A 51,772-nucleotide genomic window follows, 5' to 3' on the forward strand; every position below is an offset into this window, starting at 1 on the left:
TGGAACGGTTGGAGCCGGCTTTGGCCTTGTATCTCATCATCGCTTGGCGTCTGCACTACCTCACTGTGCTCGGTCGAGCCATTCCCGAGTTGCCCGGTGATGCCGTGTTGGACCCCGCCGAATGGCGGGCGGTCTACGTTGCCATCCACCGCAAATCCCCGCCGGAAACGCCGCCCGCACTCCCGATCTTGCTCGCTTGGATCGCGCGCCTGGGCGGCCATTTGGGCCGCAAGTGCGACGGCCCTCCCGGCCCTCAAGCGCTCTGGATCGGTTTGCAGCGCGCCCGTGATCTCGCTTGGGGGATGCAGTTGGCTTCCGAGCTCCTTGCTCCCTCAGCCGGATAGAGATCTGTGTAATGGACAGGTCTTTAACCAGGAGTAATAGCCGGTGGATCGTCAGTAGGAGATCGGATTCTTTGAGTGGGGAACTATCGGCGGGAGTTAGTGAAGCCGGCGGATCGTCAGGAAATAACAGCGGCGGCCTTATCCCGCGTTGCTCGCAAAACGCCAATGCCTGCTCGCGGGGAATGGCTGGGTAGCTTTCCTCAATTCCCCCACCGATACAAACCAGCACTGGCGGGAAAGCTAAATCAATTTCCTCTGTCCACAGACTAACTTCGTCACGGTTTTCTTTATAAGAAGTCACGCCAACAATGGCGCAAGCGAGTTGTTCACTCGTAAATTGGGTTTTGTGATGAAAGGGTGACATGATTTCTCCACACGGGAGAGCACGGTTTAGTAGATCGCATTGCCAGGGGGGGACCGTGTGTTCACCCTTTTCGCCCGGCCAAAGGCTAGGCAACGCGGAACAGATTAGAAGGAAAAACTCAAATATTTACTTTACTCAAGCTGCTTTCTTATAGCGCTTAACCTCCACGTCCACCCCATTACGATACGCCTGTTCCGCTTGATCCAGCAGGCGTTCAGTCGTCTCGGCATCGTAATAAACCTCGCCGCAGGTATCGCAAATTTCGCCCGGAACGTCCCTAATCAAAACGGTAGTTCCCTCCCGTTCCAACACCATGCTAGCGGTTCCGGGATGAGTCTCACCGGTTTTGCAAATCACACACTTCATGGCTTCAACCTCGTCGTGAAATCGGTAGACCATTGAGCCGGATCAGGCTCATAGACTGTAATGATGATGCGCTCGCCTTGCGGTGTGTCGGCATAGACGATATGCAAGGGACGATTGCCGGCATATCCAAGCCATAAACAACTGGGGAACGGGTAATCCGTTGGATAATTCTCAACGATTCGGCCGGACGAAAGGGCTGCTTGCACGTCCGCTTGCGTGATACCGCGCTCGAACATTCGCTTGATCGTATGTTGCCGATACTTGTAGATCATCACGCACGAAGCCGAATCACGTTGTCAGCCATCAAAAAGGTGCGCAACTTCCGCGCCCATTTTTCCAAGGCGTCCCGCTTTTCCGGGTCGTAGGAATGGCGGTCGTAAACCGCCGTTACGCCCCGTTCCGCATGGTTGAGGATTTTGGAAACCACCAGCCGGGGAACACCAAGGCCAGTCATGTGGCTGGCGGCAGTCCGCCGTAAATCGTGTGGCACCACATCGGACAACCCCAACACCGGAAGCGCCCTACGCAAGGCATGATCAACGGCGGTCCCTCCAACCGGCACGACGCCCCCTTGGCGTGGACTGGGAAAAACCCACACCGAACCGGCCGCAAGCTCAAGGGCTTGTTTGAGTAAATCAATCGCCAAGCCGGAAAGGGGCACACAATGAACTTTCCCGTTTTTAGCGGCTTCTCCCGGTATGGTCCAGGTTGCCGCGTTCCAATCGATTTGATCCCACCGCATGAACGCCACTTCCCCCTTGCGTTGCGCGGTTGCCAATTGGAGCTTGAGCGCTAGCCGGGTTCCCGGCGCCATCGCCGCCTTATCCAAGCCGTTCCAAAGCGCTTGGATTTCTTCTTCGTTCAAGACCCGTTCCCGCTGTTTGAGCGGGCCGGGGGCCTTGACTCGAACGCAAGGGGAGGTTTCCAGGATCGCGCGATCCGCCCCGAAGTTGAACATTTTGCGAACAACCGCAAGCGTTTGGTTTGCCATGATCGGACCGCGTTCCGCAACGCCATCCAAAAGCGCGATCACTTCCCGGCGGGTAATGTCCCTTGCCTTGCGGTGTCCCCATTTCGGGAGCACGTCTTTGTTCAATATCCGTTCGATTTCTGGCGCGGAACGGTTGCGCTTCTTGACCCACTTTTCCAGATATTCCGCCGCCAACATCGCCACAGTCGGCGCGTGGCGCTCCTCCCGCCGCTCCTGGACCGCCTTGGTACCTGGATCACACCCCTGTTCCAGCTCCGTCCGGGCCTTGCGGTGCGCCTCGTGTGCCCTTGCCACCGACAAAGCCGGGTAGACCCCCAAGGTGAGATAGCGGGACTTCCCATCGAACCGGTAGATCATCACCCACGATTTGCGGCCTTTGACCGACACCCGAACGCCCAAACCGGACCCGTCCCAAACATCATATCGGGCCTCCTTCGGCTTGAGACTCAAAACTTAGCGGTCGGTAAATTTCATCACCCTGCCCTCTCGAAACCTGCTAGCCAAAAGGCCCATGGCTAACAGTATGGCTAGCAAAATTGCATGATCAGTGTTGCAAACGCCTGAAGTGCGATGACGAAAGAATAGGGCTTATCCATCTAATAATCAATAGGATAATACGTTTTCCTGAAGCGGGTTGCAGTGGCCTGAAGGGGTATTTGGCCTAATTCGTAATCAGTAGGTCCGCAGTTCGATTCCGCGTTCCGGCACCAGAAAAAAAACGACAGCCCGCTTCGCGCGGGCTGTTTGCGTTTCGGCTAGTCAAGTTTCGTTCGAGCCTGAGCGGACTCGCTTATTCCGCGCAAAGATCGATATAATTCCCGGTGTGCCATTGAGTTCCCGTGGCGGCGCGATATTTTCCAATGTCATTTCAGCCCCATGAACCCGTGGGCGCGGATTGAAACATGTCAGCACGCATAGCGGCGGTCAAACGCGACACGCTGGAAACCTGCATTCAGGTACGCATCAATCTGGATGGCACGGGTGACGCCCAACTCGCCACCGGACTGCCCTTCCTTGATCACATGCTCGATCAGATCGCCCGCCACGGCTTGATCGACCTGGAAATCGAAGCTCGGGGCGACCTGCACATCGACGCCCATCACACGGTCGAGGACATCGGCATCACCCTGGGGCAAGCGATCAAGCAAGCACTGGGCGACAAGCGCGGCATCCGCCGCTACGGCCACGCCTACGTCCCGCTGGACGAAGCGCTTTCGCGGGTGGTGCTCGACTGTTCCGGCCGGCCGGGACTGGACTACTTCATCGAATTTCCCCGTGCCCGAATCGGAGATTTCGATGTGGATCTGTTTCGCGAATTCTTCCAGGGCTTCGTTAACCATGCGCTGATCACCCTGCATATCGACAGCCTGCGCGGTCGCAACGCCCACCATATCGCCGAAACCGTGTTTAAGGCCTTCGGCCGCGCCCTGCGCATGGCGGTCGAATTCGACTCGCGCGTGATTGGCGTACCCTCCACCAAGGGTAGCCTGTAAACTCAGCCGTCTTCCTCCATCCGGCATCCCTATCCCCGAGTTCTCCGCATGGCCAGCATTGCAATCATCGATTACGGCATGGGCAATTTGCGCTCCGTCGCCAAGGCGCTCGAACATGTCGCCCCACGGACGCGGGTGCTCGTCACCCAGAACCGTCAGGATATCCTGCACGCCGACCGGGTGGTGTTTCCCGGCCAGGGTTCGATCCGCGACTGCATGCGCGAGCTGATCCGCTGGGATCTGGTGGACGTGGTGCGCGAAGCGGCGCTGAGCAAACCGTTCCTGGGCCTGTGCCTGGGACCGCAGGCGCTGCTAACCTTCAGCGAGGAAAACGGCGGCATCGACGGCCTGGACGTATTGCCCGGCCGGGTGGTTTGGTTCGGCGAGCTGCGCGATCCCGTCGACGGCGAGCGGCTCAAGGTACCGCACATGGGTTGGAACCAGGTCCACCAACTGCGCGATCACCCACTCTGGCGGGGGATTTCTCAAGACAGCCGCTTCTATTTCGTCCATAGTTATTATCTACAACCCGCGGATGCCACCCTGGCCGCGGGCCGAACTTGGTACGGTTTCGACTTCGCCTCGGCGATCGCGCGCGACAACATCTTCGCCGTGCAATTCCATCCGGAAAAAAAGTGCTCAGGCCGGACTGCGGCTGCTCGCCAATTTCACCGACTGGAACCCGTAACGCACTTCCCCACCTGAACAGGTCTGCTGCTGGAAGAACCCGGACATGTTGCTGATACCCGCAATCGATTTAAAAGACGGTAAATGCGTGCGGCTGCGCCAGGGGCGCATGGAGGATTCGACGATCTTCTCCGACGACCCGGTGGCCATGGCCGAACGTTGGGTCCAGGCCGGTGCCCGTCGCCTGCATGTGGTGGACCTGAACGGCGCCTTCGCCGGACAACCGGTCAATGCCCAGGTGATCCGCCGTATCGCTCAGACCTTTCCCGATCTACCGATCCAGGTCGGCGGCGGCATTCGCGACGAGCAGGCGATCGATGCCTATCTGGATGCCGGCGTCCAGTTCGTCATCATCGGCACCAAGGCCGTGCAGGAACCGCACTTCATCAACGACCTGTGCCTAGAGTATCCTGGCCACATCATCGTCGGCCTGGACGCCAAGGACGGACGGGTGGCGGTCAACGGCTGGTCCAAGTTGTCCAAGCACAACGTCATCGACCTAGCGCAGGTCTTCGAGCGCTATGGCGTCGAGGCCATCGTCTACACCGACATCAGTCGTGACGGCATGATGCAGGGCGTCAACGTCGATGCCACGGTCCGCTTGGCCCAGGCCATCGGTATCCCGGTGATCGCCTCCGGCGGGGTCAGTACCCTGGACGACGTGCGGGCGCTGTGCGCGGTGGAGCAGGAAGGCATCATGGGCGCGATCATCGGCCGAGCCTTGTACGAGGGCGGCATCGACTTGGCCGCCGCCCAGCAACTGGCCGACGCGGCGGAGAACGGCTGATGGCGCTGGCGAAACGTATCATTCCCTGCCTGGACGTGGATCGTGGCCGGGTGGTCAAGGGCGTCAAGTTCGTCGAAATCCGCGATGCCGGCGACCCGGTCGAGATTGCCCGCCGCTACGACACGGAAGGGGCCGACGAAATCACCTTCCTCGACATCACCGCCAGTTCCGACGATCGGGAAACCATGGTGCATGTGGTCGAGCAGGTGGCCAGCGAGGTGTTCATCCCACTGACCGTGGGCGGTGGTATCCGCGTGCTGGACGATGTGCGGCGGATGTTGAACGCCGGTGCCGACAAGGTGTCCATCAATACCGCCGCCATCGCCCGACCCGAGTTCGTGCGCGAAGCCGCCGAACGCTTCGGAAATCAGTGCATCGTGGTGGCCATCGACGCCAAGGCGGTACACCAATCAAGTGAACCACCGCGCTGGGAAATCTTCACCCACGGCGGTCGCCGGCCCACCGGCATCGACGCCGTCGAATGGGCGCGACGGATGAATGCCTACGGCGCGGGGGAAATCCTGCTGACCAGCATGGATCGGGACGGCACCAAACGCGGTTTCGACCTGGAGCTGACCCACGCCATCAGCGAGGCGGTCAGCATTCCGGTCATTGCCTCCGGCGGAGTCGGCACGCTAGACCATCTGGCCGACGGTATCCTGCTCGGCAAGGCCGACGCGGTGCTGGCCGCCAGCATCTTTCATTTTGCCGAATACACGATCGAACAGGCCAAGCACCACATGCGGGCGCGCGGCATCGAAGTGAGACTTTGATACCCCCTCTCCCACCGGGAGAGGATTGGAACGAGTGAATTCATGACCGAAAACTGGTTGGAACGTATCAAATGGACGGCGGATGGGCTGGTGCCCGCCATCGCCCAGGACGCTGACAGCGGCCGAGTACTGATGATGGCCTGGATGAATCGGGAATCGCTGCAACGCACGGTGGAGTGCGGCGAGGCAGTGTACTGGTCCCGCTCGCGCCAACAACTCTGGCACAAGGGCGAAACCTCGGGCAACACCCAGAAGGTGCGGCGCATCCGGCTGGACTGCGATGCCGACGTATTGTTGCTGGACATCGAACAAATCGGTGGCATTGCCTGTCATACCGGGCGGCAGAGCTGTTTCTTCGCGGAATTGCGCGACGGTGAATGGATCACCGTCGATCCGGTGTTGAAGGACCCACGCGAGATGTACGGCGCATGAGCGACGAAATCCTGCGCGAGTTGGCGGCCACGCTGGAAGCACGCAAACACGCCGATCCCGACAGCTCCTATGTCGCCCGCCTGTATGCCAAGGGTTTGGACGCCATCCTCAAGAAGGTTGGGGAGGAAGCGGCCGAAACCTTGCTGGCCGCCAAGAACGGCGAACCCGAGCCGCTGGTGCGCGAAACCGCCGACCTGTGGTTTCACACTTTGGTGATGCTCGCCCATCAGGGACTTGGCCCGGATGCGGTGCTGAACGAGTTGCACCGCCGCTTCGGTACCTCCGGCTTGGCCGAAAAAGCCGCCCGCGCCGCCAACTAGGCGAGCGCCATCCTCCCGTCATCAGAGGCATACCGTCATGCATTTCAGTATTTGGGAACTCCTGCTCATTCTGGTCATCGTCCTGGTGCTGTTCGGCGGCAGCCGGCTGCGCAACCTCGGTTCCGACCTCGGCTCGGCCATTCGCGGCTTCCGCGACGCCATGAAGGAAGGGGGTCAACCGGAAACGGCCGGAGAAGAAAACCCCAAGAAACTCGAACAACCCACTCCTCAGGAACACAATGGCGGTAACGCCACGGCAGGCTTGCACGATCCGCTGACCAAGAACCATGACAAGGTTTAAGCACCGGATCGCAACGGTATGTTCGAAATCGGATTCTGGGAACTGGTGTTGATCGGCGTCGTGGCGATGATCGTGGTCGGTCCCGAGCGTCTGCCAGGGCTGGCGCGCACCGCCGGTCTGTGGCTGGGCAAGGCCCGGCGCATGCTTGCCGACGTCAAGGCGGAAGTGGATCGGGAACTGCAACTGGAAGAGTTGAAACACACGCTGCGCCAGCAGGGTGATTTGAACAGTATCAAGGACCTGGCGAACCGAGTCCAGTCGTTGCGCCAGGAAATCCAGGAAGAACTCGAAGACGATCCGGGACCGCCGCCGGGCTGGCGACCAGGCACCGCGCCGGCTCCACCACCACCGGGTTGGACGCCGCCCCCCGCCCACCTGGAATCGCCCATCGACTCCACGGAACCAACACCCATTCAGTTACAAAAACCGGTCCCGACCCCGGTGCCATTGCAAAAGCCGACGCCTCGGCCGGTCGACCCACCCACCGGATCGGCACCATCGCCCAATCCCCCCCGCCGCAAACTGACCCGCCGTGTCCGACACCGATCACGAACAGCCTTTCATCAGCCATCTCATCGAACTGCGTACCCGGCTGCTGCGCGTCGTCAGTGGGGTACTGTTGGTTTTCGTGGCGCTGTCGCCATTCTCCAATCCGATCTATTCCATGCTGGCCGGCCCCTTGACCCGACACATGCCAGCCCAAAGCAGCATGATCGCAATCGATGTGCTGTCGCCGTTTCTGACCCCACTCAAATTCACTCTGGTGCTGGCAGTCTTTATCACCATTCCGTGGATTCTCTACCAAGTCTGGGCCTTCATCGCGCCGGGTCTGTACCAAAAGGAGAAACGACTGGCCTTGCCGGTCCTGATCTCCAGCACCTTGCTGTTCTACTGTGGCATGGCTTTCGCCTACTTCGTGATCATGCCGATCTTCTTCGCCTTCATCACCAGCACCGCGCCGGAAGGAGTGGCGGTGATGACCGACATCAACCGCTATCTCGACTTCGTGATGACGATCTTTTTTCGCCTTCGGGGTCGCGTTCGAGGTACCGGTCGCCACGGTCATTCTGGTACTCATCGGCATCGTCACCCCCGACGCCATGGCCGCCAAACGGCCCTACATCATTGTTGGCGCCTTCGTCGTCGGCATGCTGTTGACCCCACCGGACGTGATTTCGCAGACCCTGCTGGCGGTGCCCATGTGGCTGTTGTTCGAGATCGGCATCTTCGTCTCGCGCCTGCTGTTGCGGCGCCGTGGCGAAGCGCGGGCGGCGGCGGAACCGAGCGGCCAGCGGTAAGCGCTTCAGGCAACCATGGAACCCCAACGATGATCGGCGCGCTGGCGGTGTTGCTGGCCTTCCAGTTGGTGGGAGAGATCGCGATCCGCTGGAGCGGCGTTCCGGTACCGGGACCCGTGATTGGCATGTTGCTGTTGTTCCTGGCGCTACACTGGCGCAAGTCGCTACCCGCGCCACTGCGCACCACCGCGGAGACCCTGCTGTCGCATCTGTCGCTGCTGTTCATCCCGGCCGGGGTCGGGATCGTGCGGTACGGGGCGCTACTGGCAGAGGAATGGTTGGCGGTGACGGTCGCTCTGGTGCTAAGCACGCTGATCACGGTGGCCGTGACCGCGTTGGTGATGCAAACCGTCATCCGTTGGCGGCGTGGAGCACCACACGATGGATAGGATTTTCATCGACATCTGGGTGTACTTGGCCGCCTCGCCGCTGCTGTGGCTCACCCTCACCCTGGCCGTTTACCTGGCCGGACAATGGCTGTTTCGACGCAGTGGCGGCCGAGCGATCTTCAACCCGGTGGCACTGGCGATCGCCCTGCTGGTGCTGCTCCTGCTGCTGACCGGCACCCCCTATTCCACCTACTTCACCGGCGCGCAGTTCATCCACTTTCTACTTGGCCCGGCGACCGTGGCGCTGGCGGTGCCGCTCTATCTGCACTGGGAGCGGGTGCGGCAACTGGCCCTGCCGATCCTCGCCGGGTTACTAGTCGGCTCGCTGACCGCGATTCTATCGGCAATAGGGATCGCCGAGTTGCTGGGCGGTTCGCCGCGCACCCTGCTATCACTGGCGCCCAAATCGGTGACCACCCCGGTGGCGATGGGGATCGCCGAAAAGATCGGTGGCCTGCCTTCGCTGACGGCGGTTCTGGTGATTTTGACCGGGGTCATCGGGGCGGTCGCCGCGCCGGCCCTGTTGGACTGGCTGCGGATTCGGGACAACGCCGTCAAAGGGCTGGCCATCGGCGTGGCGGCGCACGGTATCGGCACGGCGCGGGCCTTGCAAATCAGCAGCTTGGCGGGGGCCTTCGCTGGGTTAGCCATCGGCCTGAACGCTCTATTGACCGCGTTGCTGGTCCCACTGATTGTTCGATTGCTCCATCTGACGCCTTGATCCTAGCGTAATCGCCAGGCATGGGCATCGTTCCGCTCAGCCTTCAAAAGCCGGGCTACTGGTCGGAGCCGCCGGCAACCCGAACCGCTGTGGATAACGCACCGCCAGCAGATACAAACCCTCGGCCGGCGCAGTCACCCCGGCTTGCGTGCGATCACGACTTTCCAACACCTCAGCGACCCATTCGATCGGCCGGTCGCCGACCCCGATCGCCAGCAACACCCCAACGATATTGCGCACCATATGATGCAAAAAGGCGTTGGCCTCGATCTCCAGCAACACGCCATCGCCCTGCCGCCAAACCACCAATTCCAGAATTTCCCGGATCGGGTGGCGAGCTTGACACTCGGCGGCACGGAACGCGTTGAAATCGTGCTTGCCAATCAGCATCTGACCGGCCGCGTGCATCCGCGCGACATCCAGCGGCCGATAGTGCCAGACCGCCCGCCCCCGCCACAAAGCCGAGCGCTGGGAGTGGTTGTAGATCAGATAGCGATAGCGACGGGCCGTGGCCGAGAAACGGGCATGAAAATCGTCCGGGACCTCGTAAGCCCAGCTCAGGCTGAGATCTGGCGGCAAGTGGGCGTTGCCGCCTCGCACCCAGGCCCGCGTCGATCGGATCGCTCGGGTGTCGAAATGAGCGACTTGACCAACGGCGTGGACACCGGCATCGGTGCGGCCGGCGCAAGTCAGACCGACCGGGTGATCGGCAACCTTGGCCAACGCTCGCTCCAGACTGGCCTGCACGGTTCGTACTCCCGCCGGCTGCGCTTGCCAGCCACGAAACCCGACGCCGTCGTATTGGATGCCCAGTGCCACGCGCATCGTCCCAACTTCTCCCCGAGCCAACAACGAAAATCCCCCGACCGCAGTGGCCGGGGGATGGCGCTTATCCATGGAAAGAGGCTTTAGGCATCGCCGCCCTGAATCTCTCCTTTCTGGTAAAGAGCCCGGACCATGGGCTTGTCGCGCTGATAGATATCATCGCGAAAATTGAGCAAACCCTCGTCATCGACCCAAGCTGTCCAGTACAGCAAGTACACCGGCACTTCCTCCGGTAAACGGACAACCCGCTGCTTGCCGCTGGCGGCAGCGGTCTTGATGGTATCCTTGTTCCACTTCGGGTCATGCTTAAGCAGGTAATCGGCCAATTCCACCGGATTGGAGATGCGGATGCAACCGGAGCTGTAAGTCCGCTGGTTACGGCTGAACAGCTCTCGGGATGGCGTGTCGTGCAAGTAGATACTATAGGGGTTCGGGAACATGAACTTGATCCCGCCCAGGGCGTTGCGAGGCCCGGCATCCTGGCGCAACTGATAGCGGAAGCTGCTGGCGCTGACCGCGCTCCAATTGATCGAGCCTGGGTCGATTTCCTGGCCGGCGCTATTATAGATTCGGATCTTCTGCCCCTTGAGCGCGTAAGGGTTGCGCTTGAGCTGTGGCAGCTTGTCCTTCACCGCGATGGAACGCGGCACATACCACTTCGGGCTCAACACCAAGTAGGCCATGTTGGCGGTGAAGGTCGGCGTCTGCCGCTCCTGACGGCCCACCACCACTTTCGATTCCATCACCTGCTTGCCGTTCTCGAACACGCTCATCTTGAAGCTGGGAATATTGACCAGAATGTAACGCGGTCCGAAGTCGTCCGGCAGCCAGCGCCAGCGCTCCATGTTCAGTTCCACGCGACGAATTCGCTCCGAAACTGGCACGTTCAGGGCAGCAATCGTAGCGGTATTAAGGGTTCCAGTTTCCTGCAAGCCATGCCGCCTCTGGAAACGGCGTAGCGCGTTGGCGAGCGATTTATCTTGGGTGACGCTCTTTCCAGACTGCTCCTGCCCCTTGGGCAAATCACCGCTAGCCTGCAATCGGCTACGTAGCCGTTCCGCCGGCGAGCCCTTTGCTCCTTTCGCGGAACCAACAACGGGCCAACCGCCCGCCTGTTCGATCGTCCGATAGCGTTGCAATATTTCCCGCAACTGGGCGTAGCCTTTACCCTGCGGCGCCAAGGCTTGCAGCGACTCGACCAGGGTGTCGTCGGCCAGCGCTCGCTCCAACACTTCGGCCAAATCGCGGGAACGCGGCTTGATCGTCCAGTCGGGGTCGATCTTGCGGGGTGGCAACCGACCGGACAGCAGATGGGAACCGTAGGTCAGAAACGTGTCGGTGAACAGCAGATCGAAATTGGCCAACTGGCCAACGGCCGGCGCGGCGGTATCCTGCTGGAGCGCCTCGTACAGCTTGCGTAAGTGGGCGTGGGGATAGTCGGTGGACCGCAACCCTTCGCGCTCGGCTTGACCCAGGGTTTTCAAAAGCTTATCCGCAACCGGCAACGGCTTACCATCGGCATCGAGCCAAGCGGCGCGATAGTCGCGCCGGGCGTAGAAAGGAATCAGATACTCCAGCGAACGCAGCGCCAGATGATCGACCTTCAGGCTGGTCGGCGGCGGTTCGATCCGCACCTGCTGGCAGATGTGGACGGCAACCCGTTCCCTCAACCCGCCGTCGCCGGTCGGACAGGGCGGCAACTCCACCACTGGGTTCGCCGCCGTCGCCGGTTGCGTGTCGTCGACCGAGGGCGGCCCGGTGTCGTCAACGTTCCCGGCGTTCTGATCGGCGTCCAGGCTGGCCGTTGCCGCCAACATCGCGGTCGTTCCAACCTTGCCACCGCCAGCACCCTGGATTTCGGGGGTTTGGCCGCCAGCCACCTGTGCCGCCACCGGCCACGCGTTGAGCGCACACGCGCCCAACAAGATGCAAAGCCATACAGGAAAAACGATTCGCTTGGACATGGAAACGACCGCCCCAATGCATTGAAGTAATAGACCGTGTCGTATCATCATACCAACAAAGTATCAAAGTGGCCACGCCAAAGCGATACAAAAAAAACAACAAACATCGACTACTTACTTCACCTTTTAGATGGTGGAAAATCTCAATGATTCCAAGCCTACCAGTGCGAAATCTCCCGTAATTCCAGCAAGATTTCGTTCAGGGGCGCATCGGCGCCTTCCACGACGCAAACCAGGTTGCCGACGCCGCAGACCGACTGTACCGCACCCCGGGCGATCCACCCATGCGGTGGAGTCCAACCGCGCATGCCGGTGAACATGGCGAGCTGGTCGGCATTGCCCTGAATCATACGCCGGTAATCGTGCGCGAATTGCGCCAGCCGCGCCATATCGTCGCGTCCCATCAAGCCGTAGCCTTCGAGCAGGTAGCCATCGTCGCGAAAATGGCAGATCACGTTAACCCCATCCAAAGCCAGAATGCGTCGGATCATGCTCATGAAATCGGCTCCCGCCCTTCCAGAACGGCGAATGCCGCTTCATAGTCGGCCTTTTCGTTGCCCAGCACCACACCCATGAACGGCGGCAAGCTGGTCTTGCCCTCGCTCTTGAGCTGCTCTCGACGAAAGCCGCTCACCACCACCGACCAGTCGAACCCGACCAGCGTGAATTCCTGGATCGGATAGAATCCCTTCATGGCCGTTACCTTCTCCCAACCACGCGCCTGCATGGTGGCAATGCTCATATTGGCCGCGCACATATGGGCCAGCAAGTCGAGCGTGGTTTCGTTGATGCGTTCGGGGTAAGCGATGCGCTGATCCAGCAACTCGCCGCTGCCCCGGAACTCGAAGGCCGCCATCGCCGCCGGCAGTCGCATCAGTTCATCGAGTGTCGCCATCGATTTCTTCTCCTTAATTTTTTAATTTTTTGCCGGGCCGGTTCAGATCAAATCGGAGGGCGCATTGGCCACGGTCTGACGCATGAATCCGACGATGTCGTTGATCGAAGCTCGGGCGTTGTCAAGCATGCAAAACACGTTGGCCATGACGCACACGGTATAGTCGGCACCATGCACCATCCAGCCGCGTGGCGGTTGCAGTCCGCTGCGCGGCTGGAAGACTTCGAGCATCTTGCCCTCCATGTTCACGCCCATGGTGGTGGCGCGACACATGATCGACGCCATACGGGCATGTTCTTCAGTGAGGGCGCCGCGGTAGGAAAATCGGTCACCCCGATAGGCGTATTCGCCAGCGGCGATAACGCCGGGCTTGGCCAACAGATCGGTCACAATACTCATTCGCGGAAATCCTTGGTGGCTGGCGTTATGATGAAGCGGGAGCGGCACTCGCGCGTGCGACGGACCCAAACCGCAGCATTTTGATAGAACAATAGTCAAGGCAGCGCACAAATGCACGTTGGGGCGATCACGGAAAACAGTGGCGGGGCAGTCTCGGCCATCCTCATCGAACGGGTCCGCGCTCGTGTTTCCATCTGATTCCGAGCCCACGACCCTGCCCATCGAACCGACGCTGCCGGCGATCCGCGCCGCGTTGCGCGATGCCCCCGCCCTGGTGCTGCAAGCGCCGCCGGGTGCCGGCAAAACCACCCGGGTACCGCTGGCGCTGCTCGATGAACCCTGGTTGAAGAATTCCACCATCCTGCTGCTGGAACCGCGACGGCTAGCGGCGCGCGCAGCGGCGGCGCGCATGGCTGCGCAACTGAACGAGCCGGTCGGCCACACCGTTGGTTACCGCATCCGTTTCGACCGCCAAATCTCGCGCCAAACCCGCATCGAGGTACTGACCGAGGGCATTCTGACCCGCCGCTTGCAGCGCGATCCAGCGCTGGAGGGCGTGAGGTTGGTGATCTTCGACGAATTCCACGAACGCAGCCTGCACGCTGATCTGGCGCTGACACTTTGTCTGGACAGCCAACGCGAGTTGCGCCCGGACCTGCGGCTGCTGGTCATGTCGGCCACCCTGGACGGCGTCGCAGTGGCCCGACTGCTGGGCGATGCCCCCATCGTAACCAGCGAGGGCCGCGCCCATCCCGTAAACCGGCAATACCTGCCACGAGATCCCGACGGTCTGGATCTTAACGTCGTGGTTCGCGCCGTACTAAACGCGCTGGGCCGGGAACGTGGCGACCTGCTGGTGTTCCTGCCGGGCGGCGGCGAAATCCGGCAAGTACTGGGCCGCTTGCAAGCGGAGCCGGCCTGCGCCGGACTGACGCTGGCGCCGCTATACGGCGATCTGCCGGGAGAAGCGCAGCAACGCGCCATTCGACGCGATCCTGACGGCCGGCGCAAAATCGTGCTGGCCACCCCCATCGCCGAAACCAGCCTGACCATCGAGGGCATCGGCGTGGTGGTGGATGCCGGTTGGACCCGCGTGCCACGCTTCGATCCACGCAGCGGTCTGACCCGGTTGGAAACGATGCGAGTGTCGGCCGACGCCGCCGAACAGCGCGCCGGCCGCGCCGGACGGCTGGGTCCGGGGATTTGCTATCGGCTGTGGAGCGAGACCACTCAAAGCCGGCTCCGCCCGCGGCGCATCCCGGAAATCCTGGAGGCCGATCTGGCGCCACTGGCCCTGGAGCTGGCGCAATGGGGCGTCACCGAAGTGTCGGCGCTGGCTTGGCTCGATCCGCCACCGTCAGGCGCATTGGCCCAAGCGCGCGAACTACTGCGCGAACTGGGCGCGTTGGACGACCGCGACCGTATCACCTCGGCCGGACAGGCGCTGGCGGAACTGCCGATTCATCCGCGGCTGGCGCAACTGCTGCGGCGGGGCACGGCGCTCGGATTGGTCAAACTGGCCGCCGATCTGGCCGCGCTGCTGGAGGAGCGCGACCCCCTGCGTGGCGAACACCCTTTCGGCGGCGATTTCACCGCCCGTCTGGACGCCCTGCGGGATTTTCGCCGCGACGGCCGCGACGGCGCGCGGCGCTGGTGGGCCGATCCGACGGCCTGTGTCCGCATTGAGCAAGCGGCGCGGCGCTGGCGGGCGCTGCTACAACGGGATGGTTCCGAAAACGCGGACGAGTGTCTCCATCCCGCCCTCGATCCAAGAGATGGCGCGACCGCTGGATTGCTACTGGCCTTCGCTTACCCCGACCGGGTGGCGCGGCGCCGAGAGGGCGCGGCGGATCGCTACCGGCTGGCCAACGGACGTGGAGCGCGGCTAGCCACCGGCGATCCGCTGGCGGGCCGCGACTGGCTGGTGGCGGCACACCTGGACGCCGGTGTCGGCGAAGGCCGAATCTGGCTGGCCGCGCCCGTCGATCCCACCGCTCTGGAAACACATCTCGCCGACCGGCTGCGCACCGTCGTGGAAGTGGGTTGGGATGAACGGCAGGCGGCGGTCATGGCACGCCAGGAACGGCGACTGGGTGTGCTGGCGCTCGACAGTACCCCATTGGCGGACGCCGATCCCGAATCACTGTGTCAGGCAATGCTGGCCGGTGCCCGGCAACTGGGTCTCGATAGCCTGCCGTGGACCCGCGAACTGCGCGAGTGGCAAGCGCGCGTGCTGTCGCTGCGGCACTGGTGCGCCGACGAAGGCTGGCCAGACGTGTCCGACGGCTGGCTGATGGAACACCTCGACGATTGGTTGCCATCCTGGCTGAATGGCATGACCCGGCGCGAACACCTGCGGCGGCTGGATCTGTCGGGTGCGCTATACGATCTGCTGGATGGCCGAGCGCGAGCGCGGCTGGACGAGCTGGCACCCACCCATCTGCCGGTCCCGAGTGGCTCGCGCATCCGCCTGCGCTACCAACCGGGCGAACCGCCGGTGCTGGCGGTCAAATTGCAGGAGTTGTTCGGGTTGGCCGATACCCCACGCATCGCCAGCGGGCGGATTCCGGTGACCTTGCACCTGCTGTCGCCGGCCCAGCGGCCGATCCAGGTCACTCAGGATCTGCGCGGCTTCTGGGAACGGACCTACGCCGAAGTCAGAAAGGAATTGAAAGGTCGCTACCCCAAGCATTCCTGGCCGGACGATCCGTGGAGCGCGATTCCCACCCGACGCGTCCGACCCGCCGAAAAATGACGCGCTTCAGGGAATCATCTCGGTGAACTGCCCCGGCTGAAGCACCGTGATCACGCCCGCCCACATACACATCAAGGTCGAAGTGTTGTTGAGCGCCGGCATATTGCCCAGCAGCACGGTCGGCGACCCCACCACCCACGGCGCCGGAGTAACGGGAATGCAGGGCATCGGGGTCAGCACGCCCATCGCCGCCGCGGTGGCCGTCGCCACCGTTGGATTAGCCAGACTCATGCACGCGCCGAACGTCATGATGTTGACCATCGGTTTGTTGTCCATAATATTCGCCGCCGGCATGTTGCTGGTCATCACTCTGTTTTGCGGCAGCACGACAAGCGTACTGATCCCCGGCGGAAAAGCAAATGTGCATTTCAACATGGCACCGTTACAAACATGCATGGACATATGCTCACCTCGCGGGAATAGCCAATACCAGATGTTCGTTAAACTATAGCCTACCCACCCACCAGCCGTGGAGGACCAACGCCCTGTATCTTGCCCTCAAACATCTGCATATCACCACGGTGGTCTTGAGTCTGGCGTTATTCGTGCTGCGCGGGCTTTGGATACTGACCGACTCCCCGCAATCGCGGCGGCGCTGGGTACGGATCGTGCCGCACGTCATCGACGCCGTATTGCTGACCAGCGCCATCGGGCTAGTGCTGATCCTGCATCAATACCCGTTCGTACACGGCTGGCTGACCGCCAAGGTGCTGGGACTGACGGCCTACATCATCCTCGGCAGCATCGCCCTCAAGCGCGGCCCGACCAAACCGATCCGCGCCGCCGCCTGGATTTTGGCGCTGGCAACATTCGGCTACATCGTCAGCGTCGCCATGACTCATGCTCCGTCGGGCTTTCTGTCGTGGCTGTTGTAACTCCACTTGGGGTGACGCCAGCCAAGGCGCCGTGACGGGATTCGTCGATCATCCGACCCGGTATCGGATTGCAGCGCATGGCTTCGCGCCGCTCGGGAACCCGCGCGGATGCGATGGTCGCGGTTCCCACAACGAAAAAGCGCCGCATCGCGGCGGCGCTTTTTTGGCGAGGAACTCGATCGCAACGGCGATCAATCCTTGAACAGCACGCTCAACATGTTCTGCCGTACCAAACGATTGGACTGATTACAGCAGTCCGTGCTCCATTCGGCCAACAGGCGGCCATCGTCCGCGATGCGGTGTCCCACGAAACTGGCCACCGCGAACTGGCTATCGGCGAACTCGTGCAAGCTGTGAGGATCGATCACCTTCAGGGCCACCTTGGCTTGGGCAACGCCCAGATCGACATAGGCTCTCAGGCTGTCCATCTGGAACCCAACCCACTTTTCCAATTGTCCGGCCATGGATTGATTGGCCCTGGTCAAGGATGCAACCCAAGGTCTGAATAGCTCGGTAAACCCAACAGAACCCTCGTTCATGACATCCTCCCAATCCGGTTTTTCGAAATGACTGGGATGAAGTATAACAAAAAATGTTGCGTCGCGACAATAAATTCCATGCCCTGCATAAGGGTATGCGCGATCCACACTTTATTATATAAATCATTGCATTGTAAGAGTTCCATCCCTATTGCGACCCACGCGAGACCAAGGTCACGAAGCGTTCGCAGCCTCCATAAAACCATATTATTTTTTATGCTAAATGATATAATCGGCGCGGAGCTTGGCCGGTGCGGACATCAGGAATCGCCGCGCCGTATTTGTTTAATCAACCCAGGAACACCGTCATGCCCATCGGCACTACCATCACCGAATACTTCATCGAAGAACAGCGGCGCATCAAGGGCGTCTCGGGCGACTTCACCGCCCTGATCAACGATATCGTCATCGCTTGCAAGGCCATTTCCAGCGCGGTCCGCTACGGCAGCCTGGTCGGCGTGCTCGGCGCCGCCGATACCGAGAACATCCAGGGCGAGACGCAGAAAAAGCTGGACGTGATCTCCAACAACATATTCATCAATCGCAACGAATGGGCCGGACACGTCGCCGCCATGGCCTCCGAGGAAATGGCCGACGTCTACCATCTACCGACCCAGTACCCGCGAGGCAAGTATCTGCTGGTGTTCGATCCGCTGGACGGCTCCACCAATACCGACGTCAACGGCCCGGTCGGCACCATCTTTTCGATCATGCGCCGACCCGAGGGCGCGACCGGCGAGCCGACCGAAGAAGACTTCCTGCAATCGGGCGTCCGACAGGTTTGCGCCGGTTACGCACTATTCGGACCATCCACCATGATGGTGCTCACCACCGGCCACGGCGTCAACGGCTTCACCCTGGACCAGCGTATCGGCGAGTTCATCCTGACCAACCCCAACATGCGACTCCGGGAAGAAACCCAGGATTTTTCCATCAACACCGCCTACATGCGGTTTTGGGATCCGCCGGTGCGGCGCTACATCGACGAATGCCTGGCCGGCAAGGAAGGGCCACGGCGCAAGGATTTCAACATGCGCTGGGCCGGCGCGATGATCGCCGACATCCACCGGGTACTGATCAACGGCGGCGTGTTCCTTTATCCGACCGACCGCAAGCTGCGCGCCAAAAACCAGGAGGGCAAATTACGCCTGCTGTACGAGGCTAATCCGATGAGCTTCGTCGTCGAGCAAGCCGGCGGACTGGCAAGCACCGGTACCCAGCGGATCATGGAATTGCAACCGACCAACCTGCATCAACGCTGCCCGGTGATCATGGGATCCAAGAGCGAAGTCGAGCGCATCGTCTCCTACCATCTCGAAGCACAATAGCTCGCACGGCTACCCGCCCGTCTCATCCTCGCGATCGGACGGGCGAGGGGCCAAGATTCCTTCCGGTGGCGACAAGATTCGAGCCGAGAAATCCGGTGTCTTCGCTTCGGTCTCTTACACTACCCCGCTCCATCATCTATAGCTATTATGAACAGGTAATTCCGATGTAAACCACCCACGATTTTCCGCCTCTCGATCTTGCAGAGATAATTGCATGGAACCGACGCCTTCCCGTCCAGTACCGCTCGCCGGCAAACTCAAGCGTATCGAGGAACTCGCCGAGAAGCTCGTTTACATCAAATGGAGCCGGGAGTTTTTCGTGCTACTGCTGCGAGCGACGCAGGATGTCCTGGCGCTGGCCCGCCCACGGCCCGAGCATCACAAGGTCGTGGTATTGGCCGAACGGCTCGAACAACAGCTCAGCGAATGTCTGGATAAAGGTGATTTGCCCAAGGGGGCCGAGCGTGAGCGCCTGATCGCCATCGTGGACGCACTCTGCCGCGCGGCACCTCTCTCTGACGGCGATCCAGGCCGGATCGATCCAGTTACGCAAAAACCGACCGAACCCCGCACCGTGCCGCTGTTTTCCCGGTGGGAAAAGAGCGAACGGCCGCAGCCGACGACCGGCGGAACCTCGACCCCGAAGCTGTGGTTGGTGGCACCCGACTCGGCGAACGGGCTGGCGCGCAAGATCGAACAACGGGGCGGCTTTCAGGTCCGGCGCTGCGCCACTCTGGCCGAAGTCCGCGCGCTGCTGGCGCAGTCCGAACAGCCGGCCGCCCTGATCATCGACCTGGATTTCGTCGCCGACCACCAACCCCCGCTGGAACAGATCAAAACCCTGAGGCAATTGTTGGCTCCGGAATCCCCCCTCTTTTTCTTGGCCGACCGTGGCGACATCGCCGCCCGGCTCGATGCGGTGGAAACCGGCGGGTCCGGCTACTTCATCAAGCCGGTGGATATCGCCCTGTTGCTGGAAATCCTGAACGAGCGAGTGCTGAGAACGTCCAATCACCGCATCCTGATCGTTGACGACGCGCTGCTCGCCGCCCGCGAAATCGCGCGCTGGCTGGATAGCCGCGGCATGGCGACGCAGGTCCTCGCCCAACCGCTGCAGATCCTGCAAGCCATCGCCAACTTTCGACCCAACCTATTGATTCTCAATATCGATTTAAAGGAAACCGATGGATTGACGTTGGCCCAGGCCATCCAGCAACACGAACTGTTGCGCGAACTCCCGCTGATCTTGCTGTCGGAGCGCGCTGATAGCAGCGAGCGACTATCGGCCACCAGCTTGAGCGGCGAGGCCCTGCTCGGCAAGTCCCTGAACCCGGAACTACTGTTCGCGGCCGTCGCCAAGCGCTTGCGGCAGCGGCACGGCCTGTACCGCAAGCTGAGCCAGATCAGCCACCGGGATACCGTCAGTGGCTTGTACAACCGTCCGTACTTCCTCGCCCACCTGGAACGAGCACTGATCACCGCCGAGGCCAATACCCAGCCGGTGGCGATCATGCTGATCTCCCTGGACAACCTGCATGTGATCGAAAGCCATGATGTGGCCACGGCTGACGAGATCGTCGAACAAGCCGCCAAACGTCTGCAAACCGCTCTGGGCCCCGACCCGATCGCGGCCCGGTTCGGCAACGCCGTCTTCACGGTCCTGCTGAGCTTCACCAGCCAGGAAGCACTGCTGGCCACGGCACACGCGGTGCAGGGGGCACTGGAAACCGATGCCTACCCCTTCAACAGCGAGGGCTTTCAACTGCGCACCAGCATCGGCATCAGCGTGGCTACCCCCACCCTGCGCGAAACCGCCCTCCTGATCCAGCAAGCCGACATGGCCTGCGGCATGGCCCGGGATAGCAAGGATATGCGGATCCTCGTCCAGCACGGTCAGAGCGCCGAACAGGAGGCGGACCACCCGCGGCAGCGTCGCTTGCTGGAGGAGATCCGCGAAGCCGTGCAACAGCAGCGGATGAATCTGTTGTTCCAGCCGGTGGTCAGCCTGCGCGGCGATACCACCGAGCGCTATGAAGTGCTGCTGCGGATGCGCAACCGCGAAGGCTGGGAATTGCTGCCAGAAACCATATTCAGTCTGGTCAAGCGCCACCGGATCGGCATGGTCCTCGACCGCTGGGTCATCGCCCACTCCATCCGCATGCTACGCGAGCGGCAGATGCGTGGTCATTCGGCGGTTCTGTTCATCAATATTTCCCCCACCATCCTGCAAGACGACGAACTCCCGGACTGGCTACACAGCGGCCTGCAAAAAACCGGCGTGCCGGCCGCCAACCTGGTGTTCGAGATCGCCGAAACCACCGCCGAACTCAACCGGCAGGCGCTGCTGCCCTTTTTACGAAAGCTCAAGCAACTGGGCTGCGGCCTCTCGCTTGACCATTTCAGCGGCCACGAACGCGCGCAGGCGCTCGTGCAACTCCTGCAGGCCGATTACGTCAAGCTGGCTCCCCGGTTCACCCAGGACCTGCTCAATGACAAGGCACGCCAGCAACAGCTTGGGCAGATGACGCGCGAGTTGGCCACGCTGGGCGTGACCACCATCATCACCGGCATCGAGGATGCGAGCAATCTGCCGGTGCTGTGGTCATGCGGCATCGATTTCGTCCAGGGTTATTTCCTGCAACGGCCGCACACCGACATGAGCTACGATTTCGATCAAACGGTGCTGTGACCGGCGATGCGGGTCGATCTGAGCACGGGACTGCTGGACGTTGCGCGCCAAGCGCCCTCGCCCAACCACGACGACCGACCGGCCGGCTCGGTGATCGACCTGATCGTGATCCACGGGATCAGCCTGCCGCCCGGCGAGTTCGGCGGGTCGTGGATCGACGCGCTGTTCGCCAACACGCTCGACCCCAACGCGCATCCCTATTTTCGAACCCTCGTCGGACTGCGCGTGTCGGCACACCTGTTGATTCGGCGGGACGGCGAAATCGTACAGTACGTACCGTTCCAACACCGGGCCTGGCACGCCGGTGAGTCAGCTTACCGCAACCGCCATCGTTGCAACGACTTCAGCATCGGCATCGAACTGGAAGGCACCGACCACCTACCCTACGACGAGCGTCAGTACCCGATACTGGCGGCCCTCATCACTACCCTGCGCGCGGCCTACCCCACCATCGCGCCGAAACGGCTGGCCGGTCATGCCGACATCGCGCCGGGCCGAAAGACCGATCCGGGGCCGGCGTTCGACTGGACCAGGCTGCGCCGGTTGCTGGGAGAGACCAGCGCCGCTAAATGAAGCAGGCCGGATCGGGGGGACTCTCGGCCGCCGGCGCTGCCCGGTCGACGGGTTCCGCCGCCGCCAACTCCTGCGGCGCCTCTTCGCCCCCCCAGCAATGTCGCCGCCTGTTCCGCCCAAGCCGCGATCAACTCGGCCGCTGGCCGGCTCTCGCTCAAATGGCAACCCTGCCCGGCCCACAAGGCCATGAAATCGGTCAGATCCCGCTCGGCGGCGACCTGACGCAGTTTCTCGGTCAAGAACAATTGCAGCGGGAAACCGGGCAGATCGGCTTCGTGCGAGTGCAGTTCGTTGACCAAGCGGTTGCGCAATACCCGACCAACGCGGCCAGTGAACACGCGACTCAGGGTGGTGGCGATTTCGCTGCCTTCGCTCAGCAGCGCCTTGTAGGCGGGAGACGCGCCGCTTTCCGGGCAAGCCAGGAAGGCGGTACCCATCTGGATGCCCGCCGCGCCCAATATCCGGGCGGCGGCGATGCCGCGCCCGTCCATGATGCCGCCGCCGGCGACGATGGGCACCCTGATGTGCTTGGCCAGCAACGGTACCAAGGTCAGGATACCGACCAACCCCTGCTCCGGGTGACCGATGAAGGTACCGCGATGGCCACCGGCCTCGGCGCCCTGGGCGACGATAAAATCCACCCCGCTCTCCTCCAGCACGATCGCTTCCAGCAGGTGGGTGGCGGTACCGAAAGTGACAATTCCGGCATCCCGCAACAGATCCAGATACACGGTATCCGGCGCGCCGAAAATAAAGCTGACCGCCGCCACCCGTTCTTCCATCACCACATCCAGCAGTTCTTCGAATGCCGGCGGTTCCGGCGGCATGGGCGATTCCGGCGGCAGCCCCAGTTCGGCCCGGTATGGAGCCAGCAATTCGCGGGCACGGGCGAGGCGGGCGGGGTCGCCGGGGGCCGCGCCGCCCAGCGCCAGGTTGACGGCAAACGGCCGGTCGGTGAGGGCACGCATCTCGGCGATGGCTTGCCGCAAGGCTTCGGGCTGCGGATAGCCGCCCGCCAATGACCCCAAGCCGCCGGCGTTGCTAATCGCCGCCGCCAGTTGCGGGGTACCGGGACCACCGGCCAGCGGTGCCTGAATGATCGGATAGCGGAGGTCGAGTCGTTCGGTAAGCGCGGTATGGGACCAGTTCATGAATGGCAGCTCGTCACAGAGGCGTTAGCGTAAATGGGCAACCCGGTGAGGACCGGGCTGGAATCATCTTAACGTCTTCAAGCGCCGCGCTCATCCTTCATCCCAGCAGCCGGCGGACGATGAAGCCCGCCAGCATCACTCCGAACAGCGCCGGCAGGTAGGAAATCGTCCCGTTCACCGCGCGCGGTCGACCCGGCGTATCGCCGCTGACCGGCTGATGCGGCAGCGGCGGGCGGCGCGGCTCGTCGCTGTAGATCACGGGATAATTCAGCGGCGCATCCAGTACCCGCAAGCGACGACGCAACTCGCGAGCCAGCGGACACATCTGGGTCTGGTTCAATGGCGCCACCCGCACCCGAGTCACGTCCAGACAATTACCCGCCCCCAGCGCCGAAATCACCGGTACGCCCCGACGTTGGCAGGATGCCACCAGCGCCGCCTTGCAAGCGATACTGTCGATGCAGTCAGCGACGTAGTCATAAGGCGCGGCGGTCAGCAGGGCTTCAGCCGCCTCCGGCTGGAGAAACTCGCCAAGCAGGGTCAGCTCGAGAGTGGGATCGATATCGCGCAGCCGCTCAGCCATCAGCTCGACCTTGGGTCGACCGAGGGTGGAATGCAGCGCCAGCAATTGGCGGTTGAGATTGGAGGGCGACACCACGTCGTGATCCAGCAGGGTCAAACGGCCGATGCCGGCTCGACCCAACGCCTCGGCGGCGTAACCGCCGACCCCGCCCAGTCCCGCCACCAGCACATGCGCCGCCCGCAACCGGGCCAGCCCAGCGGCGCCGATCAGGATCTCAGTGCGAGCCTGAGGGTACGGCATCGGGAATTCCGAACAACCGGCGGGCATTGGCGCTGGTGGCGGCGGCAACCTCGGTCGGATCGGCCCCGCGCAGTTCGGCGACGCAGGCCAGCACTTCCGGCAGGAAGGCCGGCTCGTTGCGCTGGCCCGGATGCGCGCTCGCCGGCTGGTCGGGTGAATCGGTCTCCAATATGAAACCGTCCAACGGCAGATAACGGATCAGGCCACGCAGCCGGGTGGCGCGCGAATAGGTCAGCGGCCCACCGAAGCCGAGCAGGAAATCCAGATCGAGCAATCGCCGAGCCTGGGCCTCGCTACCGGAGAAGCTGTGCACCACTCCGCGCACGCCGGCAAAACGCCGCAGGTACTTGATGACCTGATCCACCGCGTGACGGGCGTGAATGATCACCGGCAGATCGTGACGGCGGGCCAGTCGCAGTTGTCCGGTGAAATACTCGGCTTGCGCGCCGGCATCAAGGTCGGGCAGATAGTAATCCAGCCCGATCTCGCCGATGGCGGTGGGCTTTTCCCGAACCACCCAGTCCGCCAGCGCATCCAGATGCTCGGGCCGGTGCTCGGCCAGATAGGCCGGGTGCAAGCCATAGCTGGGATACAGCCCCGGATAACGCGCCGCGACCGCCCGGAGCTTCGGCCACAGTCGGGCGCTGACCGCCGCCAGCACTTGCGCCTCCACTCCGGCGGCCCGCGCCCGCTGATAAGCGGCGTCGCGGTCGCCATCGAAACTGACGTCGTCGAAATGAGTATGACTATCGATCAGGATGGGCATGGGAACGTAGCTCAGGCGATCACGATCCGCACGTTGGCGGCACGGCCGAACACCGAGGAAGGAGTGATGCCGAACATATTGCGAAAAGCCCGGCTGAAGTGCGAGGAATCGGCGAAACCCACACCCAGCGCCGCATCGGTCAGCGTACTGTCCTGGGCGATCAGCGCCGCCACCACCCGCATCCGGTGCCACTGCCGAAAGCGGCGGATCGGCACGCCGACTTCCTCCTTGAACAAATGCACCAGCCGGGTCGGCGACAGGTTCACATGCTCGGCCAGTTCGTTCATCGAGTAACCGCTGGCAAGATCGTCCTTCATCAGCCGGATCACCCGCTGGATGCGTCCGTCCAGCGGCCGAGGACGGTCCTCGGGCCGTGGTGGCGGAATCAGACGCTCCAGCAGATCGTGAATGACGGCGGCGTCCGGCTGACGCGCCCAAGCCTCGCTCAGGACCGCCAGCACCTCGTCTTCGTGGGCCAGGCCGTACAGGCATTGCCATTCGCCGTCGAGCATGAGGTTCTGGATCGCCGGGTAATCCGAACTCTCCGGCTCGATGAACAGGATCGCCATGAGAGCGCCGCCGACCCGGATTTCGTGCAGGCACCCTGGCGGCACCAACACACCGCGACTTTCTCGCCAACCGTCGCTTTCGCTTTCCAATACGCGAAACGGCTGGTCGATGCCCACGCACAACGCCGCCGAACCCAAGCGGTGCTCGGAGATATCCGGCAGATACCCCATGAATAAAGCGCGGTTTTTCCAAATAAACAACTTGCTCAATGGATTGCTTTCTCGGTGATCATGACGGATCAAGGTGCGGATTGATCTCTTGCACCAGGCCGCTTGCCACGGGAAGTCGGTCGTTTCCACCGCCGAATGGCCCTCGCCCGTCAGTGGACTGTCACGGAAGTGTAGTGTTCCGGCGCGAGGCTAGCCAGTTCCGACAAATCGCCGCCATTTTCGAGAAACCCCTTTCCCGACACAACCCGGAGTCTATCGCCAGTGACGCCTTCCGCCATGCTCATCGGCAAGAAGACGGCGGCGATCCTGGTCGCGCGGGAAGAGCCTTTCCAGCGCCGTCACGACCGCGCCAAACCTGGTCAAGGTCCTTTTTGCGCAGATGTAAAAGGGTCTAAACTATCGGCTCGGAAAGTAAAGATCCATGCAGGCGATTCCCGCTTTTTCGCCACCAACACCGACGAGCGCGACCAATGAACGACCAAAACCATGATGTCATCGTGATCGGCACCGGCCCGGGAGGAGAAGGCGCCTCGATGAAAGCCGCCAAAGAAGGCAAGTCGGTGGCGGTGATCGAGAAACACCACTTGGTCGGCGGCGGCTGCACGCACTGGGGCACCATCCCGTCCAAGGCGCTGCGCCACTCCATCAATCGAATGCTGGAATTCAACACCAGCCCGGCGTTCCGCAACGCGCTCGGCTCCTCCCTCAAGCTATCCTACCCCGACCTGCTGCGCTCCGCCGAATCGGTGATCGCCCGCCAGACCGCCATGCGCCGGGATTTCTACGAACGCAATCGCATCCAGCTACGGCACGGCCAGGCCCGGTTTCTCGATGCCCACACCCTGGAAGTGCGGGCCGGTGGCACCATCGAGCCGGTCGTCCTCAGCGCCGATGCCTTCATCATCGCCTCGGGCTCGCATCCGTTCCGGCCGCGCGACATCGACTTCAATCACCCGCGCATCTTCGACAGCGACACCATCCTCAGCATGTCCACCACCCCGCGTTCGATCCTGATCTACGGCGCGGGTGTGATCGGCTGCGAGTATGCCAGCATCTTCCGCAACATGGGCTGCAAGGTCGATCTGGTGGACACCCGCTCCCAACTGCTGTCCTTCCTCGACGACGAAATCGCCCACGCCCTCAGCTACCACCTGCGCGATCAGGGCGTCATGATCCGCCACAACGAAGAATACGAAGTGGTGGAAGGGCTGGCGGACGGCGTGCTGACGCATTTCAAGTCCGGCAAGAAAATCAAGGCCGACGTGCTGCTGTGGGCCAACGGCCGCACCGGCAACACCCAGAACATGGGTCTGGAGGAGCTGGGCATCACCCCGAACAACCGCGGTCAGATCAAGGTGGACGACAACTACCGCACCGCCCTGCCCCACATCTACGCGGTGGGCGACGTGATTGGCTACCCCAGTCTGGCCAGCGCCGCTTACGATCAAGGCCGCTTCGCCGCCACCCACCTGATTCACGGCAGTTGCGACCATCACTTGGTTGATTACATCCCGACCGGTATCTACACTTCCCCGGAGATCAGCTCGGTCGGCCGCACCGAACGCGAACTGACCGATGCCCGGGTACCCTACGAGGTGGGCCACGCCTATTTCAAGAGCTTGGCGCGCGCTCAGATCACCGGCCGTACCGTGGGGATGCTCAAGTTGCTGTTCCACCGGGATACCCTGGAAATTCTCGGCATTCACTGCTTCGGCGACCAAGCCGCCGAAATCGTCCACATCGGGCAAGCAATCATGGCCCAGCAGGGCACGGCCAATAACATTCAGTACTTCGTCAACACCACATTCAATTATCCGACCATGGCCGAGGCTTACCGGGTGGCGGCACTGAACGGTCTGAATCGGCTGGCCTGAGGAAGGATTACCCATGGATATCACCCCGTATCTCAAATTGATGGTCGATAAAAGCGCCTCCGACCTGTTCTTTCATGTCGGCGCCCCGGTGAACATCAAAATCGGCGGCGTGGTGCGTCCGATCGGTAACAAGGTGCTCGGGCCGGGCCAGGTGCGCGAAATCGCCTACTCGGTCATGAAGGACGATCAGATCAAGGAATTCGAGCACGAATGGGAGTTGAATTTCGCCATCCCGCTGCAGGGGGTCGGCCGCTTCCGCTCCAACGTATTCAAGCAGCGCGGCGAAGTGTCCATGGTGATCCGCTACATCAAGGGTGACATCCCCCAAGTGGAGGAACTGGGCCTGCCATCCCTGTTGCGACAACTGGTGATGGAAAAACGCGGCCTGATCCTGCTGGTGGGCGCCACCGGCTCCGGTAAATCCACCACCCTGGCGGCGATGATCGACCACCGCAATTCCAGCGCGCCGGGCCACCTCATCACCGTCGAAGACCCCATCGAATTTACTCACCAGCACAAGAAATCGGTGGTCGCCCAACGCGAAATCGGCATCGACACCCACAGCTACGAACATGCGCTGCGCAGCGCCATGCGCGAGGCACCCGACGTGATCCTGGTCGGGGAGGTCCGCGAACGCGAAGTGATGAAATACGTGCTCACCTTCTCCGAGACCGGCCATCTGGTACTGTCCACCCTGCATGCCAACAACGCCAACGGCGCCCTGGAGCGCATCGTCAATTTCTTCCCCGAGGAAGTCCGGCCGCAGTTGCTGATGGACCTGTCGCTCAACCTGCGCGCCATCGTCTCGCAGCGGCTGGTGCGCGCCCTGAACGGCGGGCTGGTGCCGGCGGTGGAAGTGCTGCTGAACACGCCCTACATTGCCGACCTGATCCAGAAAGGCAAGATCGATTACGTCAAGGACGCCATGGAGCAATCCACCGAATCGGGCACGCAGACCTTCGATCAATCGCTGTTCAAGCTGTACAAGGAAGGCAAGATTTCCAAGGACGAAGCCATCAAGAACGCCGACTCCAAAAACAACGTTGGCCTGCAAATTCGGCTGTCCGAAGGCACGGGAGCCAGCGGCGGCAAGTCGTCCAACCTGGCCGATCTGGCCATCCACGACGAAGAAGAGAATCCGGGACGAATGTTTTGAAGATCGAGCTGGCCGCGCCGCCCGCCCGCCGCATGACGGACATCGCGCCGTTTCACGTCATGGCGCTGCTGGCTCGCGCCAAGGAGCTGGAAGCCGCCGGCCGCTCCATCATCCACATGGAGATCGGCGAGCCGGATTTCCCCACCGCCGAACCGATCGTCGCCGCCGGCCAGCGGGCGCTGGCGGCAGGCCACACCCGCTACACCGCCGCCGCCGGCCTGCCGGAACTGCGCCAAACGATCAGTGACCATTACCGGGAACGATATGGCATCGAGATTCCCGCCCAACGCATCCTGATCACCCCTGGCGCGTCTGGCGCGCTGCAGTTGGCGACGGCGGCCCTGATCAATCCCGGCGACCGGGTGCTGCTGGCCGATCCCGGCTATCCCTGCAACCGGCATTTCGTCCGACTGGTGGAAGGGCGGGCGACCGGCGTTCCGGTCGGACCGGAAACCGGCTACCAATTGACGGCCGAACTGGTCGAGCGCCACTGGGATGAACAGACGACGGCGGTGTTGCTGGCCTCGCCGGCCAACCCCACCGGCACCGCGATCGCCCCTGAAGCACTGGCGGCCATCGTCGCCACGATCGAAGCACGCGGCGGACGGCTGATCATGGACGAAATCTATCATGGCCTGATCTATGGAGCGCCGGTTCAGACCGCGCTGGCCTACTCGGATCAAGTGTTGGTGGTCAACAGTTTCAGCAAGTATTACGGTATGACCGGCTGGCGGCTGGGCTGGTTGGTCGCACCGGAGGATCTTGTCGGCACGGTGGAAAAACTAGCGCAGAACCTGTTCCTGGCGGCGTCCACCCCGGCGCAGCACGCGGCACTGGCGGCCTTCACCCCGGCGGCGGCGGCGATTTTCGAGGCACGCCGGCGGGAGTTCCTGGCCCGGCGCGATTTTCTGCTACCGGCACTGCGCGAGCTGGGTTTCCGCATCCCCGTAACCCCAGACGGCGCGTTCTACCTCTACGCCGACTGCGGCCGCTTCACCGACGACAGCCATGGTTTCGCCCTGCGGTTGCTGGAGGAAACCGGCGTCGCCATCACGCCAGGCATCGACTTCGGCGGCCATCTACCGCATCGGCATGTCCGCTTCGCCTACACCAACGCCATCCCGCAATTGGCCGAGGGAGTGGAAAGGCTGAGACGGGCGCTGTGAAGGTCAAGGAACCACACAGCGCATCGCGAAATCGGACTTGTCTGCCGTGAGTCCATTCCCATGGCGACGACTGCCCAAATCAACCTGACTTTATTGACGATCGCAAGACAAGACCGACCGCCGCCGTTGGTGACCACCGCCGTTGACCGGAGCCCACGTAAAAACAAGATCCGATCCTTGCCGTTCCGCCATTGTCCTTGCCCCCTCCTGTCCTTCTTCGATCCATCGCATCGCTCAGTGAGTTCCAATCCTGCCGCAGAACTGCTCGACCACTCGAAAAAAGTTCTATGATTGAATCACCTTGGAACAACTTTACCCAGCAGATAGATACCGTATTTCTCACAGCGATAAGACCATGCAAATCAATCAGGCATCCATTGCTGTCGAGAGAGCTTGCACGACAGCCTCCTTGGCGGACCATCTGCGCATCACAATAGGTCCACATCCCGACTGGGTCATCGTGTTCCATACCGGTTCCGTTCCCCCGGAATTCGCCCAGCAGGTGGCCAAAACGGCTTTTCCGAACACCGCCATTCATGGCTGTTCATCTTCCTCCGCAGTGTTCGGCGGCGACGGCCTCGTGGAAGACCCCGGCATCGGCGTTTTAGCGATCACCGATCCCGGTGGGGCTTTTGGTACCGGCCATGCTTCGTTTGCGCAACTGGCACCAGCCGACGCGGCGTGCCGTGCCGTGGAGCAGGCGCTGACCGCCGCCGACAAGAGCGGCGCCATACCCGATTTCATCTGGCTCAGCGCCGTGCCGGGCTGCGAAGAAGCGGTGATCGCCGGCATCGAGCAAGTCGTCGGCATCAGTGTACCGATCGTCGGCGGCAGCGCGGCACTGAATGGCCTGGGTGGAACCCCCGAAAATCCCGAGCGGACTGGCCGCTGCGTCGTATTCGACCATGACACCACCATCGATGACGGCCTGTTATTGAGTGTTGGGTTCGTCACCGAGCGGGTCTGTCACGGCTTTTTCGGTGGCTACCGAGCAACCGAGAAAACTGGGATTGTCACCGCCGCCGAAGGGCGTGTCCTTCTGACCATCGACGAACAACCCGCCGCCCAGGTCTACAACCGGTGGAGCGACGGGCTGATCGCCGCAGAAGTGGCCAATAACGGCGAGGTGGTGATACAAACCACGATGTCTCCCATCGGAGTCACGGTCGGTCATGTGGGCACCGCGCCACTGTATGGACTGGTACATCCGGTGCAGGTTGCAAACGGCGCCCTTCGGGTTCATACCGTGGTTCCCGAAGGCAGCCGTGTCACCTTGATGACTGGAGATCAAGATATCCTGGTCCACCGCACCGCAGAACTGGTGGAACGCACGCGGGCGCTATTCAATGTGTCGGCACCGCGAGCGATGGGTGGCTTGGTGTCCTATTGCGCGGCTTGCGCGGGGCCTTTGGCGGAGCGCGGCGCCGAAATGATCGACTTGGTCCGCGATGCCTTGGGAGGGGCGCCCTTCCTGGGTGGATTCTTCTTCGGCGAACAAGGACGGTTTTGGCACAACCGCAACGCCCATGCCAACCTGATGGTGTCATTGCTCTTGTTCGAGGATTTCCACGTTCCGTCCCCCTCGGGCAAGAAGATGGAATTCATCCCTCCGGCTTTTCAGAATGACTTGGCGCTGGGCTACCAGATCGTCAAGGCTCAACTTGATGAGGCGCACAGGATCAACGCGCTATTGCGCGTTGGCCTGGCCAAACTGGCCCAAGCGCGCAGCCGTGCCGAGGTATACAAGGCGGTCGGCGATTCCCTGACCGAAGTCATCGACTTCGATGGCTTCGCCGTCCTGCGGCAGATCGAGGAAACCATGGTGTGCACCGCCTCCTCGGCAAAGCAGCTTATTGGAGCCACCTGGCGCGACAAGGATCACGGCGTACCCTACGTGACACAGAAACCAACCTTGCTCGGAGATGCCCATAAAGCTCGTTTTTGGAGTGATAACTCGCAATTTTTTCAGGTGCTTCATCCCGGGTCGGCTATCCACCTGGGTTTCCACGCAGAGAACACGCCAGTACACATTATCCTGACGCATCATGCGATCAATGGTTTTGATTTGGCCGATCGCGACATTCTGTACATCATGACCCCATATATCCGTCAGGCATTCGAAAATGTCGCGCATCTGCGGCAAATGGAAAAGTTGGCCACCACCGACAGCCTGACCGGCATCAGCAACCGAGGCCATTTCCTGGAACTGGCGGTACAGGAATTGGCCCGGTCGAAACGCTTCGGTCGCCCCACCGGCATATTAATGATCGATGCCGATCACTTTAAGGATATCAACGATAGATACGGCCACGATGCCGGCGACGCCGCACTACAACAGTTGGCGACCACGGTCCGGCGCGAACTACGGGAAGCCGATATTTTTGGACGCTTGGGGGGAGAGGAATTCGCCGTGCTGGTCGTCGAAGCCGATAGAGCAAAGGCCACACAGGTGGGCGAACGGATCCGCACCGCGATCGAGTCCACACCCATCGTTCAGCACGGCTACTGTTTCGGGATAACGGTCAGCATTGGCGTCGCTGTAAGCCCAACATCGACCGCTGGGATAGAGACCCTCCTGACAGAGGCTGATCAGACCTTGTACGCCGCCAAAAGAGCCGGACGCAATCGAGTCCTGAGTACCAGCGATGTACCCGATACCGTGGACTGGTCTATCTGAATCGCAGGGTCAAGGTTTGCTTTTTGCGAACCTGCTCCCATAGCAGCAACTTCCCAAATCAGGTTGACGGCTTTCGAGATCGGAAAACAAGCAAACGGATCACCCATGCTGGCTCAACACGTTTTCCGCCACCACCACATTGGCCCGCAGATGCGCCGGATTCAGCGTGCCGACCACTACGCTGCTCACGCCAGGCTTGGCGAAAATCAGCTCCATCGATGTCCGCACCGGATCGATGCCCGCCGTCCGATCCAAGTGGCCGCTGTGCAGGCCTTTCTTGATCAACACACCCTTGCCGGCGGCGCGGGCAGCCTGGATGACCGGCCATTCCTCGCGCTCGGATAGATTGTAGGTGACCATCACCACATCGCAGCATTCCAGCGCCCGCAGCCCACCGGCCACGGTCTTGGTCGACATGCCAACCGACCGCACCCAGCCTGCTCGTTGCAAGTCCAGCAAGACCGGCAACACCCCTTCCCGCTCCAGGATATGCAGATCGTCGCCGCTGGAATGAATCAACACCGCATCCAGCGCGTCCACGCCCAACCGTCGCAGGCTGCGCTCGACGCTGGCGCGGGTCGCGGCGGCGGAAAAGTCGAAGCGCGATTCCCCGTCCTGGAATTCCTCGCCGACCTTGGTAACGATCACCCAGTCCCGCCGACACCGCCGCAGCAAGCGACCTAACCGCTCCTCACTTTCACCATAGGCGGGGGCGGTATCCAGCAGATTCATTCCCAGATCCCAGGCCAATTCCAACAACGTCAACGCTTCCCGATCCGACGGCAGCTCGAACGGTCGGGGATACTTGACTCCTCGATTGCGTCCGAACTTCACCGTCCCCAAACCCAGCGGACTGACCCGCAACTCGGTCGATCCCAGCGATCTCAGCTCCATTCCAGATCGTCCCGATCCCAGGGATAAACGGCGATCTCCGGTCGCGGCCAACCCATCAGCGCCCGCAAATCGGTCGACCGGGGCCGCACACCGTGCGACCGCAGCACTTCCTCGATCTGTTCGGCCAGCAGCGGCGCCAAGGCCAGTTTGGTCGGCCAGGCGGCGATCACTCGCCCATCGCGGAACACGCCGGGTCCGGCTGGTCGGCCGCCGCCGGGTTGCTGGGCCTCGGCGCGCTGGATGGTGAAGGTCGCGAATTCCACCGGATTCCAGTCCACCCATGGCAGCAGCGCGCTCAGTTCCCGCCGCGCCGCGCGGATCTGCTCGTGACGGTCGCGCTTGATCCCCTCTTCCGCCAGCCCACCGCCCAGGTACCAGATGAGCCGACCGTCGGCATCGAAATGGCTGGTCACGGTCAGCTGCGGCAGGTCGCTAGCACCCAAACAGTGCGCGTACAGCGGTCCGGGCAGATTGATGCCGCGCGCCAGCACCATGTGCAGCGGGCGTAGCTGCTGTGCTACCCACGGCAGTCCAATGTTACCCGCGCCAGCGGTGAACACGGTGATCGCCGGGCGGAGTACTTGTTGCGGGTGCCCAACACAGTGCAGGGTCATCGTGCCGTCCGCTTTCAGCGTCACCGGCCCCTGGCTGCGCGCGATGACGTCACGATAACGCTCGGCGAACGTGGTCAGGACCGAAGCCACGTCCAGAACCGGCTCGTCCAATCGATACAACGTGCCATGGAACGCCGGGTGGCGCAACGCCACCGGCACGGCGTGGGCACCCTCGGCATCCGCCGCCACTTTATCCATACGGCTACGCATCAGCTTGCTGGCGAAAAACGCCGCCAGTCGCGAAATGGGGGCGCCGGTCGCCCACAGATACTGGTGTTCGGCCAGCAGTCGCGCGCCGCGCAGGTCGATCGCATCCTCACCCCTCAGGCAGCGCCGCCATAGCTCCGGCATCCCGGCAACGGCTTCGGCGGACCGGCTGACTTGCCCGTGCAGGCTGTACTTGGCGCCGCCGTGAACGATACCCTGGGCGCAAATGGTCTGACCGGCGCCCAGCCGCTCGCTTTCGATCAGCAGCGCGCTGTAACCCCGCTCGCGTAGCCGGGCCAGCAGCCACAGCCCGGCGATGCCACCGCCGACGATGGCGGCATCCACGTTCAGGATGCGTTGGATGGTGCTCACGGTCGCTTGAGAATGCGGGCAATGGTGCTGGTGGTGGAGCAGCCCTCGATATAATCCATCACCACCACCTGACCGCCGTTGTCCCAAACGCAGCGGTTACCGGGAATTTTCGCCGGATCGTTATCGCCGCCCTTGATCAGATAATCGGGCTTGACCGCGCAGATCAACCGCTCCGGCGTGTCCTCGTGGAACGGCACCACCCAATCCACCGCCGCCAGCCCGGCCAGAACCCTCATCCGCTGTCCCAGTGGATTGACTGGCCGATCGGCACCCTTGAGACGGCGCACGGACGCATCGTCGTTCACCGCTACGATCAACCGGTTGCCAAGTCGCTTGGCCTGTTCCAGATAGGTCACGTGCCCGGCGTGCAGGATGTCGAAGCAACCGTTGGTCATGACGATGGTCTCACCGTGCGCCTTGGCGTCGGCCACCGCCGACAGCAGTTGTTCCTCGTCCAGCACTCCGCGCGGCGGTTCGTCGTGTTGGTACAGCGCCCGGCGCAGCTCGGAAACGGTGACACTGGCCGTACCCAGCTTGCCCACCACGATGCCCGCCGCCAGATTGGCCAGCACCGTCGCCGCCGGCAGCGCCAGCCCGGCCGCCAATCCGACGGCAAGGGTGGCGATTACGGTGTCACCGGCACCGGTGACGTCGTAGACCTCACGGGCGCGTGCCGCCAGATGCAGCGGTTCGACATCGTCCCGCAACAGGGTCATGCCCTGCTCGCCGCGAGTGATCAGCAGCGCTTCCAATTCCAGATTCCGGCGCAACGTCTCGCCCTTGTCGACCAATTCCGCCTCGTCGCGACAGGGGCCGACGACTGTTTCGAATTCACTCAGGTTGGGCGTCAACAGGGTCGCGCCCCGATAGCGGTCGAGCTGGCGGCCCTTGGGGTCGACCAGCACCGGCTTGCCGACGGCGTTGGCCTGTTCGATACAGCGTTCGACCGAACACAGAGCACCCTTTTGATAGTCGGACAGCACCGCCACGTCGGTTTCCGGCAACCAGGCAGCGAAGCGTTCCTCCAGCGCACTCGGTTCGAAACCAGGGAAGCCGTCCTCGAAATCCAGCCGCAGCAACTGCTGGTTGCGGCTCAATACCCGCAGTTTGGTGATCGTCGCCTGGCCGGGCTGCCGGATCAATTCACAATCGGCGCCCAGTCGCCGCAACTTGGTTTCCAACACCGTCGCGGCCTCGTCTGCACCGGTCACGCCGAGCACCCGGACCCGCCCGCCGAGGGTAGCGATGTTGACCGCCACATTGGCCGCGCCACCCGGACGTTCCTCGACCTCCTCGACCTTGACCACCGGCACGGGCGCCTCCGGCGAGACCCGCGAACAGGGGCCGTACCAGTAGCGGTCCAGCATCACATCGCCGGCGATCAGCACTCGGGCCTGTTCGAAATGGGGAATTTGCGATTTCATGGGTTGATTGGGGAATGTTGCGCGATGGTGCATGATAGCATGGTCCAGAATGGAGCTTGATCTGGTTCCCGCACGCACCTGGCTTGCCCTCGACCTATCTTACATTCCAAACGATGAACAGCAAGGATCTCTATTTGCGGCTGTTGCGCTACGTCCGGCCCTACCGCCGCATGTTCGCGCTCTCGATCCTGGGCACGACGGCGGCGGCGGCCACCGAGCCGCTGATTCCCGCGCTGATCCAGCCGCTGCTGGATGGCAGCTTCGTCGCCAAGGACCCGCATTCCATCCGGCTGATGCCGCTGTTGATGGTGGCGGTCTTCATCGTCCGTGGTATCACCAGTTTCATCGGCACGCTGGCGATGAGCTGGATCGCGCACCAAGTGGTGACGGACTTGCGCGATGCCTTGTTCGCCCGCCTGCTGTCGCTGCCGACCCGCTATTTCGACGATCATTCCGCCGGCAGCCTGCTGTCGCGCCTGACCTACGACGTCAGCCAGGTGATGACCGCCACCACCCAGGCACTGGTCGCCCTGGTCAAGGACGGGCTATCGGTGATCGGCCTGTTGGGCTGGATGTTGTACCTGAACTGGAAACTGTCGCTGCTGGTCCTGCTGATCACCCCCGGCATCACCATTATCATGCGCCTGGTCAGCCATCGGCTGCGGCGGCTCAGTCGCGAGTTGCAGGAGCTGATGGGCGGCCTCACCCACGTCATCGACGAGGTGCTGCAAGGCCATAAAGTGATCAAGATCTTCGGTGGCCAGGACTACGAACGGCAACGCTTTCACCGGGTCAACAACCGAGTTCGTCAGTTCAATCTGAAGCTGGCCGCCGCGTCCGAAGCCAGCGGGCCGCTGGTGCAACTACTGGCGATCATCGCCCTGGGCGCGGTGATCTATTTCGCCTCGCTGCAATCGGCCGCCGATCAGATCACCGTCGGCGGTTTCGTCTCCCTGTTCGGGGCCATGGCCATGCTGCTGACCCCGATCAAGCGACTGACCAAGGTCAACGAACAATTGCAGCGCGGGTTGGCGGCGGCGGAAACCATCTTCGCCCTGCTGGACGAGCCACCGGAACCGGATCGAGGCATCCGCGCCATCGGTCGCGCCCGTGGCGAAGTCCGCTTTCATGCGGTCAGCCACCGCTACCGGGACGACGGCGGCGAGGTGCTCCACCAGCTCGAACTGGACGTGCGCCCCGGCGAAACCATCGCCTTGGTCGGCCCCTCCGGCGGCGGTAAAACCACCCTGATGAGTCTGCTACCGCGCTTTTACGAACCGGAGTCCGGCGATATCCTGCTGGATGGCGTGCCAATCCGCGAGCTGCGACTGGCCGAGCTACGCGCCAACATCGCCTACGTCAGTCAGGATATCGTGCTGTTCAACGATACCGTCGCCGCCAATATCGCCTACGGCGCTGGCTTCCAGGTCGGCGAGGACGACATCCTCAAGGCCGCCGAAAGCGCTCACGCCATGGAATTCATCCGCGAATTGCCTCAAGGCTTGCATACCCTGATCGGCGAAAACGGCGCACGACTGTCGGGCGGTCAGCGCCAGCGTTTGGCCATCGCCCGCGCCTTGCTCAAGAACGCGCCGATCCTGATCCTGGACGAAGCCACTTCGGCGCTGGATACCCAGTCCGAACGCAAGGTCCAGCAGGCCTTGGATGCCCTGCGCCAGGGTCGCACCGCCTTCATCATCGCCCACCGCCTGTCCACCATCGAGAGCGCCGACCGCATCGTGGTACTCGACTGCGGTCACATCGTCGAGAGCGGCACCCATGATGAACTATTGGCCTGTGGTGGCTTGTACGCCAGCCTGTATCAGATACAAACCCACAGTTAGTCAACAACAAAGTTGCGAATTACATAATTGTATTGTCTAATAAGCAACACTCCTGTTCCATGCGAGCCCAAGATAGCGGTTTGGGCTCGGAGAACTTCCTCTAATGCACGGCAATATCGATTCATCAAAAAAGCTGGCGCCGATGGTGCGTCGGGCTTTCCGACAAGGACTTGAAGCCGCCAGTCAAGGCGAAGATCAGAACCCCTATGTCCCGGACAGCTATCTGTATCATGCTTGGATAGCGGGATGGGCGGCATTGGCTCGCGGCTGGGATAACGCCGAGGATCTGCGGCTTTCCTGAAACGCCTTTCTTCCCCTCGCGGCAGCGTACGCCCAGGTTTCGCTGCTTGCGGCCAATGCCAGTACCGATGCCGCCGGCCCTTGAGCTTGGCCGGGGTACTTCGAAGCGGGCTTACACACCCCCAACACTGGACAACCCTTCAGCGCCCTGGCCGCCCGGTGAACCCGAACGAAGACATCGTCATTCCCTTCTCGCAGTGGAGGGTAGCTGTGGCCACCGATGCCTCCGCCATCGCGCTTCCGGTCGATCCGGACCGAACCAAGGCGGCGCGTCCAGCCGGCGGAATGCTAAACTTGCTCCACCCCTATCCATATCGATCGATGACCTTGAGTATTCATCCATGAACAAACCGTTACTGCTACTGCTGGCGAGCAGCCTGCTGAGCGTCGCCCCGGCTTGGGCCGACGGCGACTGGGACCGGGCCAGAACCGCGCACGAACGCGGCGACTACGCCGCCGAGGTGGCACTCGTCCGCCCCCTGGCGGAAAAAGGTTTCGCCTTCGCCCAGTTCAACCTGGGCGTGTTGTACGACAACGGCCAAGGCCTGCCGCAAGACGACGCGCAAGCGATAGCCTGGTATCGGAAAGCGGCCGAACAGGGATTGCCGCAGGCGCAGGTCAACCTGGGCATCATGTACGAGCAGGGTGAGGGCGTGCCGGCGGACAACGTGGAGGCATACTTCTGGTACACGCTGGCTGACTCCCAGGGCGACGGTCAGGCACCGCAAGCCAAGCGGGACATCGCCGAAAAGATGAGCGCGGCCCAGATCGAGGAAGCCGAGCGGCGGGCCAAGGAATTCAAGGCCAGCCATTCCTTCACCGTCCCGCCCACCCCCGAAATCGTCCCGGAAACCAGGCACGGCAACGGCTGAGTCTCGGCTGACCCGCGACTCCACTTACGAGGCGGGATATACGGTCAGTTGTTGGCCGGCTTTCAGAGTGCCGCCGGCGCTCAGGCTGTTCCATTGCGCCAGTTGCTGGGAAGGAACGCCGTGCCGCTTGGCGATCTTTTCCAGAGTATCTCCCCGCTTGACCGTGTACTTACTGGGTCCCACAAGGCGTGCGCCCGGCACGTTCGCAACCAGATTCCGGGCCTGCTCCCAGGGCAACAGGAGGGTATAGGCGCGGGCCGGCGGCTCGATCTCCGTCTTGAAACCCGGATTGAAGCGTAAGAACTCATCGATGGGAAGAGCGGTAAAGGCCAGGCTGTCGAAAACCTTGACGTCCGGCGGCGTCGCGACCCTGAACAAATAGGCTCGATTGTCGATGGGCGGGAGTCGTACGCCATAAGTTTGGGGATCGGCGACCATCTGGGCCAGCGCCAGTATCTTCGGCACATAATCCTGCGTTTCCTTGGGCAGTTGCAAATCCCAGTAGAGCGATTGCGGCCGTGGGTCGGAAACGGTGGCCACCTCGGGATCTCCGGCGGCGGACTGGGCTTCCGCGCCTGGCCGGACCGCATTACTGGCCTTGATGGCCTCCTGGACGGTGCCGGGGCCGGCATTGTAAGCCGCCAGCGCCAGCAACCAGTCACCGGCGAACATTTTGTTCAAATCGCGCAGATAGCCCAGCGCGGCATCGGTTGAGGCGTGAATGTCGAATCGACCGTCGTAGCCGTCGGCGATCAGCAGACCGCGCTCCTCTCCGGTGGCCGGAATGATTTGCCAGAGACCGGCGGCTTCCTTCGGGGAGACGGCGGTCGGCTCGAAAGCGCTCTCCACCATGGGCACGAACATCAGATCCATCGGCAGATCGCGCTGGTGGATTTGCTCCACCAAATAATGGAGGAAGGGCTTGGCACGCCGCGAAAACAGATACAGGTAAGCGGGATCACGCTTGAACGCCTCGATTTGTGCGGCGACTCGGGGATGTTGCACGTCGGCCAACCGCAACTCGCCACGCACCCGATTCCAGAGATCTTTCCCGCCGGCGGCAGCGGCCGATCTAGACAAACTCTTGCCCGTTTTACGGTTGGCCAAACGCGAATTCCGCTTGGCCGTGCTGGTTGCGACCCGCGTGGTTTCAACGACCGCTGCCTCGGGTTTCTTGGGGGGATTGCGCGCCACCACATCGGCGGCTTTTCCCGACCGTACCGGCACGACCACCCGAACCCTGGACCCGGCGCTCTTTTCAGCCGTTCCGACGCTCCGGTCTTTTCCCTGGATGACGACATCCTGAGATGCGACGACGGGTTGGCGGTCGGCAGTGGCGATTCCGGCACTCTGGCTTCTTCCCTGGATGACGGCATCCCCAGACTGAGCGACCGGTTGGCGGACAGTGACCGCATCGCGCCGGTATTCCGACGGATCGCGGGTTTGCCAGTAGTCCACATAAGGCGCGGGAACCGTCGCCGCTTGCTCGGCGGCCGGCGCTTCCGTCAAACCGCTCAGCGGTTGCCAAGCGGCACAGGCACTAAGGCCCAAGGCGATGAAGAGTGTCGCAAAAATTTCGGAGATGGGTTTCGGCATTCTTCGTTATTCTCGGCTTTGGGTCGAAAGTGTGAAAAAGGCGCGCCTCAAACCGCGCCGACGGCAACCGCCCGCTGGGGGTCGCGAATCCATTCGCTCCAGGAACCGGCGTACAACCGCGAGCCACCCAAACCGGCGGCTTCCATCGCCAGCAGGTTGTGACAGGCGGTCACCCCGGAGCCGCAGGCGTGGATCACGGTTGCCGGCGCCCGGTCGTTCAGCGCCGCCGCAAATCGCTCCCGCAGTGCGGCAACGGGCAGAAAATGCCCCTCTGGCGTCAGATTGCCGTCCGTCGGCAGGTTCAACGCGCCCGGAATGTGGCCGGCGACCGGATCGATCGGCTCCATTTCTCCCCGGTAGCGCGCCGCCGCCCGGGCGTCCAGCAATACCTCCGTCGCCGACAGGGTCAACACCTGCTCCGTGCTCATCCACAAGCGGTCGTCCGGCCGGGGCACGAAGGCGGTCGGCCGTGCGGCGGGTATCTTGACGGTCAGCGGCAAGCCCGCCCGCCGCCAAGCCGGCAGGCCGCCATCCAGCACCGCGCAGGCGGTATGGCCCAGCCAGCGCAGCAGCCACCACAACCGCGCCGCCGCCAGCATGCCACCCATGTCGTCGTAAGCCACGACTTGCGTGTCGTGATCAATGCCCCACGCACCCAGCTTTTGCGCCAAACGCTCCGGATCGGGCAGTGGATGCCGCCCCGTGGTCGGCGTGATGGGATCGGACAGATCTTCGTCCAGATGAGCGTAATGGGCGCCGGGAAGGTGGCTGTCGCGGTAGACCCGGCGGCCGGCCTCGGGTTCGGCCAGACTGAAGCGGCAATCCATCACGACCCAGTTCGGGTCGTTGCGGTGAGCGTGCAGCGTGCTGGCATCAATGAGAGTGGTATGGCTCATGGTTTTCGAAGCGCCGGTTGTCGGATCTTGGGAGATGGAGGCTAACGCAATCGCCGAATTCTAAGGTGCCATCGCCAACCATTCCAGTCGGGTTTGACCGTGCTCGCCAACGCGCAGCACCTCCAATAGCTCCGGCAACAACCGATTCAGCGTTTCATCGAACCGCCACGGCGGGTTGACGACGATCATCCCGCAGCCGTGCATCCCCAACGCCGCATCGTAGGGATACAAGCCCAGTTCCGCGCACAGGATCGCGGGAATGCCCAACTCCCGCAGCATCCGCTGAAACCGCAGGCTGGGCGCGCGATCGAGGATCGGGTACCAAATCGCGATCATGCCGCCGGCCCAGCGCCGATGAATGACCCGGATCGCTTCGACCAGCCGCTCAAATTCGTCTTTCCGTTCGAAGGCCGGATCGATCAACACCAGACCGCGCCGCTCCGGGGGCGGCAGAAACGCCTTGAGACCGACGTAACCGTCCATGCGGTGAACCGCGACTTGCCGGTCGCCGGCAAATTCCGCCTTGAGCGGCGGATACTCGGCGGGATGCAGTTCGGTCAGAATCAGCCGGTCGCCCGGTCGCAGCAGGGCGCGGGCGATGCGCGGCGAGCCGGGGTACCAGCGCAGTACCCCGTCCGGGTTCAAGGCCCGGACCTCAGCCAGATACTCGGCCAGTTCCAGACCCAGCCCCGGCCGATGCCACAGCCGGCCGATACCGGCCGCGTGTTCCCGGTTCTTGCGGGCCACCGCCGAATCCAGATCGTAGCGACCGGCACCGGCATGGGTGTCGAGCAGGCAAAACGGCTTGTCCTTGCGTCGCAGCGCGCCGACCAGTTGCATCAGCAAAACATGCTTGAACACATCGGCAAAATTGCCGGCGTGAAAGCCGTGCCGATAGCTCAGCATCGCGGATCAGTGCGGCAACCCGGACACCGGCCGGTCAGTCGGCATACTGTCGAAGGCGCACCGGGCGCCGCCGCGCCCCCCACAACCCGGGCTGCGCTTCGAAGATCCCGGCGCAGGGCGTACCGCAGGTATTGCAGTGACCGTCGGCGGTCAGATTCCAGACTCCGAGGGTGTACCAGTCGCGGCCGATCAGTTTTTGGCCGCACTGGTGGCAGTAGGTACTGTCGCCCTTCTCGTCGTGCACGTTGCCGGTGTAGGCGTAGCGGATGCCGTTCTTCATGGCGATCCGCCGGGCCCGGCTCAAGGTCGAGGGTGGGGTCGGCGAATGATTCAGCATCTTCCAGTCCGGGTGGAAAGCGGTGAAATGGATCGGCACGTCCGGCCCCAGGTTTTCCATCACCCACTGCGTCAGCGCCTCCAGTTCCGCATCCGAGTCGTTCTCGCCGGGAATCAGCAAGGTGGTGATCTCGAACCAAACGTTGGTTTCCCGCTTCAGATACACCAGGGTATCCAGCACCGGCTGTAGATGACCGCCGCAGATCTTCCAATAGAAGTCCTCGGTAAACGCCTTGAGATCGACGTTGGCGGCGTCCATGTATTTGAAGAAATCCCGGCGCGGTTCGTCGCAGATGTAGCCGGCGGTGACCGCCACCGACTTGATGCCGTATTCCCGGCAGGCGGTCGCCACATCGATGGCGTACTCCATGAAAATCACGGGATCGTTGTAGGTGTACGCCATGCTGCGGCAACCCAGTTCATGGGCGACCCGAGCCAGTTTCAGCGGCGACGCTTCATCGGCCAGGGTATCCATCTCGCGCGACTTGCTCATGTCCCAGTTCTGGCAGAACTTGCAGGCCAGGTTGCAACCGGCGGTACCGAACGACAGCACCGGCGTACCCGGCAGGAAGTGATTGAGCGGTTTCTTCTCGATCGGGTCGATGCAGAAACCGCTGGAGCGGCCGTAACTGGTCAGCACGATCCGTCCGTCGTGGCAACCACGCACGAAGCACAAGCCCTGCTGGCTCTCATGCAGCTTGCAGAAACGTGGGCAGACATCGCATTGCACGCGGCCGTCGTCGAGGACGTGCCAGTACTGGGTAGGAAAAAACTCGTTGGTGGCGGTGATGCTCATGATGGCCTCCTTCGCAAAGGCTCTCGTCGTTATCGGGTCGGCGTTGTCGCCGATGACCATAAAACCATTATTGAATTTTACCATTTTGCGACTAATTCCAGGTTCTATACTCTAAATATGCCGATGTTGGCAAACTCATCGGGAGGGCGTCGTCATGCAAACCGTGCGTACCCCCGCCGTGGCGGGGTTGTTCTATCCGGCGGATGCCGCGGAGTTACAGACCCAGGTTCGGGGATTTCTGGATCAGGTCGAACCACCGGCCGAGCCGCCACCGAAAGCGATCATCGTTCCGCACGCCGGTTATATCTATTCCGGCCCGATCGCGGCCTCGGCCTACGCCCGCCTGCGGGCGGCGCGCGATCTGATCCACCGGGTCGTGTTGCTGGGACCCAGCCATCGGGTCGGTTTCCGGGGCATTGCGGTGAGCGGCATGGAGGCGTTCGCCACGCCGCTCGGCCGAATCGCCGTCGATCGGGAAGCGGTCGAACAGTTGGAGCAACTGCCCGATGTCGGCTGCCTGGAGCAGGCCCACGCGCAGGAGCACAGTCTGGAGGTGCATCTACCCTTCCTGCAAGAAGTGTTGGGTCATTTCAAGCTGGTGCCGCTGGTGGTCGGCGAGGCCCGGCCGACCGAAGTCGGCGCGGTGCTGGAAGCGCTGTGGGGTGGACCGGAAACCCTGATCGTCATCAGCTCCGACCTCAGCCACTATCACGATTACGCCACCGCCCGTCTGTTGGACGACACTACCTCCAAGGCCATCGAAGCGCTGCGCTTCGAGGACATCGGCTACGAACAAGCCTGCGGACGCAATCCAGTCAACGGTCTGTTGTGGGTGGCCCGGCGCAAGGGTCTGCACGGCGAAACCATCGATTTGCGCAATTCCGGCGACACCGCCGGCTCGCGTGATCAGGTGGTGGGATACGGCGCCTATGTCTTCCATTGAAACGCTGTCGAAGCCGGACCGCGCCGCCTTGCTCGACGTGGCGCGGGCCTCGATCCGGCACGGCTTGCGACACGGTCAGGCGCTGGAAGTCGATCCGGCCGACTACCCGCAAACCCTGCGCCCACCACGGGCGACCTTCGTGACCCTGGAAATCGGCGATCAGTTGCGCGGCTGCATCGGCGCGCTGGTGGCCCGTCAGCCGCTGGTGCAAGACGTCGCCGCGCACGCCTTCGCCGCCGCCTTCGAAGACCCTCGCTTCCCGGAACTGCGGGAGAACGAATTCCCGAAGCTGGATATCCACATTTCGGTGCTGTCGCCACCGGAACCCTTGTCATTCAGTTCCGAGGACGAGTTGCTAGCGCAACTGCGGCCGGGCGTGGACGGTCTGATCATCCAATTCCGCCACTACCGCGCCACTTTCCTGCCGGCGGTGTGGGAACAGCTACCCGACCCCTACGTATTCCTGGCCCAGCTCAAGCAAAAAGCCGGCCTGCCGCTGGATTTCTGGTCGCCGGAATTGAGCGCCGAGCGTTACACCGCCGAGTATTTCGGCGATGCCGATGTAACCGACTCCCCAGCCTGAACCCGGCGCAGCCGACGCAGATCGGCCGGCGTGTCCACGTCCCAGCCCGGCGACAATTCGGCCCAGTCCGCTCCCGACCGATGCAGCCGGCGGCGGGTCGCCGCCAGCACGGCCGATGTACCCCAGGCGATGCCGCGAAACAGCGCCGGTCGAGGCTGGCGCAGGCCGACCAGCAGATAACCGCCGTCCCGCGCCGGTCCCAGCACCGCATCCCGCCCAGCGGCCAGCCGAGTGAAGGCCGCGCGCAACTCCGCCGCGCCCAGCGACACGCAATCGCCGCCGATCAACACCGCGAATCGATGGGCGGCCAGCGTCCGATTCAGCGCCTGGTTCATGCGTCGGCCCAGATCGCCGCCGCATTGCCGGCGCAGCCGCACGCCGTACTCCCGCCGGCAGGCGGTGAAAAATCCATATCGCCCATCCGGTGCGCACCACAATTCGACCGGGCACAGCCGAGCCTCACGGGCAATGGCTAGAGTCCGGCGTAGCAGCTTCTTATAGAGCGCCGCCGCGCCACGGGTTCCCAAGCGCCCGGCCAGCCGGGTCTTGACTCGTCCGGGAACCGGCGCCTTGGCGAAAATCAGCAAGCGGGCGGTGGGAAACTCGTAGTCGTGGGGCAAGTTCATCGGTAATAAATCCGGGCCAACCGTGCCGGATCGGCGCCGAGAAAGTAGGCCAGTCGCAATCGCCACATCAGCAAAATGGTGCGCGAGATACCATCGCGCTCCCAACGCCGGCTGGAGGTCTGGAGTCGCTGTCGCAGGCAAACTGGCCGGCCGTGTGGTTTCAATCGCCGGCACAGGGTGATGTCCTCCATCAGGGCAATGGACGGATAACCGCCGATTTGCTCGAACAGCGCGCGACGCACGAAAATCCCCTGATCGCCGGTGGCGATGCCGGTGAGCCGGGAACGGAGGTTCATCAGCGTTTCCACCGCCCGTAACAAGGGTTGGCGGCCGGACAGGTGCACGTCAAAACGACCCCAGTGCCGGCCTGGGTCGGCCAGGGCGGCGCGGATCAGGCTTGCGGCGTCCGGCGGCGGCAGGCTGTCGGCGTGCAGGAACCACAAGATCTCGCCGCTGGCCTGCCGTGCGCCAGCGTTCATCTGCGCGGCCCGGCCTCGGGGACTGCTCACCAGCCGGTCCGCCAGCGGTTCGGCCAATGCCAGGGTCCGGTCCCGGCTGCCACCATCCGCCACGATCAGTTCGCAACCTTGTTCGCGCAAGGGCTGCAAGGCCCGCAGGCAGACGGCGACTTGGGCTTCCTCGTTCAGAACGGGCAAAACGATGGCAATGTAAGGCATGATTTTTCGAATTCGAGGTCTAGCCAATATCGATTGAAGTTTGTATGATTCGCAACCTACTTTAGTTTTGGGGCGGTAGCTCAGCTGGGAGAGCGTCGCGTTCGCAATGCGAAGGTCGAGGGTTCGATCCCCTTCCGCTCCACCAATTCGATTCAAGCGGCCTAGTGCCGCTTTTTTTTGTTTTTCACCACCCCGCGCGCGACCAGAGCTCATGATTTACGGATTTACCTTGCGCAACCACCGCCTCGAACAACTCAACCTCGAAGCGGATTCGACCACTCTGAACCAGGCCATCTGGATCGACCTGCTCAAGCCCGACGACGAGGAGCGGGAACAGGTCGAATCCATGTACCGGCAAAACCTGCCCGAGCCGGAAGATGTGGAGGAAATCGAGGCCAGCGCCCGCTTTTTCGAGGACGCCGACGGCCTGCACCTGCATTCGTATTTTCTTCACCGCCAGGACAAGCGCATCAGCAACTCCACGGTCGCTTTCACCCTCAAGGATCAGCGGCTGTTCACCCTGCACGATCATGAATTGCCGGCCATCCGCATGTTTCGGCTGCGCGCCCGCCGCGAGCAGGGGCTGGCGAACGATGCCTTGTCGCTGATGATCACCTTGTTCGAAACCAAGGTGGAAGAACTCGCCGACATTCTGGAAGAAGTACAGACCGCGCTCAACGCCGTGAGCGCCCAAGTGCTGGAAAGCAACGACGCCAGCCTGGAAGACTCCATTGACGAACTGGCTCGCCAGGAAGACATCAACGGCAAGGTCCGCCTGTGTCTGATGGATACCCAGCGGGCCTTGACCTATCTGCTGCGCCGGGCGCGGCTGGGATCGGCCCAAGCCGACGAGGTACGGGAGATCCTGCGCGACATCGAATCGCTGCTGCCACACAACAGTTTCCTGTTCGAGAAGGTCAACTTCCTGATGGATGCCGCGCAGGGTTTCATCAGCATCGAACAAAACAAGATCATCAAGATTTTCTCCATCGCCGCCGTGGTGTTTCTGCCGCCGACCATGATTGCTAGCATCTACGGCATGAATTTCCAGATCATGCCGGAACTCGGCTGGGAGTGGGGTTATCCCTTGGCGATCGGTCTGATGATCCTGTCGGGGATCGCGCCCTACTGGTACTTCAAATACCGGGGCTGGCTGTAGTCTTCACAGCAGGCCCATCATCACCAAGGCCACGAACACCCCGAACAGGGCAAAGTGGCTGATGCCTTCGATGGCATTGGTCTCGCCATCGTGCGAGTTGTTCATCACCGTCAGCAGGGTCAGCAGCAACAGCCCCGCCTGCATCGGCGTCAGCGCCATGACGATGCGCTCGCCGGTGAACAGGGCGATGCCTTCGATCACCGGCAGGGTCAGCAGCACGGTCGCCAGCGATGCCCCCAGGGCGATGTTGACCGTGGTCTGCATCCGATCGTGCCGCGCGGCGTTGAGCGCGGTGAGAATCTCCGGGCTGGCGGAAATCAGCGCCACCAGCACTGCCGGCAGGGTCTTGGGCAGGCTGCTGCCGGCCAATCCAGCATCCAGCAGCACCGACAGCACCTCCGACAGCAGCCCCACCAGCACGATGGCGCCGATCATCACGGCGATATGCTGCATGTTCGGACTGTGGGCCACATCGTGGGCTTCTTCCTCCAGTCCTCCCGCATGCTCGAAGAATTGGCGATGCTCGACCGTCTGCAAGCGCAGAAACGCCAGGTACATGATCGCCATGATTCCCACCGAGAACAGGGAGTACAGCCGCCAGTGGCTGTCCGGCACGAAGTCCGGGATGAACATGCCGATGCCGATGGCCACCAGCAGCATGGCGACGAAGGCGTTGGCGGAATCCAGATTATATTGCGGCGTGCCGTGCTTGAGGCCGCCGATGATCGCGGCCAATCCGAGAATGCCGTTGATGTCGAGCATGACCGCCGCGAACACGGTGTCGCGCGCCAGGGTCGGATTGGGCGAGCCTTGCAGCAGGACCACCAAAATCACCACTTCGACCGACACCGCCGCGATGGTCAGGATCAAGGTGCCGTAGGGTTCCCCCAGCCGCGCCGCCAGCACTTCGGCGTGGTGGCTGATGCGGAAGGCGACGCCGATGATGGCCACCAGAATCACCAGCAGCAGGCCCCATAGCAGAATGCCGCCGTGTTCGACCGCTGCATGTTCCAGGGCGAAACCCAGCCCCAGCACAACCAGGGCGACGGCGATGGGAAGTTCAGCCTTGAGGTATTTTTGCATTTCGGACAATCGCTCAATCGTCGTAAGGGAGACGGATTTCTAATGGCGTTTCGTGAGAATGATTTTACCTGCTTTTCTTGAAATTACCGCGTGCTCATGGAATCACGGCTATTCAAATGGTTAGTGTTTCTGGCGGCGATTTGACCGACCCATGGCAGCTCCTCATGCGCGCAGTATTTCGCTTGCTTCGCGGGGGCGACCGTCGCTACCGGCAGAAAAGCCTGAGCTGTTGGGTATCGACTCGCATCCCATCGCACGCTGTCACTCGGGCGTTGCGCGAAAGGCACCCCGCTCGTAGAATCGCTTACCTGTTGACGTAAATTTGATTCGTTACTTTGCTGCATATCATGCTTGTTAAGCAAATTATGCAGAATCATATAATTGTAGGTTATCCCTCACGACTATAGCTATGCCATCCAGCCAAAAAAATTCGAATTGCTGTTGGAAGTCAATACGGCCGTCGCTCGACTGTTTGGATATTTTCAGTGCACAAAAACGAAATCTATATCCTCAGTCGCATGTTTGGGTCTGACCTAAAGGTCAGCCTCCACTCAACAGGGGAGTGTCAATGGTCGGCTACTGGTAATTGGGTTAAATGTCGGGTCCCGGATGATTAATAGGTTTTTTTTGAAAAAGTTCGGGTTTTAACGCGGTAGTACTCCTTCAGTTTGTCGATCGGGGTGACATGCCCGAGATTTTTCTGAGGAATGTAGTGATTATAGAGATGCCGATACTGTTGCAAGGTCGTTTCCAAGTGGCGAGCGGAGATGAACGTGGTGCTTTTCAAGACCTCGGCGACGCGACCATTGAAGCGTTCGATCATGCCGTTGGTCTGGGGATGCTTGGGTTTGATCAAGCGATGCTCGATGCCGTGTTGGGCACACCTGCGATCGAAGCGATGCTGGCCCGTCGGTTCGCGCTCGCCGGTGGCGCAAAAGCGGTCGGTGAACTCTTTCCCGTTGTCGGTCAGCACGGTGCGAATGACGAACGGTGCCTTGGCACGCAGGCGTTCCAGGAAGCCGGCGGCGGTGGCGGCGGACTTGTCGGGTTGGATCTCGAAATAGACCCAGCGGCTGGCGCGATCGATGGCGGCGATCAGATAGCGATGTTCGGCCTCGTCGGGCATTCGGGGCAGGTACTTCACATCCACATGCACGAAGCCCGGTTCGTAATCCTTGAAGGTCTTGGGCAACGGGGGTTGGTCTTCCGCCTCCGGCAACAGGTCCGCCAGCGGGCCACGCCGTGGCGGCGCAGACAGCGATCCAACGCCGAGCGCGACAGCTCGGGACACACGAACTCGCGAGCCACCACCAGCAAGTCGTCCAGCGGCAGCAACAAGAGCTTGCGCAACTCCACCACCACAAACTCTTGCAGCGGATTCAGGATCGTCGCCAAGCGGCGCGGCGTGTGCGGGCGATCCCGCACCGTGTCCCGTGCTCGCCAGCGACGAATCGTGGTCTCGCTCACTCCGATCTCCACCGCCAGTCCGGCCGCCGGGCGGGCCGAGCGCTGGATATAGGCCCGTTGCTTGGGCGTGGTGGTGGCGTTGGCGTGCAGGCGAATCTCCATCAGGGCCTCCGTAGCGCGAGGATCAGATCGTGTAAGAACCGCCGCGATTCCAGCAAACGGCGGCTCCGTGTGTCAACATAATCTCGTGGGACCTGACACTAGCCCGACCGCAGGGCTGTTCAATGCTTCTCAACTGATGCATTCTACGGATTTTTCAGATCATGGGATGCACTGATGCTCTTGCCGACCTTTCTCGCCGCGATACCCGATCATCGCCGTCCCCAAGGTCGGCGGTATGGCTTGGAGCATGTGTTGTTGTTCAGCATTCTAGCGATCCTGTCGGACGCCACGTCGTACCGCAAGATTCAGCGCTTCATCGCGGCTCGGCTACCGCAGTTGAACGCACTCTGCGGGCTGCACTGGAAACGGGCGCCAGCCCATACCGCGATCCGCTACACTCTGCAGGGGTTAAACCCGGCCGCCGTCGAGGTCGCCTTTCGAGCGCACGCAGCGGTGCTGGCCGGAGGACCGAGCGACGGTTTGACCGGCATCGCGCTAGATGGCAAAACCTTGCGCGGCAGTTTTGATCGGTTCCAGGATCAGAAGGCGCTGCAAGTTCTCAGCGCCCTGACCACGGACCGGACGTTGATCCTGGGGCATGTGCTGATCGGCGCGGCCGACAAGTCCCATGAAATTCCGGCGGCGCGGCAACTCATTCACGAACTCGGTCTCACCGGGCGGCTGTTCACCCTCGACGCGTTGCATTGCCAAAAAAACAGTTGAAACCGTCATGGCGACCGGTAATCACCTCCTGGTACCCGTGAAAGCCAACCAACCCACGCTCTTCCAGCACCTGATCGAGACCTACCTCGCACAGCCACCCCGGGACCGGCACCATACCCATGAGATCGGTCGCCATCACCGGATTGAGCGGCGCCTGACCCGGACGTGGAGCCTACCACCCGGTGTCGGCACCGAGGATTGGCACGCTCATTTTTGCACTTTGGTCGAAATCCAGCGCCACACCGACGTGTTCGATACCCGTCAAAAAAGACTGGGTATCCCGTCAAGAAACAGCCTATTACGTGTCCACCGCAACCTTATCGGCGGCCCACGCCGCCCACGCCGTCCGCGCCCATTGGGGCATCGAGAACCGTCTTCACTATGTCCGGGATGTCACCTTGGGTGAGGATGCCAGCCGCATCCGCCATAACCCCGGGATCTTTGCCTTGCTACGGAGCTTTGCCCTCAACCTGTTGCATTTTAATGGCATCAGTAATATCAGCTTGGGCCTCTACGACAATGCCCTCAACTTCGACCGGCTCCTCGCCTACCAAGGACTCTAGCGTTGAACAGCCTTGAGCCCGACCGCACGCACTGACCGCACTCAAACACAGCACGAACTCGCCGAAAGGAGCATGAAAAACCGACAGAGTTCGTTGTTTGTCGATAGGGTACCATGCGGTTGTATTTCCTTCTGGCTTGTGACACACTTAAATTCTGGCTTGTGACACACTCAAAGTGAGCTTGTTTCCGTGCCAAGAGTAACTGCTTCATTTTAAGGTGTTAAATTTTATTCAGAAACTCAAGGAGAAATTTATGATTTCGAACAGTCAGCTTTCTTCGCGTCTTGCTCGTGCCTCCACCGTGCTGCACAAAAGCACCGTGAAGGCG

The 51,772-nt window shown here is 62.0% G+C and carries 51 protein-coding genes, 2 tRNA genes and 4 pseudogenes; 32 read left to right on the forward strand and 25 right to left on the reverse strand.

Going from position 1 to position 51,772, the window contains the following annotated elements:
• A partial coding sequence (locus E4P82_RS13105) for an IS4 family transposase (protein ID WP_281383691.1) occupies positions 1-344 on the forward strand: 344 nt, incomplete at its 5' end.
• 499 nt (positions 345-843) lie between these two features.
• Here E4P82_RS13105 and E4P82_RS13110 read toward each other — a convergent pair.
• Genes E4P82_RS13110 through E4P82_RS13120 form a run of 3 tightly spaced genes read right to left on the reverse strand, consistent with a single transcriptional unit; the run spans position 844 to position 2,515 of the window.
• Positions 844-1,107 (reverse strand): type II toxin-antitoxin system MqsA family antitoxin, encoded by a 264-nt coding sequence (locus tag E4P82_RS13110; protein WP_312915023.1) that lies wholly within the window; start codon positions 1,105-1,107, stop codon positions 844-846.
• A complete protein-coding gene (locus tag E4P82_RS13115; RefSeq protein WP_169249350.1) occupies positions 1,071-1,346 on the reverse strand; it encodes a DUF4258 domain-containing protein in 276 nt (91 codons plus the stop codon). Before E4P82_RS13115 ends, E4P82_RS13110 begins: the two co-directional genes overlap by 37 nt.
• A complete protein-coding gene (locus tag E4P82_RS13120) occupies positions 1,346-2,515 on the reverse strand; it encodes a tyrosine-type recombinase/integrase (RefSeq protein WP_281383692.1) in 1,170 nt (389 codons plus the stop codon). Before E4P82_RS13120 ends, E4P82_RS13115 begins: the two co-directional genes overlap by 1 nt.
• A gap of 192 nt (positions 2,516-2,707) precedes the next feature.
• On the opposite strand from E4P82_RS13120, the gene E4P82_RS13125 reads away from it, so the two are divergent.
• From E4P82_RS13125 to E4P82_RS13180, 12 genes and pseudogenes are all read left to right on the forward strand, one after another.
• Positions 2,708-2,775, forward strand: a tRNA-Ser gene (locus E4P82_RS13125).
• Positions 2,776-2,967: 192 nt separating this feature from the next.
• Positions 2,968-3,558, forward strand: a complete 591-nt coding sequence (gene hisB / locus E4P82_RS13130; RefSeq protein WP_169249310.1) for an imidazoleglycerol-phosphate dehydratase HisB — start codon at positions 2,968-2,970, stop codon at positions 3,556-3,558.
• Between the two features lie 48 nt (positions 3,559-3,606).
• Positions 3,607-4,246, forward strand: a pseudogene (gene hisH, locus E4P82_RS13135) (imidazole glycerol phosphate synthase subunit HisH).
• A gap of 45 nt (positions 4,247-4,291) precedes the next feature.
• Entirely contained in the window at positions 4,292-5,032 is a 741-nt protein-coding gene (gene hisA, locus E4P82_RS13140) for a 1-(5-phosphoribosyl)-5-[(5-phosphoribosylamino)methylideneamino]imidazole-4-carboxamide isomerase (RefSeq protein ID WP_169249311.1), read from the forward strand.
• Complete coding sequence (gene hisF / locus E4P82_RS13145) at positions 5,032-5,805, forward strand: imidazole glycerol phosphate synthase subunit HisF (protein ID WP_169249312.1); 774 nt, start codon at positions 5,032-5,034, stop codon at positions 5,803-5,805. Before hisA ends, hisF begins: the two co-directional genes overlap by 1 nt.
• Before the next feature lie 42 nt (positions 5,806-5,847).
• The gene (gene hisI, locus E4P82_RS13150) at positions 5,848-6,237 is read left to right on the forward strand and encodes a phosphoribosyl-AMP cyclohydrolase (RefSeq protein WP_169249313.1); all 390 of its coding nucleotides are present in this window, start codon (positions 5,848-5,850) and stop codon (positions 6,235-6,237) included.
• Positions 6,234-6,557: a phosphoribosyl-ATP diphosphatase gene (locus E4P82_RS13155; RefSeq protein WP_169249314.1), complete on the forward strand. Its 324-nt coding sequence runs from the start codon at positions 6,234-6,236 to the stop codon at positions 6,555-6,557. Before hisI ends, E4P82_RS13155 begins: the two co-directional genes overlap by 4 nt.
• Before the next feature lie 37 nt (positions 6,558-6,594).
• Positions 6,595-6,858, forward strand: coding sequence for a twin-arginine translocase TatA/TatE family subunit (tatA, locus tag E4P82_RS13160; RefSeq protein ID WP_169249315.1), 264 nt, complete (start codon positions 6,595-6,597; stop codon positions 6,856-6,858).
• Between the two features lie 66 nt (positions 6,859-6,924).
• Positions 6,925-7,029, forward strand: a pseudogene (locus E4P82_RS23715) (twin-arginine translocase TatA/TatE family subunit); the annotation flags it as partial.
• A 361-nt stretch (positions 7,030-7,390) separates the two neighbouring features.
• A pseudogene (gene tatC, locus E4P82_RS13170) lies at positions 7,391-8,156 on the forward strand (twin-arginine translocase subunit TatC).
• A gap of 29 nt (positions 8,157-8,185) precedes the next feature.
• The gene (locus E4P82_RS13175; protein WP_169249351.1) at positions 8,186-8,545 is read left to right on the forward strand and encodes a CidA/LrgA family protein; all 360 of its coding nucleotides are present in this window, start codon (positions 8,186-8,188) and stop codon (positions 8,543-8,545) included.
• On the forward strand, positions 8,538-9,266 hold the full coding sequence (locus E4P82_RS13180) for an LrgB family protein (RefSeq protein ID WP_169249316.1): 729 nt from the start codon (positions 8,538-8,540) through the stop codon (positions 9,264-9,266). Before E4P82_RS13175 ends, E4P82_RS13180 begins: the two co-directional genes overlap by 8 nt.
• A gap of 36 nt (positions 9,267-9,302) precedes the next feature.
• Here the strand turns inward: E4P82_RS13180 and truA are convergent, their stop codons facing one another.
• The 5 genes from truA to E4P82_RS13205 form a co-directional block, all read right to left on the reverse strand.
• Entirely contained in the window at positions 9,303-10,163 is an 861-nt protein-coding gene (gene truA, locus E4P82_RS13185) for a tRNA pseudouridine(38-40) synthase TruA (RefSeq protein WP_420887115.1), read from the reverse strand.
• A gap of 11 nt (positions 10,164-10,174) precedes the next feature.
• Positions 10,175-12,016: a L,D-transpeptidase family protein gene (locus E4P82_RS13190; RefSeq protein ID WP_169249318.1), complete on the reverse strand. Its 1,842-nt coding sequence runs from the start codon at positions 12,014-12,016 to the stop codon at positions 10,175-10,177.
• 197 nt (positions 12,017-12,213) lie between these two features.
• Complete coding sequence (locus E4P82_RS13195; protein ID WP_246327576.1) at positions 12,214-12,552, reverse strand: DUF2173 family protein; 339 nt, start codon at positions 12,550-12,552, stop codon at positions 12,214-12,216.
• Positions 12,549-12,950, reverse strand: coding sequence for a DUF2173 family protein (locus E4P82_RS13200; RefSeq protein ID WP_246327577.1), 402 nt, complete (start codon positions 12,948-12,950; stop codon positions 12,549-12,551). The genes E4P82_RS13195 and E4P82_RS13200 overlap by 4 nt, the downstream gene beginning before the upstream one ends.
• Before the next feature lie 42 nt (positions 12,951-12,992).
• The gene (locus E4P82_RS13205) at positions 12,993-13,349 is read right to left on the reverse strand and encodes a DUF2173 family protein (RefSeq protein WP_169249319.1); all 357 of its coding nucleotides are present in this window, start codon (positions 13,347-13,349) and stop codon (positions 12,993-12,995) included.
• A 184-nt stretch (positions 13,350-13,533) separates the two neighbouring features.
• Here E4P82_RS13205 and hrpB point away from each other — a divergent pair, with 184 nt between their 5' ends.
• Entirely contained in the window at positions 13,534-16,104 is a 2,571-nt protein-coding gene (gene hrpB / locus E4P82_RS13210) for an ATP-dependent helicase HrpB (protein ID WP_169249320.1), read from the forward strand.
• Between the two features lie 6 nt (positions 16,105-16,110).
• On the opposite strand, the gene E4P82_RS13215 is transcribed toward hrpB, so the two are convergent.
• On the reverse strand, positions 16,111-16,506 hold the full coding sequence (locus E4P82_RS13215) for a DUF4280 domain-containing protein (RefSeq protein WP_169249321.1): 396 nt from the start codon (positions 16,504-16,506) through the stop codon (positions 16,111-16,113).
• An 83-nt stretch (positions 16,507-16,589) separates the two neighbouring features.
• On the opposite strand from E4P82_RS13215, the gene E4P82_RS13220 reads away from it, so the two are divergent.
• Positions 16,590-16,979 (forward strand): SirB2 family protein, encoded by a 390-nt coding sequence (locus tag E4P82_RS13220; RefSeq protein ID WP_169249354.1) that lies wholly within the window; start codon positions 16,590-16,592, stop codon positions 16,977-16,979.
• Between the two features lie 191 nt (positions 16,980-17,170).
• On the opposite strand, the gene E4P82_RS13225 is transcribed toward E4P82_RS13220, so the two are convergent.
• The gene (locus tag E4P82_RS13225) at positions 17,171-17,518 is read right to left on the reverse strand and encodes a phasin family protein (protein ID WP_211203144.1); all 348 of its coding nucleotides are present in this window, start codon (positions 17,516-17,518) and stop codon (positions 17,171-17,173) included.
• A gap of 308 nt (positions 17,519-17,826) precedes the next feature.
• Between E4P82_RS13225 and E4P82_RS13230 the strand changes: the two genes are divergently transcribed.
• The 3 genes from E4P82_RS13230 (at position 17,827) to ampD (ending at position 22,108) form a co-directional block, all read left to right on the forward strand.
• Positions 17,827-18,846: a class 1 fructose-bisphosphatase gene (locus E4P82_RS13230; protein ID WP_169249323.1), complete on the forward strand. Its 1,020-nt coding sequence runs from the start codon at positions 17,827-17,829 to the stop codon at positions 18,844-18,846.
• Between the two features lie 214 nt (positions 18,847-19,060).
• Positions 19,061-21,535, forward strand: coding sequence for an EAL domain-containing protein (locus E4P82_RS13235; RefSeq protein ID WP_169249324.1), 2,475 nt, complete (start codon positions 19,061-19,063; stop codon positions 21,533-21,535).
• 6 nt (positions 21,536-21,541) lie between these two features.
• Positions 21,542-22,108, forward strand: coding sequence for a 1,6-anhydro-N-acetylmuramyl-L-alanine amidase AmpD (gene ampD / locus E4P82_RS13240; RefSeq protein WP_169249325.1), 567 nt, complete (start codon positions 21,542-21,544; stop codon positions 22,106-22,108).
• Here ampD and E4P82_RS13245 read toward each other — a convergent pair.
• The 4 genes from E4P82_RS13245 to E4P82_RS13260 all read right to left on the reverse strand — a co-directional run bounded on the left by E4P82_RS13245 (position 22,009) and on the right by E4P82_RS13260 (position 25,627).
• Complete coding sequence (locus E4P82_RS13245) at positions 22,009-23,259, reverse strand: NAD(P)H-dependent flavin oxidoreductase (RefSeq protein ID WP_169249326.1); 1,251 nt, start codon at positions 23,257-23,259, stop codon at positions 22,009-22,011. The genes ampD and E4P82_RS13245 overlap by 100 nt on opposite strands.
• Positions 23,260-23,356: 97 nt before the next feature.
• Positions 23,357-24,082 (reverse strand): tRNA threonylcarbamoyladenosine dehydratase, encoded by a 726-nt coding sequence (locus tag E4P82_RS13250; protein ID WP_169249327.1) that lies wholly within the window; start codon positions 24,080-24,082, stop codon positions 23,357-23,359.
• On the reverse strand, positions 24,057-24,848 hold the full coding sequence (locus E4P82_RS13255; protein WP_169249328.1) for a TatD family hydrolase: 792 nt from the start codon (positions 24,846-24,848) through the stop codon (positions 24,057-24,059). The genes E4P82_RS13250 and E4P82_RS13255 overlap by 26 nt, the downstream gene beginning before the upstream one ends.
• A gap of 11 nt (positions 24,849-24,859) precedes the next feature.
• Complete coding sequence (locus E4P82_RS13260) at positions 24,860-25,627, reverse strand: helix-turn-helix domain-containing protein (RefSeq protein ID WP_169249329.1); 768 nt, start codon at positions 25,625-25,627, stop codon at positions 24,860-24,862.
• Positions 25,628-25,849: 222 nt separating this feature from the next.
• Between E4P82_RS13260 and E4P82_RS13265 the strand changes: the two genes are divergently transcribed.
• The 5 genes from E4P82_RS13265 (at position 25,850) to E4P82_RS13285 (ending at position 32,461) form a co-directional block, all read left to right on the forward strand.
• Positions 25,850-26,062 (forward strand): hypothetical protein, encoded by a 213-nt coding sequence (locus E4P82_RS13265; protein ID WP_169249330.1) that lies wholly within the window; start codon positions 25,850-25,852, stop codon positions 26,060-26,062.
• Entirely contained in the window at positions 26,059-27,462 is a 1,404-nt protein-coding gene (gene sthA, locus E4P82_RS13270; RefSeq protein ID WP_169249331.1) for a Si-specific NAD(P)(+) transhydrogenase, read from the forward strand. Before E4P82_RS13265 ends, sthA begins: the two co-directional genes overlap by 4 nt.
• A gap of 13 nt (positions 27,463-27,475) precedes the next feature.
• Positions 27,476-28,618 (forward strand): PilT/PilU family type 4a pilus ATPase, encoded by a 1,143-nt coding sequence (locus E4P82_RS13275; RefSeq protein WP_169249332.1) that lies wholly within the window; start codon positions 27,476-27,478, stop codon positions 28,616-28,618.
• 2 nt (positions 28,619-28,620) lie between these two features.
• The gene (locus E4P82_RS13280) at positions 28,621-29,784 is read left to right on the forward strand and encodes a pyridoxal phosphate-dependent aminotransferase (protein WP_420887116.1); all 1,164 of its coding nucleotides are present in this window, start codon (positions 28,621-28,623) and stop codon (positions 29,782-29,784) included.
• Positions 29,785-30,193: 409 nt separating this feature from the next.
• Positions 30,194-32,461, forward strand: a complete 2,268-nt coding sequence (locus E4P82_RS13285; protein WP_169249333.1) for a sensor domain-containing diguanylate cyclase — start codon at positions 30,194-30,196, stop codon at positions 32,459-32,461.
• A 99-nt stretch (positions 32,462-32,560) separates the two neighbouring features.
• On the opposite strand, the gene E4P82_RS13290 is transcribed toward E4P82_RS13285, so the two are convergent.
• Genes E4P82_RS13290 through hldE form a run of 3 tightly spaced genes read right to left on the reverse strand, consistent with a single transcriptional unit; the run spans position 32,561 to position 35,972 of the window.
• Positions 32,561-33,355 carry an aldo/keto reductase gene (locus tag E4P82_RS13290; RefSeq protein WP_169249334.1) on the reverse strand — a complete coding sequence of 265 codons (795 nt, stop codon included), beginning with the start codon at positions 33,353-33,355 and terminating at the stop codon, positions 32,561-32,563.
• Positions 33,346-34,548: an FAD-dependent oxidoreductase gene (locus tag E4P82_RS13295; RefSeq protein WP_169249335.1), complete on the reverse strand. Its 1,203-nt coding sequence runs from the start codon at positions 34,546-34,548 to the stop codon at positions 33,346-33,348. Before E4P82_RS13295 ends, E4P82_RS13290 begins: the two co-directional genes overlap by 10 nt.
• Positions 34,545-35,972, reverse strand: a complete 1,428-nt coding sequence (gene hldE / locus E4P82_RS13300) for a bifunctional D-glycero-beta-D-manno-heptose-7-phosphate kinase/D-glycero-beta-D-manno-heptose 1-phosphate adenylyltransferase HldE (RefSeq protein WP_169249336.1) — start codon at positions 35,970-35,972, stop codon at positions 34,545-34,547. Before hldE ends, E4P82_RS13295 begins: the two co-directional genes overlap by 4 nt.
• Before the next feature lie 113 nt (positions 35,973-36,085).
• Between hldE and msbA the strand changes: the two genes are divergently transcribed.
• The 3 genes from msbA (at position 36,086) to E4P82_RS13315 (ending at position 38,988) form a co-directional block, all read left to right on the forward strand.
• Positions 36,086-37,816: a lipid A export permease/ATP-binding protein MsbA gene (gene msbA / locus E4P82_RS13305; protein WP_169249337.1), complete on the forward strand. Its 1,731-nt coding sequence runs from the start codon at positions 36,086-36,088 to the stop codon at positions 37,814-37,816.
• Positions 37,817-37,919: 103 nt separating this feature from the next.
• Positions 37,920-38,117, forward strand: a complete 198-nt coding sequence (locus E4P82_RS13310; RefSeq protein WP_169249338.1) for a hypothetical protein — start codon at positions 37,920-37,922, stop codon at positions 38,115-38,117.
• Between the two features lie 340 nt (positions 38,118-38,457).
• Positions 38,458-38,988, forward strand: coding sequence for a tetratricopeptide repeat protein (locus tag E4P82_RS13315; RefSeq protein ID WP_211203145.1), 531 nt, complete (start codon positions 38,458-38,460; stop codon positions 38,986-38,988).
• Between the two features lie 24 nt (positions 38,989-39,012).
• Here the strand turns inward: E4P82_RS13315 and E4P82_RS13320 are convergent, their stop codons facing one another.
• From E4P82_RS13320 to amrS, 4 genes are read right to left on the reverse strand one after another with little or no spacing between them, the layout of a single operon-like run.
• Positions 39,013-40,584, reverse strand: a complete 1,572-nt coding sequence (locus E4P82_RS13320) for a transglycosylase SLT domain-containing protein (protein ID WP_169249339.1) — start codon at positions 40,582-40,584, stop codon at positions 39,013-39,015.
• Positions 40,585-40,631: 47 nt separating this feature from the next.
• Positions 40,632-41,480 carry a sulfurtransferase gene (locus E4P82_RS13325; protein ID WP_169249340.1) on the reverse strand — a complete coding sequence of 283 codons (849 nt, stop codon included), beginning with the start codon at positions 41,478-41,480 and terminating at the stop codon, positions 40,632-40,634.
• A gap of 60 nt (positions 41,481-41,540) precedes the next feature.
• Complete coding sequence (locus tag E4P82_RS13330) at positions 41,541-42,386, reverse strand: 23S rRNA (adenine(2030)-N(6))-methyltransferase RlmJ (protein WP_169249341.1); 846 nt, start codon at positions 42,384-42,386, stop codon at positions 41,541-41,543.
• Between the two features lie 34 nt (positions 42,387-42,420).
• A complete protein-coding gene (amrS, locus tag E4P82_RS13335) occupies positions 42,421-43,518 on the reverse strand; it encodes an AmmeMemoRadiSam system radical SAM enzyme (RefSeq protein WP_169249342.1) in 1,098 nt (365 codons plus the stop codon).
• Between the two features lie 154 nt (positions 43,519-43,672).
• Here amrS and amrB point away from each other — a divergent pair, with 154 nt between their 5' ends.
• Both amrB and amrA read left to right on the forward strand, forming a co-directional pair.
• The gene (gene amrB, locus E4P82_RS13340; protein WP_169249343.1) at positions 43,673-44,461 is read left to right on the forward strand and encodes an AmmeMemoRadiSam system protein B; all 789 of its coding nucleotides are present in this window, start codon (positions 43,673-43,675) and stop codon (positions 44,459-44,461) included.
• Positions 44,448-45,044, forward strand: a complete 597-nt coding sequence (gene amrA / locus E4P82_RS13345; protein WP_169249344.1) for an AmmeMemoRadiSam system protein A — start codon at positions 44,448-44,450, stop codon at positions 45,042-45,044. The genes amrB and amrA overlap by 14 nt, the downstream gene beginning before the upstream one ends.
• Here amrA and E4P82_RS13350 read toward each other — a convergent pair.
• A complete protein-coding gene (locus E4P82_RS13350; protein WP_169249345.1) occupies positions 44,993-45,670 on the reverse strand; it encodes a TIGR04282 family arsenosugar biosynthesis glycosyltransferase in 678 nt (225 codons plus the stop codon). The genes amrA and E4P82_RS13350 overlap by 52 nt on opposite strands.
• Positions 45,667-46,347 carry a TIGR04283 family arsenosugar biosynthesis glycosyltransferase gene (locus E4P82_RS13355; protein WP_169249346.1) on the reverse strand — a complete coding sequence of 227 codons (681 nt, stop codon included), beginning with the start codon at positions 46,345-46,347 and terminating at the stop codon, positions 45,667-45,669. The genes E4P82_RS13350 and E4P82_RS13355 overlap by 4 nt, the downstream gene beginning before the upstream one ends.
• Positions 46,348-46,416: 69 nt before the next feature.
• Here E4P82_RS13355 and E4P82_RS13360 point away from each other — a divergent pair.
• Positions 46,417-46,492 (forward strand) — tRNA-Ala (locus E4P82_RS13360).
• Positions 46,493-46,558: 66 nt separating this feature from the next.
• Entirely contained in the window at positions 46,559-47,506 is a 948-nt protein-coding gene (gene corA / locus E4P82_RS13365; protein ID WP_169249347.1) for a magnesium/cobalt transporter CorA, read from the forward strand.
• A gap of 3 nt (positions 47,507-47,509) precedes the next feature.
• Here the strand turns inward: corA and E4P82_RS13370 are convergent, their stop codons facing one another.
• Together E4P82_RS13370 and E4P82_RS13375 are read right to left on the reverse strand one after the other, a co-directional pair.
• Positions 47,510-48,589: a calcium:cation antiporter gene (locus tag E4P82_RS13370; RefSeq protein ID WP_169249357.1), complete on the reverse strand. Its 1,080-nt coding sequence runs from the start codon at positions 48,587-48,589 to the stop codon at positions 47,510-47,512.
• Between the two features lie 591 nt (positions 48,590-49,180).
• Positions 49,181-50,158 (reverse strand): annotated as a pseudogene (locus E4P82_RS13375) (IS481 family transposase).
• Positions 50,159-50,332: 174 nt separating this feature from the next.
• Here E4P82_RS13375 and E4P82_RS13380 point away from each other — a divergent pair.
• Entirely contained in the window at positions 50,333-50,881 is a 549-nt protein-coding gene (locus tag E4P82_RS13380; RefSeq protein WP_169249348.1) for an ISAs1 family transposase, read from the forward strand.
• 182 nt (positions 50,882-51,063) lie between these two features.
• Positions 51,064-51,444, forward strand: coding sequence for an ISAs1 family transposase (locus E4P82_RS23240; RefSeq protein ID WP_211203146.1), 381 nt, complete (start codon positions 51,064-51,066; stop codon positions 51,442-51,444).
• The last annotated feature ends 328 nt before the right edge of the window (positions 51,445-51,772 follow it).

The organism is Candidatus Competibacter phosphatis (assembly GCF_012939995.1).
GTDB lineage: Bacteria > Pseudomonadota > Gammaproteobacteria > Competibacterales > Competibacteraceae > Competibacter > Competibacter phosphatis.

What these genes read in the sequence shown, in the direction of transcription:
- E4P82_RS13110 (WP_312915023.1), bottom strand. Translation starts at nt 1,107, where the DNA reads ATGGTCTACCGATTTCACGACGAGGTTGAAGCCATGAAGTGTGTGATT.
- E4P82_RS13115 (WP_169249350.1), bottom strand. Translation starts at nt 1,346, where the DNA reads ATGATCTACAAGTATCGGCAACATACGATCAAGCGAATGTTCGAGCGC.
- hisB (WP_169249310.1), top strand. Translation starts at nt 2,968, where the DNA reads ATGTCAGCACGCATAGCGGCGGTCAAACGCGACACGCTGGAAACCTGC.
- hisA (WP_169249311.1), top strand. Translation starts at nt 4,292, where the DNA reads ATGTTGCTGATACCCGCAATCGATTTAAAAGACGGTAAATGCGTGCGG.
- hisF (WP_169249312.1), top strand. Translation starts at nt 5,032, where the DNA reads ATGGCGCTGGCGAAACGTATCATTCCCTGCCTGGACGTGGATCGTGGC.
- hisI (WP_169249313.1), top strand. Translation starts at nt 5,848, where the DNA reads ATGACCGAAAACTGGTTGGAACGTATCAAATGGACGGCGGATGGGCTG.
- E4P82_RS13155 (WP_169249314.1), top strand. Translation starts at nt 6,234, where the DNA reads ATGAGCGACGAAATCCTGCGCGAGTTGGCGGCCACGCTGGAAGCACGC.
- tatA (WP_169249315.1), top strand. Translation starts at nt 6,595, where the DNA reads ATGCATTTCAGTATTTGGGAACTCCTGCTCATTCTGGTCATCGTCCTG.
- E4P82_RS13175 (WP_169249351.1), top strand. Translation starts at nt 8,186, where the DNA reads ATGATCGGCGCGCTGGCGGTGTTGCTGGCCTTCCAGTTGGTGGGAGAG.
- E4P82_RS13180 (WP_169249316.1), top strand. Translation starts at nt 8,538, where the DNA reads ATGGATAGGATTTTCATCGACATCTGGGTGTACTTGGCCGCCTCGCCG.
- truA (WP_420887115.1), bottom strand. Translation starts at nt 10,163, where the DNA reads ATGGATAAGCGCCATCCCCCGGCCACTGCGGTCGGGGGATTTTCGTTG.
- E4P82_RS13195 (WP_246327576.1), bottom strand. Translation starts at nt 12,552, where the DNA reads ATGAGCATGATCCGACGCATTCTGGCTTTGGATGGGGTTAACGTGATC.
- E4P82_RS13200 (WP_246327577.1), bottom strand. Translation starts at nt 12,950, where the DNA reads ATGGCGACACTCGATGAACTGATGCGACTGCCGGCGGCGATGGCGGCC.
- E4P82_RS13205 (WP_169249319.1), bottom strand. Translation starts at nt 13,349, where the DNA reads ATGAGTATTGTGACCGATCTGTTGGCCAAGCCCGGCGTTATCGCCGCT.
- E4P82_RS13215 (WP_169249321.1), bottom strand. Translation starts at nt 16,506, where the DNA reads ATGTCCATGCATGTTTGTAACGGTGCCATGTTGAAATGCACATTTGCT.
- E4P82_RS13225 (WP_211203144.1), bottom strand. Translation starts at nt 17,518, where the DNA reads ATGAACGAGGGTTCTGTTGGGTTTACCGAGCTATTCAGACCTTGGGTT.
- E4P82_RS13230 (WP_169249323.1), top strand. Translation starts at nt 17,827, where the DNA reads ATGCCCATCGGCACTACCATCACCGAATACTTCATCGAAGAACAGCGG.
- E4P82_RS13235 (WP_169249324.1), top strand. Translation starts at nt 19,061, where the DNA reads ATGGAACCGACGCCTTCCCGTCCAGTACCGCTCGCCGGCAAACTCAAG.
- ampD (WP_169249325.1), top strand. Translation starts at nt 21,542, where the DNA reads ATGCGGGTCGATCTGAGCACGGGACTGCTGGACGTTGCGCGCCAAGCG.
- E4P82_RS13245 (WP_169249326.1), bottom strand. Translation starts at nt 23,259, where the DNA reads ATGAACTGGTCCCATACCGCGCTTACCGAACGACTCGACCTCCGCTAT.
- E4P82_RS13250 (WP_169249327.1), bottom strand. Translation starts at nt 24,082, where the DNA reads ATGCCGTACCCTCAGGCTCGCACTGAGATCCTGATCGGCGCCGCTGGG.
- E4P82_RS13255 (WP_169249328.1), bottom strand. Translation starts at nt 24,848, where the DNA reads ATGCCCATCCTGATCGATAGTCATACTCATTTCGACGACGTCAGTTTC.
- sthA (WP_169249331.1), top strand. Translation starts at nt 26,059, where the DNA reads ATGAACGACCAAAACCATGATGTCATCGTGATCGGCACCGGCCCGGGA.
- E4P82_RS13275 (WP_169249332.1), top strand. Translation starts at nt 27,476, where the DNA reads ATGGATATCACCCCGTATCTCAAATTGATGGTCGATAAAAGCGCCTCC.
- E4P82_RS13290 (WP_169249334.1), bottom strand. Translation starts at nt 33,355, where the DNA reads ATGGAGCTGAGATCGCTGGGATCGACCGAGTTGCGGGTCAGTCCGCTG.
- hldE (WP_169249336.1), bottom strand. Translation starts at nt 35,972, where the DNA reads ATGAAATCGCAAATTCCCCATTTCGAACAGGCCCGAGTGCTGATCGCC.
- msbA (WP_169249337.1), top strand. Translation starts at nt 36,086, where the DNA reads ATGAACAGCAAGGATCTCTATTTGCGGCTGTTGCGCTACGTCCGGCCC.
- E4P82_RS13310 (WP_169249338.1), top strand. Translation starts at nt 37,920, where the DNA reads ATGCACGGCAATATCGATTCATCAAAAAAGCTGGCGCCGATGGTGCGT.
- E4P82_RS13315 (WP_211203145.1), top strand. Translation starts at nt 38,458, where the DNA reads ATGAACAAACCGTTACTGCTACTGCTGGCGAGCAGCCTGCTGAGCGTC.
- E4P82_RS13320 (WP_169249339.1), bottom strand. Translation starts at nt 40,584, where the DNA reads ATGCCGAAACCCATCTCCGAAATTTTTGCGACACTCTTCATCGCCTTG.
- E4P82_RS13325 (WP_169249340.1), bottom strand. Translation starts at nt 41,480, where the DNA reads ATGAGCCATACCACTCTCATTGATGCCAGCACGCTGCACGCTCACCGC.
- E4P82_RS13330 (WP_169249341.1), bottom strand. Translation starts at nt 42,386, where the DNA reads ATGCTGAGCTATCGGCACGGCTTTCACGCCGGCAATTTTGCCGATGTG.
- amrS (WP_169249342.1), bottom strand. Translation starts at nt 43,518, where the DNA reads ATGAGCATCACCGCCACCAACGAGTTTTTTCCTACCCAGTACTGGCAC.
- amrB (WP_169249343.1), top strand. Translation starts at nt 43,673, where the DNA reads ATGCAAACCGTGCGTACCCCCGCCGTGGCGGGGTTGTTCTATCCGGCG.
- amrA (WP_169249344.1), top strand. Translation starts at nt 44,448, where the DNA reads ATGTCTTCCATTGAAACGCTGTCGAAGCCGGACCGCGCCGCCTTGCTC.
- E4P82_RS13350 (WP_169249345.1), bottom strand. Translation starts at nt 45,670, where the DNA reads ATGAACTTGCCCCACGACTACGAGTTTCCCACCGCCCGCTTGCTGATT.
- E4P82_RS13355 (WP_169249346.1), bottom strand. Translation starts at nt 46,347, where the DNA reads ATGCCTTACATTGCCATCGTTTTGCCCGTTCTGAACGAGGAAGCCCAA.
- corA (WP_169249347.1), top strand. Translation starts at nt 46,559, where the DNA reads ATGATTTACGGATTTACCTTGCGCAACCACCGCCTCGAACAACTCAAC.
- E4P82_RS13370 (WP_169249357.1), bottom strand. Translation starts at nt 48,589, where the DNA reads ATGCAAAAATACCTCAAGGCTGAACTTCCCATCGCCGTCGCCCTGGTT.
- E4P82_RS13380 (WP_169249348.1), top strand. Translation starts at nt 50,333, where the DNA reads ATGCTCTTGCCGACCTTTCTCGCCGCGATACCCGATCATCGCCGTCCC.